Source organism: Phaeodactylibacter xiamenensis (assembly GCF_965229835.1).
GTDB lineage: Bacteria > Bacteroidota > Bacteroidia > Chitinophagales > Saprospiraceae > Phaeodactylibacter > Phaeodactylibacter xiamenensis.
Genome location: NZ_OZ245931.1, coordinates 4,643,059 through 4,700,729, shown reverse-complemented (window position 1 = coordinate 4,700,729; position 57,671 = coordinate 4,643,059). Strand labels below are relative to the sequence as shown.

At 50.6% G+C, this 57,671-nt stretch carries 46 protein-coding genes and 2 tRNA genes (1 of these 48 running past the window's edge); 23 read left to right on the top strand and 25 right to left on the bottom strand.

Going from position 1 to position 57,671, the window contains the following annotated elements:
- Positions 1-194 precede the first annotated feature (194 nt).
- Positions 195-437 (bottom strand): molybdopterin converting factor subunit 1, encoded by a 243-nt coding sequence (gene moaD / locus ACO08I_RS18035; protein ID WP_044219155.1) that lies wholly within the window; start codon positions 435-437, stop codon positions 195-197.
- A 564-nt stretch (positions 438-1,001) separates the two neighbouring features.
- On the opposite strand from moaD, the gene ACO08I_RS18030 reads away from it, so the two are divergent.
- Entirely contained in the window at positions 1,002-2,147 is a 1,146-nt protein-coding gene (locus ACO08I_RS18030; RefSeq protein WP_282776279.1) for a lytic transglycosylase domain-containing protein, read from the top strand.
- A 33-nt stretch (positions 2,148-2,180) separates the two neighbouring features.
- Here ACO08I_RS18030 and ACO08I_RS18025 read toward each other — a convergent pair whose 3' ends face one another.
- The 7 genes from ACO08I_RS18025 to ACO08I_RS17995 form a co-directional block, all read right to left on the bottom strand.
- Positions 2,181-2,318 carry a GIY-YIG nuclease family protein gene (locus tag ACO08I_RS18025; protein ID WP_421946670.1) on the bottom strand — a complete coding sequence of 46 codons (138 nt, stop codon included), beginning with the start codon at positions 2,316-2,318 and terminating at the stop codon, positions 2,181-2,183.
- 116 nt (positions 2,319-2,434) lie between these two features.
- Positions 2,435-2,719: a GIY-YIG nuclease family protein gene (locus ACO08I_RS18020; RefSeq protein ID WP_421946669.1), complete on the bottom strand. Its 285-nt coding sequence runs from the start codon at positions 2,717-2,719 to the stop codon at positions 2,435-2,437.
- A 116-nt stretch (positions 2,720-2,835) separates the two neighbouring features.
- Positions 2,836-3,120, bottom strand: coding sequence for a GIY-YIG nuclease family protein (locus ACO08I_RS18015; protein ID WP_421946669.1), 285 nt, complete (start codon positions 3,118-3,120; stop codon positions 2,836-2,838).
- A 116-nt stretch (positions 3,121-3,236) separates the two neighbouring features.
- On the bottom strand, positions 3,237-3,521 hold the full coding sequence (locus tag ACO08I_RS18010; protein WP_421946669.1) for a GIY-YIG nuclease family protein: 285 nt from the start codon (positions 3,519-3,521) through the stop codon (positions 3,237-3,239).
- A 116-nt stretch (positions 3,522-3,637) separates the two neighbouring features.
- The gene (locus ACO08I_RS18005; RefSeq protein ID WP_421946669.1) at positions 3,638-3,922 is read right to left on the bottom strand and encodes a GIY-YIG nuclease family protein; all 285 of its coding nucleotides are present in this window, start codon (positions 3,920-3,922) and stop codon (positions 3,638-3,640) included.
- Positions 3,923-3,979: 57 nt separating this feature from the next.
- Positions 3,980-4,053, bottom strand: a tRNA-Met gene (locus tag ACO08I_RS18000).
- A 396-nt stretch (positions 4,054-4,449) separates the two neighbouring features.
- Positions 4,450-4,516 (bottom strand) — tRNA-OTHER (locus tag ACO08I_RS17995).
- Between the two features lie 110 nt (positions 4,517-4,626).
- On the opposite strand from ACO08I_RS17995, the gene ACO08I_RS17990 reads away from it, so the two are divergent.
- Positions 4,627-5,007 carry a hypothetical protein gene (locus tag ACO08I_RS17990; RefSeq protein WP_282781621.1) on the top strand — a complete coding sequence of 127 codons (381 nt, stop codon included), beginning with the start codon at positions 4,627-4,629 and terminating at the stop codon, positions 5,005-5,007.
- Here the strand turns inward: ACO08I_RS17990 and ACO08I_RS17985 are convergent.
- Entirely contained in the window at positions 4,994-6,361 is a 1,368-nt protein-coding gene (locus ACO08I_RS17985; protein ID WP_282781623.1) for a DUF5723 family protein, read from the bottom strand. The two genes, ACO08I_RS17990 and ACO08I_RS17985, sit on opposite strands and share 14 nt — an antisense overlap.
- A 177-nt stretch (positions 6,362-6,538) precedes the next feature.
- Positions 6,539-8,179 carry an adenylate/guanylate cyclase domain-containing protein gene (locus tag ACO08I_RS17980; protein WP_282781625.1) on the bottom strand — a complete coding sequence of 547 codons (1,641 nt, stop codon included), beginning with the start codon at positions 8,177-8,179 and terminating at the stop codon, positions 6,539-6,541.
- Between the two features lie 220 nt (positions 8,180-8,399).
- Here ACO08I_RS17980 and ACO08I_RS17975 point away from each other — a divergent pair, with 220 nt between their 5' ends.
- Both ACO08I_RS17975 and ACO08I_RS17970 read left to right on the top strand, forming a co-directional pair.
- The gene (locus tag ACO08I_RS17975) at positions 8,400-8,861 is read left to right on the top strand and encodes an HPP family protein (protein WP_282781626.1); all 462 of its coding nucleotides are present in this window, start codon (positions 8,400-8,402) and stop codon (positions 8,859-8,861) included.
- 107 nt (positions 8,862-8,968) lie between these two features.
- Positions 8,969-9,796, top strand: a complete 828-nt coding sequence (locus ACO08I_RS17970; RefSeq protein WP_282781628.1) for a universal stress protein — start codon at positions 8,969-8,971, stop codon at positions 9,794-9,796.
- Positions 9,797-9,799: 3 nt separating this feature from the next.
- On the opposite strand, the gene ACO08I_RS17965 is transcribed toward ACO08I_RS17970, so the two are convergent.
- Positions 9,800-11,029, bottom strand: a complete 1,230-nt coding sequence (locus ACO08I_RS17965) for a metallophosphoesterase (RefSeq protein ID WP_282781630.1) — start codon at positions 11,027-11,029, stop codon at positions 9,800-9,802.
- Between the two features lie 418 nt (positions 11,030-11,447).
- Between ACO08I_RS17965 and ACO08I_RS17960 the strand changes: the two genes are divergently transcribed.
- The 7 genes from ACO08I_RS17960 to ACO08I_RS17930 all read left to right on the top strand — a co-directional run bounded on the left by ACO08I_RS17960 (position 11,448) and on the right by ACO08I_RS17930 (position 17,299).
- Entirely contained in the window at positions 11,448-12,023 is a 576-nt protein-coding gene (locus tag ACO08I_RS17960; RefSeq protein ID WP_044219099.1) for an outer membrane beta-barrel protein, read from the top strand.
- A 71-nt stretch (positions 12,024-12,094) separates the two neighbouring features.
- On the top strand, positions 12,095-12,910 hold the full coding sequence (kdsA, locus tag ACO08I_RS17955) for a 3-deoxy-8-phosphooctulonate synthase (protein ID WP_044219096.1): 816 nt from the start codon (positions 12,095-12,097) through the stop codon (positions 12,908-12,910).
- Positions 12,911-13,093: 183 nt separating this feature from the next.
- Complete coding sequence (locus ACO08I_RS17950; protein ID WP_052515896.1) at positions 13,094-13,537, top strand: hypothetical protein; 444 nt, start codon at positions 13,094-13,096, stop codon at positions 13,535-13,537.
- 130 nt (positions 13,538-13,667) lie between these two features.
- Entirely contained in the window at positions 13,668-14,234 is a 567-nt protein-coding gene (locus ACO08I_RS17945) for a hypothetical protein (RefSeq protein WP_282781635.1), read from the top strand.
- Positions 14,227-15,795: an NAD(P)/FAD-dependent oxidoreductase gene (locus tag ACO08I_RS17940; RefSeq protein WP_421946668.1), complete on the top strand. Its 1,569-nt coding sequence runs from the start codon at positions 14,227-14,229 to the stop codon at positions 15,793-15,795. Before ACO08I_RS17945 ends, ACO08I_RS17940 begins: the two co-directional genes overlap by 8 nt.
- Positions 15,796-15,849: 54 nt before the next feature.
- The gene (locus ACO08I_RS17935) at positions 15,850-16,269 is read left to right on the top strand and encodes a DoxX family protein (RefSeq protein WP_044219090.1); all 420 of its coding nucleotides are present in this window, start codon (positions 15,850-15,852) and stop codon (positions 16,267-16,269) included.
- A 493-nt stretch (positions 16,270-16,762) separates the two neighbouring features.
- The gene (locus ACO08I_RS17930; protein ID WP_421946667.1) at positions 16,763-17,299 is read left to right on the top strand and encodes an RNA recognition motif domain-containing protein; all 537 of its coding nucleotides are present in this window, start codon (positions 16,763-16,765) and stop codon (positions 17,297-17,299) included.
- Positions 17,300-17,651: 352 nt separating this feature from the next.
- On the opposite strand, the gene ACO08I_RS17925 is transcribed toward ACO08I_RS17930, so the two are convergent.
- Positions 17,652-24,533 carry a T9SS type A sorting domain-containing protein gene (locus ACO08I_RS17925; RefSeq protein WP_421946666.1) on the bottom strand — a complete coding sequence of 2,294 codons (6,882 nt, stop codon included), beginning with the start codon at positions 24,531-24,533 and terminating at the stop codon, positions 17,652-17,654.
- Between the two features lie 276 nt (positions 24,534-24,809).
- Between ACO08I_RS17925 and ACO08I_RS17920 the strand changes: the two genes are divergently transcribed.
- Together ACO08I_RS17920 and ACO08I_RS17915 are read left to right on the top strand one after the other, a co-directional pair.
- Positions 24,810-26,180, top strand: a complete 1,371-nt coding sequence (locus ACO08I_RS17920) for a sigma-54-dependent transcriptional regulator (RefSeq protein WP_282776461.1) — start codon at positions 24,810-24,812, stop codon at positions 26,178-26,180.
- A gap of 30 nt (positions 26,181-26,210) precedes the next feature.
- On the top strand, positions 26,211-29,468 hold the full coding sequence (locus tag ACO08I_RS17915; RefSeq protein WP_421946665.1) for a PAS domain S-box protein: 3,258 nt from the start codon (positions 26,211-26,213) through the stop codon (positions 29,466-29,468).
- A 582-nt stretch (positions 29,469-30,050) separates the two neighbouring features.
- Here the strand turns inward: ACO08I_RS17915 and ACO08I_RS17910 are convergent.
- Entirely contained in the window at positions 30,051-30,935 is an 885-nt protein-coding gene (locus ACO08I_RS17910; RefSeq protein ID WP_282776451.1) for a bile acid:sodium symporter family protein, read from the bottom strand.
- Positions 30,936-31,019: 84 nt separating this feature from the next.
- On the opposite strand from ACO08I_RS17910, the gene ACO08I_RS17905 reads away from it, so the two are divergent.
- A complete protein-coding gene (locus tag ACO08I_RS17905) occupies positions 31,020-32,159 on the top strand; it encodes a VWA domain-containing protein (protein WP_282776449.1) in 1,140 nt (379 codons plus the stop codon).
- On the opposite strand, the gene ACO08I_RS17900 is transcribed toward ACO08I_RS17905, so the two are convergent.
- Positions 32,156-32,932, bottom strand: a complete 777-nt coding sequence (locus ACO08I_RS17900) for a hypothetical protein (protein ID WP_282776447.1) — start codon at positions 32,930-32,932, stop codon at positions 32,156-32,158. The genes ACO08I_RS17905 and ACO08I_RS17900 overlap by 4 nt on opposite strands.
- A gap of 26 nt (positions 32,933-32,958) precedes the next feature.
- A complete protein-coding gene (locus ACO08I_RS17895) occupies positions 32,959-33,816 on the bottom strand; it encodes a tetratricopeptide repeat protein (protein ID WP_421946664.1) in 858 nt (285 codons plus the stop codon).
- A 239-nt stretch (positions 33,817-34,055) separates the two neighbouring features.
- On the opposite strand from ACO08I_RS17895, the gene ACO08I_RS17890 reads away from it, so the two are divergent.
- The 3 genes from ACO08I_RS17890 to ACO08I_RS17880 all read left to right on the top strand — a co-directional run bounded on the left by ACO08I_RS17890 (position 34,056) and on the right by ACO08I_RS17880 (position 38,371).
- Positions 34,056-34,277 carry a heavy-metal-associated domain-containing protein gene (locus ACO08I_RS17890; RefSeq protein ID WP_044219074.1) on the top strand — a complete coding sequence of 74 codons (222 nt, stop codon included), beginning with the start codon at positions 34,056-34,058 and terminating at the stop codon, positions 34,275-34,277.
- 96 nt (positions 34,278-34,373) lie between these two features.
- Positions 34,374-34,916: a DedA family protein gene (locus tag ACO08I_RS17885; RefSeq protein WP_282776423.1), complete on the top strand. Its 543-nt coding sequence runs from the start codon at positions 34,374-34,376 to the stop codon at positions 34,914-34,916.
- Between the two features lie 191 nt (positions 34,917-35,107).
- On the top strand, positions 35,108-38,371 hold the full coding sequence (locus tag ACO08I_RS17880) for an ATP-binding protein (protein WP_421946663.1): 3,264 nt from the start codon (positions 35,108-35,110) through the stop codon (positions 38,369-38,371).
- Here the strand turns inward: ACO08I_RS17880 and ACO08I_RS17875 are convergent.
- A complete protein-coding gene (locus ACO08I_RS17875) occupies positions 38,368-39,042 on the bottom strand; it encodes a response regulator (protein ID WP_421946662.1) in 675 nt (224 codons plus the stop codon). The two genes, ACO08I_RS17880 and ACO08I_RS17875, sit on opposite strands and share 4 nt — an antisense overlap.
- A gap of 204 nt (positions 39,043-39,246) precedes the next feature.
- Positions 39,247-40,143, bottom strand: coding sequence for a hypothetical protein (locus ACO08I_RS17870; protein ID WP_282776418.1), 897 nt, complete (start codon positions 40,141-40,143; stop codon positions 39,247-39,249).
- 594 nt (positions 40,144-40,737) lie between these two features.
- Here ACO08I_RS17870 and ACO08I_RS17865 point away from each other — a divergent pair.
- The 4 genes from ACO08I_RS17865 (at position 40,738) to ACO08I_RS17850 (ending at position 45,911) form a co-directional block, all read left to right on the top strand.
- On the top strand, positions 40,738-41,514 hold the full coding sequence (locus ACO08I_RS17865; protein ID WP_421946661.1) for an N-acyl amino acid synthase FeeM domain-containing protein: 777 nt from the start codon (positions 40,738-40,740) through the stop codon (positions 41,512-41,514).
- Between the two features lie 20 nt (positions 41,515-41,534).
- Complete coding sequence (locus tag ACO08I_RS17860) at positions 41,535-42,170, top strand: methyltransferase family protein (RefSeq protein ID WP_282776414.1); 636 nt, start codon at positions 41,535-41,537, stop codon at positions 42,168-42,170.
- A 109-nt stretch (positions 42,171-42,279) separates the two neighbouring features.
- Positions 42,280-45,204 (top strand): FAD-binding and (Fe-S)-binding domain-containing protein, encoded by a 2,925-nt coding sequence (locus tag ACO08I_RS17855; RefSeq protein ID WP_421946660.1) that lies wholly within the window; start codon positions 42,280-42,282, stop codon positions 45,202-45,204.
- Positions 45,205-45,272: 68 nt separating this feature from the next.
- Positions 45,273-45,911, top strand: coding sequence for a DUF4349 domain-containing protein (locus ACO08I_RS17850; protein WP_421946659.1), 639 nt, complete (start codon positions 45,273-45,275; stop codon positions 45,909-45,911).
- On the opposite strand, the gene ACO08I_RS17845 is transcribed toward ACO08I_RS17850, so the two are convergent.
- The 5 genes from ACO08I_RS17845 to ACO08I_RS17825 form a co-directional block, all read right to left on the bottom strand.
- Complete coding sequence (locus ACO08I_RS17845) at positions 45,820-46,149, bottom strand: AAA family ATPase (RefSeq protein WP_421946658.1); 330 nt, start codon at positions 46,147-46,149, stop codon at positions 45,820-45,822. The two genes, ACO08I_RS17850 and ACO08I_RS17845, sit on opposite strands and share 92 nt — an antisense overlap.
- Positions 46,150-46,230: 81 nt before the next feature.
- A complete protein-coding gene (locus ACO08I_RS17840) occupies positions 46,231-47,106 on the bottom strand; it encodes a cation diffusion facilitator family transporter (protein ID WP_421946657.1) in 876 nt (291 codons plus the stop codon).
- A 102-nt stretch (positions 47,107-47,208) separates the two neighbouring features.
- Positions 47,209-47,829, bottom strand: coding sequence for a Uma2 family endonuclease (locus ACO08I_RS17835; protein ID WP_421946656.1), 621 nt, complete (start codon positions 47,827-47,829; stop codon positions 47,209-47,211).
- Between the two features lie 95 nt (positions 47,830-47,924).
- On the bottom strand, positions 47,925-50,312 hold the full coding sequence (locus tag ACO08I_RS17830; RefSeq protein ID WP_421946655.1) for a TonB-dependent receptor domain-containing protein: 2,388 nt from the start codon (positions 50,310-50,312) through the stop codon (positions 47,925-47,927).
- Between the two features lie 214 nt (positions 50,313-50,526).
- Complete coding sequence (locus ACO08I_RS17825) at positions 50,527-51,723, bottom strand: Pycsar system effector family protein (RefSeq protein WP_044219048.1); 1,197 nt, start codon at positions 51,721-51,723, stop codon at positions 50,527-50,529.
- Between the two features lie 271 nt (positions 51,724-51,994).
- Between ACO08I_RS17825 and ACO08I_RS17820 the strand changes: the two genes are divergently transcribed.
- A complete protein-coding gene (locus ACO08I_RS17820; RefSeq protein WP_044219045.1) occupies positions 51,995-53,551 on the top strand; it encodes a hypothetical protein in 1,557 nt (518 codons plus the stop codon).
- Positions 53,552-53,619: 68 nt separating this feature from the next.
- Here the strand turns inward: ACO08I_RS17820 and ACO08I_RS17815 are convergent, their stop codons facing one another.
- Positions 53,620-53,745 (bottom strand): HepT-like ribonuclease domain-containing protein, encoded by a 126-nt coding sequence (locus ACO08I_RS17815; RefSeq protein WP_394333425.1) that lies wholly within the window; start codon positions 53,743-53,745, stop codon positions 53,620-53,622.
- Between the two features lie 62 nt (positions 53,746-53,807).
- A complete protein-coding gene (locus ACO08I_RS17810; RefSeq protein WP_044219043.1) occupies positions 53,808-54,875 on the bottom strand; it encodes a potassium channel family protein in 1,068 nt (355 codons plus the stop codon).
- A 209-nt stretch (positions 54,876-55,084) separates the two neighbouring features.
- On the opposite strand from ACO08I_RS17810, the gene ACO08I_RS17805 reads away from it, so the two are divergent.
- Complete coding sequence (locus ACO08I_RS17805) at positions 55,085-56,260, top strand: serine hydrolase domain-containing protein (RefSeq protein ID WP_421946654.1); 1,176 nt, start codon at positions 55,085-55,087, stop codon at positions 56,258-56,260.
- A gap of 15 nt (positions 56,261-56,275) precedes the next feature.
- Here the strand turns inward: ACO08I_RS17805 and rpoN are convergent, their stop codons facing one another.
- A protein-coding gene (gene rpoN / locus ACO08I_RS17800) for an RNA polymerase factor sigma-54 (protein WP_282773905.1) crosses the window boundary here: on the bottom strand, positions 56,276-57,671 show its 3' portion. 107 nt of this gene lie beyond the right edge of the window; 1,396 of the gene's 1,503 nt are visible here — the last part of the coding sequence; the start codon falls outside the window, past its right edge; its stop codon occupies positions 56,276-56,278.

Below are 57,671 nucleotides of genomic sequence, written 5' to 3'. Positions count from 1 at the left end.
GTCAATCCGTCAAATACAACTCCTGAAAGTATGTTGGGTGCCGGGAAAAAATGGCACTTTGAGTATGCTTGCTTTTTGATATGTCCAAGGGGAGTCTTCAGCAGGGGGAGCCAAAAAGAGCTGGCAGTGAAGCCAGCCATTTTTTTATATACTAATCTCCCCAAGATAAGGTTTTTTCCGTAGCTGAACAACTGCTAACCTCCACTTACGGGGGGTATGATGGCGACTTCATCCTCCGGCTGCAGGGGTTGATCATCCTTTGCATAACTGGTATTGACCGCAACGGAAAGAGAAGCCAGCTTAGCAAACTCAGGGAACTGTTCCGTTAATTTGACTTTCAGATCGCTGACCGTTGCTTCTGACGGCAGCTCCAACGTAAACTGACTATTGCCAAGTATATCCTTTGCGATACCGAACGCAATAATTTGAATCTCCATGACAGACTTCCTTTATCTTACCATTCGGAGACCTGAGAGCTGTAAAAATGACATTAGAAAACTCCATTTCACGCTCTCAATCCCCATAAAATTATTTTTATTAACAAAACATTAACACTTGTTAAAACCTCCGTAGCCCACCCGCTTTTGAGCCGGTACGAACTACTGAATGCACCCCATAGTAAGGTATAATATTCTTTTTGGGCAAAAAAACAGTGGTCACAAGCAGAATTTTAGTTCCCTGCACGAAACATATTTTTTCTCCACATGTGGTAACACCTTACGTGCTCAGGTGATAAAAATGGGAGGGCAAAGACAAATCGTTGACTTTTAACGGTAAAGAGAATAGTTTTGCCCCATCAAATGAAGATCAGCATCCGTGCGGACCTGCGTTTGATACATGTACGAAAACAAGAAGAGTATAAAACTAGTTGTTGGCTCACAGCTGCTTTTCCCGGCAGCTGTGCTGAGTATCGGAGGGCTGCTTTATGCAGTCCGGTTGATACTCATGCTGCATAAAAGGCTAAACCCTATGCAGTAAAGCTTCATGCAAAACCCAAAGGCATGAAATTCCCATGGACAATTGTAGCTGTTTTGGCAGTGAACAGCCTGACCGCTACGCCCAAATCTGACCCCTTCTCCGAACGATCGGGCGACTTTAATGCTCGCTGGTCTTCAGAGATAGAGGACAAAGTGAAAGAGCGGATCGACCGCCTCACTATTCCCTTCGAAGCCAGGTACGACCTGGAAGTGCGTAACCGCATCAAGGATTACGTCACAGATGGCTACCGTGATACGGAGCGTATGCTTGGCCGCACAACGGCTTTTTTCCCCATTTTTGAGCACTACCTGAGCTTGCACGGGCTTCCCCGTGAGCTCCGCTATCTGCCTGTAGTTGAAACAGAGCTGCAGACAGCGGCTTCCTCTCATGCAGGTGCTGCCGGACTGTGGCAATTCATTCGGCCTACCGCACGCTTGTACGACCTCGAAGTGAGCCATCAGGTAGATGAGCGTTACGATGTGTACCGGTCAACGGAAGCAGCCGTCTTAATGCTATCCCGCCTGCATAGCCACTACAAGGACTGGTCGCTCGTGCTTGCGGCCTACAATTGTGGGCCCGTACGGGTCAATGCAGCGATTAAGCAAGCCGGCAGCCGGGACTTCTACACGGTTGCCAACTTCCTTCCGGAGGAGACCCGTCACTATGTGCCAAGGTTCATTGCTGCGGCCTACATCACCAACTACTACAGCCACCATGGCCTAAAGCCAGATTCCCGTGGCGTTTTCAACCAGTCAATCAGTGGAATCAAGCTTTACGAGCGCTTCACTTTTGGAGAGATTGCACACGCTTCAGGCGTAGCAGTGAGTGATATTCGCAAGCTGAATCCGGCTTACCGGGGAAGCATTATCCCCAAGCGTGAAGATGGCCACTATCTGTTGCTACCAGCCGCAGGGATAAAGAACCTCAAACCGCTCATCGCAGCTCGTTCAGGCCAGTACGCTCCGGATTATCAGTTGCTCTACCCCAATACTTTCCACATGGACTACAAGGTACGCCCGGGGGAAACCATTGGCGATGTAGCAAAGCGGTTCAACATCACCGAAGCTCAAATCCGGCAATGGAACCAACTCAGAGAGACCGAGGTATTCGTACACCAGGAATTATCGCTTTACGTGACCAACGATGGCTCTGGCTACATTAAACCCTAAGGATTAAAACTTCGCATAAATAAGGTTTATTGATTAAAAGGCTCTCCCCTTTGGAGGGCCTTTTTTGTTCCCGCCAGCATTATGCTGCTGTAGCCTGCGCAGCAAATTCGAGGTCGCACCCTTGTACAGGCGGTTATCTTTCAGGCTGTAGAGGACGTAGAAGTAATACATACCGGTGGAATGGGGCTGTAAAAACGAAAGCCTTCACCGAAAACGGTGAAGGCTTTGTAGCGTGAGCCCGTACGGGCGACCTCAGCATTATGAATACAGCGCTCTAACCTGCTATACTACCCAGGCAGATTGATCTGGCCCTCTTCATTTAACAAGCCCGCCGATTTTAATAGCTCCCGCAAAGCAGCACCGCCCTCCAATGACTTCGACCAGCGCTCTCGTGATAACGCGGCCGACTGCTCTGCATATTCTTCGAAGTACAGCAATATTAACGGCCGGCGGTGCTTCGTTGAGCGGGTCCCGCCAGCATTATGCTGCTGTAGCCTGCGCAGCAAATTCGAGGTCGCACCCTTATACAGGCGGTTATCTTTCAGGCTGTAGAGGACGTAGAAGTAATACATACCGGTGGAATGGGGCTGTAAAAACGAAAGCCTTCACCGAAAACGGTGAAGGCTTTGTAGCGTGAGCCCGTACGGGCGACCTCAGCATTATGAATACAGCGCTCTAACCTGCTATACTACCCAGGCAGATTGATCTGGCCCTCTTCATTTAGCAAGCCCGCCGATTTTAATAGCTCCCGCAAAGCAGCACCGCCCTCCAATGACTTCGACCAGCGCTCTCGTGATAACGCGGCCGACTGCTCTGCATATTCTTCGAAGTACAGCAATATTAACGGCCGGCGGTGCTTCGTTGAGCGGGTCCCGCCAGCATTATGCTGCTGTAGCCTGCGCAGCAAATTCGAGGTCGCACCCTTGTACAGGCGGTTGTCTTTCAGGCTGTAGAGGACGTAGAAGTAATACATACCGGTGGAATGGGGCTGTAAAAACGAAAGCCTTCACCGAAAACGGTGAAGGCTTTGTAGCGTGAGCCCGTACGGGCGACCTCAGCATTATGAATACAGCGCTCTAACCTGCTATACTACCCAGGCAGATTGATCTGGCCCTCTTCATTTAGCAAGCCCGCCGATTTTAATAGCTCCCGCAAAGCAGCACCGCCCTCCAATGACTTCGACCAGCGCTCTCGTGATAACGCGGCCGACTGCTCTGCATATTCTTCGAAGTACAGCAATATTAACGGCCGGCGGTGCTTCGTTGAGCGGGTCCCGCCAGCATTATGCTGCTGTAGCCTGCGCAGCAAATTCGAGGTCGCACCCTTATACAGGCGGTTATCTTTCAGGCTGTAGAGGACGTAGAAGTAATACATACCGGTGGAATGGGGCTGTAAAAACGAAAGCCTTCACCGAAAACGGTGAAGGCTTTGTAGCGTGAGCCCGTACGGGCGACCTCAGCATTATGAATACAGCGCTCTAACCTGCTATACTACCCAGGCAGATTGATCTGGCCCTCTTCATTTAGCAAGCCCGCCGATTTTAATAGCTCCCGCAAAGCAGCACCGCCCTCCAATGACTTCGACCAGCGCTCTCGTGATAACGCGGCCGACTGCTCTGCATATTCTTCGAAGTACAGCAATATTAACGGCCGGCGGTGCTTCGTTGAGCGGGTCCCGCCAGCATTATGCTGCTGTAGCCTGCGCAGCAAATTCGAGGTCGCACCCTTGTACAGGCGGTTGTCTTTCAGGCTGTAGAGGACGTAGAAGTAATACATACCGGTGGAATGGGGCTGTAAAAACGAAAGCCTTCACCGTTTTCGGTGAAGGCTTTGTAGCGTGAGAGTGACTTGAACACTCGACCTCAGCATTATGAATGCTGCGCTCTAACCAGCTGAGCTACCACGCCATTTTTTCTCTTTGAGGCGGTTCTCTATTGCTGAACTATCGCTTCCCATACGTGAAAGAGGGACTTGAACTCTCGACCTCCCGTACGGGCGCTCTAACCAGCTGAGCTACCACGCCATTTTTTCTCTTTGAGGCGGTTCTCTATTGCTGAACTATCGCTTCCCATACGTGAAAGAGGGACTTGAACTCTCGACCTCCCGTACGGGCGCTCTAACCAGCTGAGCTACCACGCCATTTTTTCTCTTTGAGGCGGTCCTCTATTGCTGAACTATCGCTTCCCATACGTGAAAGAGGGACTTGAACTCTCGACCTCCCGTACGGGCGCTCTAACCAGCTGAGCTACCACGCCATTTTTTCTCTTTGAGGCGGTCCTCTATTGCTGAACTATCGCTTCCCATACGTGAGAGAGGGACTTGAACTCTCGACCTCCCGTACGGGCGCTCTAACCAGCTGAGCTACCACGCCATATCAAATAAAAGCATCATTCTGCTTTTTGCGGTTGCAAAGATAAATTTTTAACTCTATTCCATGCAACCTTTTTGGCGAATATTTTTTCAAATGGGAAAAGTGTAAAATGACAGACGATCAAAAAATCAGTATACGCCCTGAGGTCCTAACTAAGGATATTGAAAGCACCCCTGCGGAGCGCTTCCAAAATGCGACGCTCCGACCTGTGCTGAAACTACAGAATGAGCTGCTGCAGGCTGTTTTTCTACACATGATGGACAAGCGCAAAGTCAGTTTCCGACAGCAGTCCCCACAGGATCAGGCGGCACAAATTGAGCACAGCCTCAGCAAAGATAAGCGGCTGCGCTTTCAGCTGCTTGGTGTGGTAATTGGACAGTTCACCACAGCCGAATATACCGAGTTTCTTGCATTAGAACAGGAAGCCGTGCGACGGATATTCACCATGATGGTACAGCGGCTGAAGGACGGACTCATCAAAACCACTTAGGGCCCGCATCTTTCATTTCGCTTTCCCGGGGCGCAAAGAGTAGATTTAAGCCAAGACGCAGGTGACTGGCATTGCTGTCTTTGGGCTGGAAAACGGTCAGAATATTATCCGTGGCAGCAACCAGTTGAACCGGCCCGGCTTTAAGGGTAGCATTCAGCCCCAGGTTATCAAAGCGGTTGTTGCGCCAGGAGTAAATCCCTCCGACATTCAGAAATGGCAAAACCTGCAAGTTAGAGGATAGGGCGGCGGCCGGGTAGGTGTTGCCACGATAGCTTTCGCTAAAAATAAGTCCCCCTACAGTCCAGTTTTCGCGCAGGCGCAACGTAGCGCTCAGGTAAAAACGGGTAGGCAGGGTGGTCCGAAAACCTTCTGAACCTTCCTCTATTTCATAAACGGCTTCAAGTGTATCCAGAACGGAACCGAAACTTGTACTATCATCAAAAATCCGCTGTGCAAAGTCAAGCCCCTCATATTCATAGGTGCCCTTAAGACTGTAATTGTTAACCTCCTCATCCCAGTCAATACCCCCAATATCCAATACACTAGCCGCCAGCTCAAGCTTGCCGAGCTTCACATGCGCCCCCAGGTCAAAAGCAAACCCGGTGTTGCCCGTAAACAGGCTCTCTGCAGAGAAAGTCCCAAAATCGAAGTTGGTCTGAATGTCATCAAAGCCATCGTAAGTAAGAGAAGAAGCGCTGTTGACCTGATAATCAGCATTCAGCGTCAACTGGTAAACCTCGCTGTCCGTTCGAAGCCGAAGTTGATTCCGGCTACTGTTGATGCTGCCGGCACCTGAAAGGAGCTTAGCCCGTCCACCGATGACCACCGCATCACTGACTTCAATCATTGCCCCCACCGCAAATTCCTGATAGCCTAGCACATCTATATCGGGGGCGAACTCAATTTCTTCTCCTATAAACTGAGCATTGCCCTGCCAGATGAGCTGCGGCAAGGTCTTTGGGTAGTCCATAAATGCGTTGAAACGAAAGGTATGGGAAATGCTGAGCCCTAATGGCCCGAATCGCGCGCCCAGGCTTAGGGTTTCAATATCGAGGTTCTCGCGTATGGCATTGCGGTCCTCCATCCCGAGAATAGCCTGATCGACATTCAGCACCCGGTTCCCATTACCATCCTCAACGAAAAGCGTATTGTAAGTCAGGTTTTCCACCCAAAGGCTGTTGTAAACGCCTGGCAGCCCAATCACCATCTCATATTCCGGGAAAAATGCCGGATTCGTGCGGTTCGCCTGCCAGGTATGCCGCAAAAAGTGCGTACTCAAATCTTGCTGGGCTAGCAGTACAGCCGAAGGCAAAACGGCCAATGCCAAAACGGCCAAAAATAGCTTAATTCTCATGGTAGCTTTTGATTTCAAAGATTCAGGATTGGGTGTGCGGATGGTTGCAAGGGCAAGAACGGTATTTTCGGCCGGAGAATTGTACAAAATTGCCAGCCACTTGCCGACAAACAAGGCGATAGCAACCGTCCAAACAACGAAAGCCAGGACAAAGCAGTAAGTCTTCGGAGTTTTATGTTAAGCAGAAACAGTAGCCCCGGCACGGGCTCCTTTGACAAAGTACATATCGATCAGGCCTTTATTTTTAGCCTGTACTTTGCCCCGGTATTCACAGTCAAACTGGTATTTGATCAGGTTGTAAGTTGCTTCTGAAATATTCACCCGACCGGCCTGCCCGTTGGTCTCCATGCGGGAAGCAGTGTTTACCGTATCGCCCCATATATCGTAAGCAAATTTATTCACACCCACCACACCTGCTACGGCAGGGCCCGTGTGTATGCCAATCCGAGCCTCGAAGTAGGGCTTGCCCAGGCGCATACGCTCCTGTTTTTGTTCCTCCAGGTACTCCTGCATTTCCAGTGCTGCCTTGATCATACTGCCCGGCATGGTTTTTCGGTTATCCAAACCGGAAGCACACATGTAGGCATCGCCTATCGTTTTTATTTTTTCAATTTCCGGATAGTTGCCGATAATAAAGTCGAAACCCTTGAAACAGCGGTCCAGTTCTTCCACCAGTTCTTCCGGCGAAAGCTGCTCAGATATCCTGGAGAAATTAATGAAGTCACTAAAGAGCACAGTTACCTCGTCGTACTTGCGGGTTTGAGCTTTGCCGTACTCTCGCAGTTCCTCGGCAATATTGGCAGGCAGGATGTTCAGCAGCAGTTCATTGGAGCGCTCCTTCTCCTGCTCGATCATGCGGTTTTTGTCCTTGAGCTGCTGCCGGTTGCGGCGGCTGATGAGGAAGAGTACCAGCAAAAGTAAAGTCAACAGGATACCCGAACCAGCCAGGATCATAAGTTGGTTGCGCTGCTCTTTGTTGCGCTCCGCTTCGCGGCGGCTACGTTCGGCTTCGAGCTTAGCTTCTGCAAGGTCTGCTTTTTGAGCCTGAAGGACCGCTTCCCGCTGAGCCTCTGCAGCAGACAGCTTTTCAAACTTCTTTTTATTGATTTCTGCCAGAGAATCTGCTTTCGCCTTTGCAGCAGAGACATCAGCCAGGCGCTCCTCCTTTTTATTGACCTCCTGCTCCACTTGCTGTTTTTCCTGCACGAGGCGCTGCTGCTGCTGTTGCAACTGGTCACGGTCGGAAGACAGCAAATCCTTCTCTTCTGAAAGACGGTCAATTTCAGCCTGCAGACGCTGCCGCTCCTGGTCCAGTGCCTTACGCTGCTGTTCATATTTGCGCTCCAGATCACTGATACTCGTACCGTTCTGACTGAAGTAATTGAACGCTTCTTCTACAATCTGGTAAGCCTTGCGATAGTTACGATCTTTTTCGGCGAGCCGGCTGCGGCGTTCCACGCTTTTGATAATGAGGTCAGAATCCCCGGCATCCTTCGCTTTGGCCAAAGCAGTACGGTACCAGACCTCTGCGTTCCGCTCATCGCGGTCGCGCTCATAGCCCCGACCGGCCAGAAAGGCCGCTTCTGCACCCATACTGGAGTTATTGATTTCCGTAGCTAACCGGTGCGCCAGTTTAGCCTGCTCAATAGAAGCCTCCGTATTGCTGCGCAGGTAAGCCTCAGCCAGGTCGTAGTGCAGGTACATTTTTTCTTTGCTGCTACCCGCCTGCTCCAGTTGCTTTTTCAGGTCTTCAATAGAATCCTGGCCAAAAGCAAACCCTACAAATAAGCAACAAGCAAAAATGATCAATAACCTCATAGAAAGAAAAGCAACTGTTTAGATACCGGCAAGTCCCCGGCTGATATCAGGTCAAATAGAGAAAACAAAAATACAAACTCCACGCTAGAAAAGAAGGAAAACCGTATAATGATGAAAATCATAAAACTGCTATGACGGATGTCAACAGCCCTCAACGATGTTTTGCGCATATTAGCAGTGTAAAAGCCAATTGCCTCATTAATACGAAAAAACTAAAGCAATGAACGTCCTAGATCCTGTCAAGAGTATCATGACAACCAAACTCATCACTGTAAGCACCGGTGATAAGCTAACCGCCGTGAAGGAAATTTTCGACAACAACCGCATCCACCATGTTCCGGTAGTCCGCTACAAGGAATTGGTGGGCATCATCAGCAAGACTGACTTCATGCATTTCCTGCGCGGCTTCAACCGCAACCAGGAAGACCGCTTTGTGAATGAAGCACGCATGCGGGCCTACAACGTGGAAGACATTATGACTAAGGGGATTGCCAAGCTTTCTCCGGATGACCGCATCAACGTAGCACTGGAAGTGTTCCTGGAGAACCGCTTCCATGCCGTTCCCGTAGTCAGCGAAAATGGTGAGCTCGAAGGCATTCTAACCACCTTTGACATCATTAAAGCCATTGCCGCTACCAAAGTTACACCGAAAGAAATTCTGGAAAGCAAGAAACAACATTAGCAGTCATTACAGGGGCGCAACAGCTTTGTGCCCTCCTGCGCCCGCCTGAAGCTCACGCGGGCGCAGTGTTTTTTGACCGCTCCTTTATTGATTAAATGCCCTGCCTTATGAGAAAGATACTGGTCCCCACAGATTTTTCCGCCACCGCTGCTAATGCCTGCCAATTTGCACAGGTTGTTGCAGAACGGCAAAACGCGGAGGTAGACATCATGCACGCCTACCACCCTTCCTTCGACTATTCCAACCCCTATCTCGACATGCCCGCTGCCGAGTTTGACAGCATCAAACGGGAGCTGCTCGACCAGTTCATCGAAGGCAATACCCGGGATAGCGGTAGTAGTGTGGCAACGCTGCCTAAACCCATCCTGAATATTGGTTTCGCTTCTGAAGAAATCGTAAGGATGTCAAAAGGGTACGATCTGATTATCATGGGCACTACCGGAGAAGGCAACCTTTTGGAAAAAGCCTTTGGCAGTGTTTCCACCCACGTGGCACGCTTTGCCCACTGCCCGGTCCTGCTTGTTCCCGGTAACTGCAAGTGCGGCAACTTCGAGGAGGTGGTTTACGCCAGCAATTATCAGGCTGCAGATGAAGCAATGGTGAAAAAACTACTCACCATTACCGGCCCCGAAATCAACAATATCCACTTTGTACACATTGATAACGAAACCAAGTCGCCTTACCACGTGGAGCAGGTATTGTACGAACAGGCTCAGCTGTATGGCACAGCGGCTATTGGCTTCAACTCAGTGGAAATTGAATGCCCCAACGTGCAGGAAGGTATCGTACAATACGCCAGTGACATACGGGCTGACCTTATCGTCATGGGCACGATGCACCGGAACTTCCTGGAGCGCCTCTTCCATAAGAGTGTGACTCAGCAGGTTGTTTTCCATACGACAGTCCCCCTCTTGGTCATGCACTACGATGATTAAGACTTAAGCTTCTTTTTGCAATTCGATGAGCGTAACTTCCGGTAGAATACCTACACGGCCAGGGTAGCCGAGGTAGCCTAAACCACGGTTGACGTACAGGAATTGCCGCCCGCTTTGGTACAGACCTGCCCATTGCTTGTAGACGTATTTGATGGGGCTCCACTTAATCCACCCGGGGATTTCCACCCCAAACTGCATACCATGGGTGTGCCCGGAAAAGGTAATGGCGATGTCCTGATAATCATTCGTGACTTCCCCTTCCCAATGCGAGGGGTCATGCGACAGCAGCAACTTGAGGTCAGCCATGCCAAGCCCTTCGGTGGCCTGCTTCAGATCGCCATATTTGGGGAAGCGCGGATGTGTCGAATAATTTTCCACACCGATAACTGCTACTTTGGCACCGTTCACCTCCAGGGTACGGTGTTCGTTCAGCAGGAGGTCCCAGCCGATACGGCGGTGGGTATCTTTCAGTAAATCCATATTGGCTACTTTCTCTGAATCAGTACCCCATCGCACGTAGTCTCCATAGTCATGATTGCCTAGAACCGAATAGGCTCCGTAGCGGGCGTTGATTTTGTCAAACACATCCACAAAGGGCTGGGCTTCCTCTGCTTTATTGTTCACCAGGTCGCCCGTAAAGAAGACCAGGTCCGGCTGCTGTGCATTGATTAGGTCTACGGCGTTACGGACCGGTTCCTTGTGTAGGAAGCTGCCGGAGTGTATATCTGAAATCTGTACAATTTTGAGCCCCTGCAGCGCATCCGGCAAACCAGGAATACGGACTTTCTCCGTAAAGAGGCGGTAGCGGTAAGGATTGCGCACCATACCATATATAAGGCTAAAGAAGGGTACTGCACCAAGCATCAGCCCCAGCTGAGCCAGGAAGCGGGAGCGGCCGGCGCTAAACTCCACACCACTGCCCAACTGAGTTGCCAACCAGCCAATGAGCCGCCGAAGGTCATCGACCACCATTACAGCAGCAACCAGCATTTTGGAAATGTAAACAATGAAAAACAAGGTGCGAACGACAGTTACCGTTGATTTTGGCCAGTTTTCAAACCACCCTGCATCACTGCCCAGCATCCAGGTCAGCAAAAGCACTGGCACTGCCCAGTAAATACCGTATAGCAGGTACCGCAGGCTCGGCTGCCAGCTGTGGGCGAGCGTGCGCACAGCCATAAAGGCATAACCATCAAAAACAAGTAACAAAATGAGCAGGATAAGAAGGCGCATAAACTCCGTATTTCTATGTACAAAGAGGGCAACTTTGATATTGTTTCAGCAAACTGATGAATGTCATGATTTTTTCGGCCACTCTTTGATTTTAGTCAGTGCCCGGCACCTTAATTTGCTTTTCATTAGCAAAAAACAGCCACCCTATACTAAAGTGTAAACGGGGGCCGTTAATAAGCGGAAATAAGGGCAAAAAAATTAGATTTCGATTCTTCCCCCCCTGCCTATTTTTATATCGAAATTTAATTTTGCTAAAAATTAAATCCACTGAATTCCATCTTTTGTTTAATTAAATTTTTTAACAAGGTTTAAATCAAGGTTAAATCAAAATAAAATTCTGACTATTGACTTGACTCCTACACCATTTGCACCTACATTTGCGGCAACAAAACCGCAAAAAGCTAAAAACGAGAATCCGATGAAAAATCTAACCCTTATTTGCACCCTGGTGTTGGCAAGCCTCACTACCCTTTCTGCTCAACTTTCCTTTAAGCCTGGCGATATAGAACTGGCGGCTGGTGTTGGCGTAATTTCCACTTATGCTAAAGACGGCGCGACCACTATCGCTCCTCCGGTCAATCTGCGCATGGACGTCCGCCTGTCTCCCAACTTCAGCCTGGGTGCCTATGCTGCTTATGCCTCCTTTGAGCGCAACGGCCGTATCCTTCCTACCGGTGCGGTACAAGACATTTCCAATGAATCTTTCCAGGCCGGCCTTCGTGCAACTGCGCACGGGCAGGTAGGCGAAAAGTTTAACATCTACGGTGGCGGAATGCTCGGCTACGATATGGCAACCGTAGAAGAATCCATCGACGGGCAGCCTAAGAGCAAAGGCGACGAGCCTTCCTTTATCCGTCCGGAAGCTAATAACAACGCTCTGATCTACAGCGCTTTTATCGGTGCGACTTATTACCCTAAAAGCAACCTGGGCTTCTTTGGCGAGGTTGGCTATGGCAACAGCCTGCTGAACGTAGGCGTTAGTTTCCGTCTGTAGGAACTTTGCGCTGGCATTCCGGGTTTTTAAATGACCCTTTGCTAACAAAACTCCTGCAAGCAACAATAACTATGGAACTGAAGCATATTCCAAAACTGAAATTCACCGACGGGCAGTCTTTTTTTCTAATCGCCGGCCCTTGCGCCATCGAAGGAGAAGATATGGCTTTCGAAATTGCCGGGCGGGTCAATGCCATTTGCGAAAGACTGGAAATTCCTTACATTTTCAAGGGCTCCTACCGCAAAGCCAATCGCTCCCGCATCGATTCCTTTACTGGGATTGGTGACGAAAAAGCGCTTGGCATCCTGAAAGCCGTTGGTGAAAAGTTTCAAATTCCGGTCACTACAGACATCCACTCTGAGCCGGAAGCAGCTTTGGCTGCACAGTATGTGGATGTGCTTCAGATCCCGGCTTTCCTTTGCCGCCAAACCAGCCTGCTGGTCGCAGCGGCTGAGACCGGTAAAGTGGTTAACATTAAAAAAGGCCAGTTTCTGAGCCCTGATGCTATGCAATTTGCTGCTGATAAAGTGCGGGGCGCTGGCAACGAGCGGGTCCTTCTCACTGAACGGGGCACCACCTTTGGCTATCAGGACCTGATCGTTGATTTCCGGGGTATTCCGACTATGCAATCCCTTGGCGCTCCTGTCGTTTTAGACTGTACGCACTCCCTGCAACAGCCCAATCAGACTTCCGGAGTAACCGGAGGCCGCCCGGCTATGATTAGCACCATCGCCAAAGCGGGTATCGCTGCCGGTGTAGACGGTTTGTTCATAGAAACGCACCCCACTCCATCTACTGCGAAGTCTGATGGCGCCAATATGCTACCGCTAGATCAACTCGAGCCTTTGCTTGAACGGCTGGTCAATATCCGAAAAGCTATCATTTAAACCTATCTGGCAGGCAGCGTTTTTGACATAAGCCGGGTCTGTATTGTAAAGCAGTGATTACACTTTGCTGTTGAACGCGATTGCGCTCACAATGAAAATCACAAAATAATACACTACCCAAGCCTTGTTTTTAACAAAAAAATTGTGTATTTTACTTTTAAACCCAAACCAAAAGGAGGAACTATGAGAAAAAGCAATATCTACAATTCCACACTGACCATCCTCCTCCTGTTCGCCACCACCACCCTGATTGGGCAACAGGTGGAGAAGACGTTGGTCAAATCCTTTAATTTAGGCGGGCTGCAAACCGTATCCCTGAATGTTGATGCTCCGGTAGAGGTCGTTGACTGGGATCAGCCCTTCATGCGCGTACAAATGCACATTGAGCTCGACCGAGGCTCGGAAGCCTTGTTGAAGTCACTCGTACGCGCGGGGCGGTACAACCTGAACGCCGACGAAGCCGAAGGTACTTTCAATATCGTAGCGCCCAATCTGGGCCGGGAAATCACAATTGGCGGGCAACCTCTGAATGACCGGATTTCTTTTGTCATAAAGAAGCCGCGCAATGTAGCTTTTTCGCCATTACAGAGTGAAGAAATAACTGAAGAGACTGCCTCCTCACTGTAAACTCAGGCCGAGCAACTTTTGAAAAGAGTTGAACGTTATAAAAGGTGTGCTGCCGAAAAACCGGAGCACACCTTTTATTTTTGCCAGAGTGATGTTCATATTACCTTTGGCGCTCAAATTTGCAGAATCAATGAGAATCGGTTGGATAATAATAGGGCTGCTCCTCTTGGGCAGTCAGGCTCAGGCACAGCTCAAAAAGACTCTTCACAAGGTTTTTGAAGTACCGGAAACCGCCAACCTGTTGGTGTTCAATATCTATGAAGGCGACTCCTACGATGTGATCCCCTGGGCTGGCAATACTATAATGACGGAAACACAGGTGGAGATGTCCAAGGCTTCCCGTGGCGTGTTTGACTTCTTCCTGGAAGAAGGCCGCTATGATTTCATCACTGCCCCTCAGAGCGACAGCCTGATCGTCAGCAGCAAGGACTTGCTTCGCCGGGTGATTAAACTGGAAGATGTGGAAGCTGAGGAGAAGGTGCACAGCCGGATTTACATCCCCGATTACTTTGTGCAGCAGTCTACCACTGTCTGGGAAAAGCCGGAAGCGCACCAGGAGCAGCAGCCCCAGCGCAAAAAACTCAACCGGGAAAAAATGGACGTGGACAAGCAGCTGCACGAGGCGGTACAGCCCAGCCCTGCCGATTCCACCAATACAAGCACTGCACCCCGCACGCAGAACGACGACAATGGTTAAAGAATTAGAACTTAAGCTGAGCCCCTCTGAAGCTCAGGACGAATCAATCATACGCAGCCGGGCTATACAAAAATGCCGCCTGCCCGCCGATACCGTCGAGGAGGTCCACCTGCTCAGGCGGTCAATCGATGCACGGGGTAAGCGGCCAGCTATCCGGTTGCGCGTAGCTGTCTATGCGGGCGAGCGCTATCAGCCGGAACCCGCTATCCTCGACCGCTTTCGGATGGTGGATGAAGCTCCGGAAGTCATTATAGTGGGTGCAGGGCCTGCAGGCTACTTCGCTGCACTTGAGCTTATCGAGCTGGGATTGAAGCCTATCGTATTTGACCGGGGAAAAGATGTCCGTGCGCGGCGCCGGGACCTCCGTGCTATTCAGCAATTCGGTGAGGTAAACCCTGACTCCAATTACTGCTTCGGAGAAGGTGGTGCAGGCACCTATTCGGACGGCAAGCTGTATACCCGTTCTCATAAACGAGGTAATATCGAAAAAGCCATGCGCCTGCTGGTGGAACATGGTGCCAAATCCGATATTCTGATTGATGCTCACCCGCATATTGGTTCCAACAAACTCCCTAAGATTGTCGGCAATATTCGCTCCACTATCGAGCACTATGGCGGGCAGGTACACTTTGACAGCAACGTCACCGATTTCCTCATTGAAGACGGTGCCATCAAAGGCGTAACCGTCAACAATAATTCAGAGCACACCGCAGAAGCTGTCATTCTGGCAACAGGGCACTCTGCGCGGGACATTTACTACCTGCTTCATCAAAAGGGAGTCAGGCTTGAGGCCAAACCTTACGCCCTTGGCGTGAGAATTGAGCATCCCCAGCCACTAATCGACCAGATACAGTACAATCAGCGGCAGCGAGAGGCAGCACTGCCGGCTTCCAGCTACCGGCTGGCCTGCCAGGTGGGCGACCGGGGCGTCTTCTCCTTCTGCATGTGCCCCGGAGGACTGGTGGTCCCGGCAGCAACGGCACCCGGAGAGATCGTCGTCAATGGGATGTCTATGTCCAAACGGGACTCCCCCTATGCCAACTCGGGAACGGTAGTCGCCGTAGAACTGGAAGACCTCGCGCCTTTCCGGCAGCACGGTATTTTCGCCGGGCTGGCTTTCCAGCAAAGCGTTGAGCAAGCCCTTTTCAACCACGGCGATGGCAGCCAAAAAGCCCCGGCACAGCGCCTGACTGATTTTGTAAAGGGCAAAGTGTCCGGTAATCTGAATGGCTCTTCCTATATACCCGGGCTCTATGCTGCCCCCCTGCATGAATTGCTGCCACCCTCCATTGCAGATAAACTGCGGCAAGCCGTACAGATTTTCGGTCAGAAAATGAAAGGGTACTACTCTGAAGAAGCGAACGTGATTGGGACAGAAAGCCGGACAAGCTCGCCTATCAGAATCCCCCGGGACCGCGACACTTACATGCATAGCGAAGTCAGGGGGTTTTTCCCTGCCGGTGAAGGTGCAGGCTACGCAGGCGGGATCATCTCTGCAGCAATGGATGGCCAGAATGTAGCCCGTGCTGTAAAAAAATTCCTGGCCCCTGTACTGCGGTAAGCTCATTCATCCCCTAAAATACCCTACCTTGCGGCCGCTAAAAAATAACAGCCGATGAAAGATATTCTGGATTTACTGGGCAGAGGACTATTGGCCTTTATTTTTTTATATGAGGCCTACGACTCCATTTTCTACTACGAAGCCACCAAACAGAAGATGACGGCCTATGGCCTGGAATGGCATCAGGACCTGCAACTGTTGGGCGCCATCGTTTTACTCACGCTGGGCGGCACCCTGCTGCTTATTGGCTACCGGACCGGCCTTGCGATGTTCATGCTCCTTTGTTACTGGATCCCTGTCACCTTTATTGTACATGCTTTTTGGCTGGATCCGGAACCAGAACGCCGGCTGGAATCTATCATGTTTATGAAAAATATTGCCATCGTGGGCGGGCTCCTCATGGTCTGGGCCAACGGTGTAGGCAAGTATAGTATCAAACGGTTGTTTGCCACCACCCATGTGCCTGGAAACTAATGCGCCACGCTCAATTCACAAAACTACTGGTTTAGAAGTACAAAACTTATCCGTGGCTGCTTCTGCACGGGAAGTCCACTGCATGCTATTTACACCGCTTTCTTCTGCACATTTTAAACCTGACTTGATTTTTATTCCGAAATTATCCTATATTGAGAGGGTATTTATACAATGCAATAGAAGTGTATAATTGAGAAAACGTTGCACAATGTACTCAGCCGATTCATTTAAGCCATAGTAATAACCGATGCACATTTTAACCACATCATGCATGACAGTTTAAAAAATTATTCCGCATAATCAGCTATACCTAACATCAACCAGCCTTATTAAGCCAGCCTTCTGTTGACCGCCCATATTTAAAGGCCTCCAATAACTCAAGACTGATGCAATAAGAAGCTTTTCGCACCATATGTGCGCCCGGTATACGAGGGTAGTAAGCCCTGATTTTCATTTTCAACCTTTTCCTAATCACTTTTTCAACTTTTTTGTGATGAATATTTTTGTTGCTAAGCTTAATTTTGATACAGACAGTGATGGTCTGCGCACTGCTTTTGAAGCTTACGGAGAGGTGGACTCCGCCAAAGTCGTTAATGATCACTTTACCGGTAAATCCCGGGGCTTTGGCTTTGTAGAAATGCCAGATGACGAGCAGGCTATGAGTGCAATCGAAGCGCTTAACGAGTCTGACCTGGACGGCAACACAATTGTAGTGAAAAAAGCAGAGCCTCGCGAAAAGCGTGGTGGTGGCGGACGCGGCGGTTTCGGCGGCGGCGGCGGTGGACGGGGCCGTGGTGGCTACGGCGGGCGCAGAGATGACTACGGTGGCGGACGCGACCGTGGGGGCTACGGTGGCGGTGGCGGACGCAGAAATGACTATGCCGGCGGGCGTGACCGCGGCGGCTACAGCGGCGGGCGCAGAGATGATTACGGTGGAGGGCGTGACCGACGGGACCGCGATGACTACAGTGGCGGACGACGCGACGATTACCGAAAGGACAATGACCGGGATAACAATAACCGGTATTAATAGATTTTATTAAAGTAAATTTTGTATGCCCCTGAATTGCCTTTTTCGCCAGCTCTGCATCACGTCCTCACCTTCGTAGCTAAGGCTACGAGGTTCCGGGCGCTCTTTGATCTGGCAAAAAATCCTAATCCATGGTCTATACAAAACCTACATTAATAAAATCTAATGAAAATTGCGATAAGCAGGTGAATTCATAAACTTGCTTACCCTTAATAATCCATTTTTGGGGGTGCCTTCCGGGGCATCCCCATTTTTTTGTCCGGTATACCACATGAAAAAGCCAGGCGCACATTCTGTACGCCCGGCATCATCATGAAACACTATATTTATCGTTTGGCACAGGCCCGAATCCTTAGTCTGCCAATATCATCATGCGCTTTGTTGCCACATGCGTTCCGGCCTGCAAGGTGTACTGCAATATACCTTCGGGTAAGCCCGCTTTATTTAGCGTGACCGCATTGTACCCCTTTTGGCCATCCTGCTCGATCGTCTTGACCACACGCCCCGCTATATCACTGATGGTCAGTAAATAGCGTGCTGCCTCAGGTAATTCAAAGCCAATTACGGTTTCGTCGCGGAAGGGGTTAGGGTAGTTTTGGTGCAGCTCAAACCGGTCATTGGCATTAACTCCGTTTATGCGGCCGTAAAACTCAAGCCCGAACTCATACAAGTCACCACGCTCGCTGTAGGCTTCCGCAATGGTCACCCGGGAATTTGTCCGCATTACTTCACTGAGAATCAGGTTTGACTTTGCCCGCAGCTTGATGGAGAATAAGACGTCATTCGGCCCAAAATAGTCGGCCAGTTCATCTTCTGACTTATTCCAGCTCAGGGTAACCATACCGTGGCTCGTGAAGGAGGTACCGATATACTTCGAGTCCATACGGCCCGGGATGACATCCATAAGCTCTACCGCCTCTTCTTCGAAGAAAAGCGTACCCTGGTAACCACCTACTGACTGGATATCCTCGGATGTGATATAGATGGTGTGCTCATCGCCGGCTTCCAATCGACGGTCTTCCAGGTTGAGGACGAAGACCCCGTCAAAGTCTCGCTCATCAATACCTACCAGGTTGTTAGGCTGGGCATCGCCATTGACATCCCCAATCTTAATTGCTACGAAGTTGGCATTAGCAATGCCTGCCTGAGGGATATCATTGATGTTCAGCACCTCGGGGAACTGCTCTGCCCAGGGGTTGGATGGATTGGGGAAGATGTAATCTGCCTCTACAAACCGCCAGCTGCTGTTGTTGGTCAGTTCCACTTCGTCGCCCAGGATGAGCTTCCGCAGTACGATCATGTCAAGTGTGGACACATTGCCCGAGTTGTTGACGTCTGCTGCAATAATCTGGTAAGGCGTACTAAAGGGCTGAATACCCAGAATATGCTTATTCATAAGTAGGAGGTCGAAGGTGGAAACGCCATTCAGGTCATCACCATCCCGTGACGGGGTGACAGTGTAGTCCTGCCCCGGTGTGAGCCCTTCAAAGGTAAAGGAACCATCTGCACCCGTCACCAGCCATCCGCCGTTCTGTCCGCTCAGGTTAATTTCCACTTCCTCCACATGGGCGCCTGCCGGTGTTTCAATACTGCCCGCTGCGGCAGCAGTAGGCTGAGCACCGCTGCAATAATTAGCATTATCCTGTACAAAGAGGAAGGTTTCACAGCTTGTGCTGTTGCCCACAGGATCCCATGCATAGACTTCCACCATGACGAGACCAGTATCTGCACAGCTGAAATAGATGCCGGTGCTATCTACGTTAGGCTGATCGCCCAGGCGGTTGATAGAATAAGTGACTTCGCCGGAGCAGTCTGTAAGATCCCCGATCACAAAGTCATCTGCCCATACATCACCGATACCGCTATCTGCCACGCCATCACCATCAGAGTCGTAGGCATCAAGCTCTACTGCCAGCCCGTTCAGGCAAGACAATGTAGGTGTTGCACAATCAACCACTTCAAAAGGCAGGCTCTGTACCGTGCTATTGCCACAACCATCGCTTACCTGCACCTCAAAGCGGTGGCTACCGATTGGAAAGGACCCGGTGATTTCATAGCTCGGGAAGTTGGCTACTACCATATCGGTTAGTGTAAGCTCCATATCCAAAGAACCATTGTTTCCGGCATCCAGAAATACACGTACTTCCAGAATGTCGTTATTGGCCGTACCCATCACGCAATCGTCGCTGACGCTGAAGGTGTAGTCCACCTGGCCTTCACAGGTTTCGTTGTCCAGGCTACAGAAAGGAGAAGCTGGTGTGAAGTTGATGGTTGGCGTAGCTTCGTCAAAGACAGAGATAATCTGTGTGTACTGGTAGAAACCGCCATCGTAGTCTGCCCGCTGCCAGTAGTCGTCAAAGCCCTGGCAAAGGTTTTCGCTGGCAAGCGGATTATTGTTGGGCTCCGTTTCGTCATTATCCCGGTCGATGTAGGTAAAGCCATTCGGGCGGTGCAGGACAAATACGGCTTCCTCGCCATTCTCCGTATCGCAGTCCGGATCACGGCTCACGATGAAAGGATCGCTTACGCCATCGTACTGGCACCAGTTCATCACCCGCCAGGTACGGTAGATTTTGTAGCACTCCCCGTTGGTAGGCTCAAAGATTTCATCTTCTGAACTAACGGCAAGCATATCGCAACCCAAAGCACTATAAGTAACTGTATCAGCCTGAGTAGCCCCGCAAACCGCGGCATTGTCTGCCGGGAAGCGAATTTCATAATTGTGCACCTGTTCTACTGTGATCAGCTGCTGGCAGTCACCAGTGCTCACGTTACCAAATCCATCTGTGGCAGTGAAACGGCGTAGAATGGTGCCGGCATTGCAGTTCATGTTTACAATTGGTGTCAGCTCCGTAGTGGTGGCACCGCAGTTATCGTTGGCGGTCGCCGTGCCAAACAGCTGCTCAAGCGCTACAGGGTTTTCTACGTCAAAAGCCAGTGGCAGGTCTGTACAATCAACGGTAACATCAGCCGGAGCAATACAGTCAGGCACAGCAAGTTCCCCTGGCACCACCTGTACCATACAGGTATTGATGTTGCCATTGACGTCCACAACCCGTAATTCTACCATGACAGGCTGCCCGGCATCGCAGCAGAAGAAGTCTACGTAGGGGCCAAAGTTGGAAAAATCGTTCCCACAGCTGGCGGTTTGATTGTTGTAGCCATTGCGGCGGACTGCCAGGTTCTCTACACCGCAGTTGTCCCATGAGCCATTGTTGATATCTTCGGCGTAGACACGGCCGTAGTCCTGCCCACCAATGGAAACGACTGTATTCTGATCACAAACTGCCGTCGGCGCTACATTGTCTTCCACTACGAAAGGGAAGAACCGCGTCGTGCTGTTGCCACAGCCATCCGTTACCGTGTAGCGGAAGTAATAGTCACCAATAGGAATGCCAGAGACTACACGGCTCGGAGCATTCCACCCGATGACTCGCACCACTACGGTATCTGTTTCTGTACCGATCAATTGGCCGTTGCTGTTAAATGTGCTGTCGATATCTTCCCGCACAATAGCGGTATGCACTTCATAGTCGGAGCAGTTCTCCTCCACTACGGGAAGTGGCGCCTCAAAGGCGGCCTCACAGCTGAAGGGGCTGTTAGAGAAGACCGGCATATCAATTTCGCCATCTCCGTTGTAGTCGATATCCGGTGCGGTTACGATAGGTGCGGAAAAGTCGCCGACCTTGATCCACTGCTGATAAGTATAGAGCGTGCTCATGTCGCACCAGTCAAATATTTGCCAGGTGCGGGCAAACTTATAAGCGCCTGCACAGAGTGGAATCTGGGCACCATCCTGAAAAGTAGCTGCTACATCGCAGAAGGCATAATTGAGCTCTACCACCCCAAAAACAGTATTGATATAAGGGTAGCCTGTGACTGTCGGCGAGGGGTAGCCGTTAGGCAGTGTCGCGTAAGTTGCCTGGCAATCAATAGGCAGGTTGTTGGTTGGCAGGTTGACATCCACTTCAGGATCAGGGCGTTGCAGGGTAATGGTTTGCACCGCAGTAGAACTGTTACCCGCTGCATCAGTCGCAGTGAAGGTCCTGGTAATCACCGTGACGCCACAGTCGCCTCCAATATGGCTGTAGGTATCTTCGAAAGAAAGCGCCACATCCCCGCAGTTATCTTCAATAACCGGTGAACCGGTATACTGAAGGCTGTTCGGGTTATTGAGCAGGGAGTCCAGGTCTTCACAAAACAACGGTTGATTGTACGTCACGGGAGCAAGGACAAACGGTGAGAACGTCACGGTTTCTACCATCGCTGAGTTGAAAGTGGTGTCGAAAAGCCCGGCTTGACCTGGTCCGTCAGCAAGGATAGTATAGGTGTAGTTACCGGTTTGTGCCGGCTGCTGAGAACTTGTGAGCAGGGTATAGGTGGTACCTTCAGTCAGCAGTATATTTAAAGCAATATAAGGAATGCCCGTGCCGGTCGTACCTTGCAAATTTGTGCCCTCCGCGACAATATTGTGACAAGGGTTAGAAGCACTGTAGCTCCCCTCAAAAAGCGCCATGGCTACGAGCCCGTCTGCAAAGTCGGAAGTCACCAGGAAAGTATAAAACCCGGTTGCGTCCACTTCCACCGTTTGCAGGTTGTAGTAACGGGTACTATTGCCGCTCAAGCCGTCCAGGCAAATGTAAGTGGGCGCATTGAGCGTAGGCATGGTATTTGCCAGGCTCCCTTGCAGCACAAATCCATTAGTGCTAATGACAGCCTCATCGGTATCAGCAGGGGCAGTAAGTTCGGGCGCTTTGTTATCAATGCCTTTAACATAGCCCCAGCAGGGGATAAAGCCGTTACCAACATCCACACCAGGTGCGAGTTCAATTTCGTAAGAGAATAGGCCATGCCCGTCGAGAATCCCCCCGTTGGAAGGGTCCACGTCGTCGATGCTAATGCTAAAGTCCGCATCCGTGAGGCAGCCAAAGTTGCCGTCGAGCAGCATATCTGGCGTAATCAGGCGCTGGCACTGCGCGTCTGTAACTACGTTGATCTGATCATTGCACGCCAGATTAACCAGCTGAGCAGTGTCTTGTGTAATTCCAATACTGAAGGACTCCTGCCGTGTATTGCCGTACTCATCGGTAGCAATAATATTCACGGTGTAAAGGCCCGGGTTGATATTGGCACAGTAGGTATCGCCTACCGTATTGGTCACTGGAAATAAAGAACCTCCGGAGCCAATAAGCTGAATAAAGGGGGGGACCTCATCAGAGCAGTCATCCACTGCCTTCACCTGAAAGCACACTTCAGTCAGGCTTTCTGCACAGGCATTTAAATGCTGTTGCAGGTTTTGATTAGGATAAATGATGATGGGGGCAATCGTATCTGGCTTGTTGGTTACATTGAGCCGGGTGAATGCCTCTGTGGTATTGCCCGCTCCATCGTTATAAATAACCAGTAGTTCTGCGCTGTCTAAATCTGGCGTCAGCAATATCGGGTAGACAAAATTCCCCTGCTCCGAAAGGTCGGCATCAAAATCAAGGGGATTGCCGTTGAGGGTAGTGGTAAGATCATCGCTGCTGATGACTTCATCGCAATCATCAGTAACCTGCACCTGCATGTTGATCCAAAGAGAATCCTGGCAGTAAGGCAATGCGTAGGTGAAGTTACCGGGTAAGGCAATCTCCGCCGGAAGATCTGCTTCCTGCACAACTTCCAGCAGGATGTTGCTCACTTCCACGCCCTGATAAGATACATTGACACCGTAGAACCCAGGGTCCAGAAACCCGGAAAGCTCAAAGTAGGCAAAGCCGCTTTGCACATTGGTATACCCTACATTCAAAGACGCACCTGTTACTTCAATATCGGGCTGCACGTTAGTGCCCGGCGTGATGTTGCAGTCAAAAATATTACCGGAGAAGATGACAAATGCATCCGTCTCACAGGCTGTTACCGTATATTGTGTATTGCCGCTTACGTCCACGATCGGCGCCGGGCTGTCTCCCTGTACCACTGTAATATCAAAGCTGTAGATAGCCGTATTGCCATAATCATCAAAGGCTTCATAGCCGACAGTGTAGGTGCCAGGGTTCAGATAAGAACCAGAGGCAGGGCCCTGCGTTTGAATGATTTCGGCATCTATATCGCAATCATCAATAGCGATAACTGACCAGTTGACGGGCACTTCATTATCACAGGAAGGGGTCTGTACCAACAGGCCGTCAGGGCCCTGAAAGACCGGAGGCCGGTTGTCTACAATCTCGATTTCGAATTCAGCCGTAACCTGATTGCCATCCTGATCTGACGAAGTGATGGTGAGTATATTAGTACCAATGGCAGCGAACCCCTCCAACACATAGGCATCGCCGGTATTAATCAGGCTGACACTGCCCCCTGGAAATACAGCTGTATTATTGGTAAAGGTTTGAATGGTAGCACTCACCTGAGCATTGTTGCAGTTATCGCTGGTAGTAATCAACCACAAGAACTGTAAGCCACAATTGCCCTCCGGCAAGTTGAAGGTAGAGGTAGCTGGTGGTGTAATACCGATATTGGAGGTAATATCAAGCGATGGCATCTCGTCATCTGTAGAGGCAATAGAGAAATCTACGCTTATGCCATCCACACAGCTGCTGTTCAGGTTGCACGTACCTGGGTCAACTAAAGTTAGCGTCGCCGTATAGCTTCCTACGGCCAGGTTACTAAAAGTAACGAAGTTACTGCTCGTTGCACTCTGCGTCACGCCATTGACCGTGATGCTGTAAACAGCACCGCAGCTTTGATCATTGACCACGAGCATGGCCATACCATCCGTTGCCTCCGGGCAGGATGTCCCTTCTGAGCCGGCAACGCTCAACACCGGCAGCAGGTTTTGAATCTCACCACCCTCAATAATGCCCTGAATGGAAGCCGCAGTGCTGTTATCGCACTCTGAGGTCACTGCGAAGGTGTAATCCGTGCCGGGTGTAAGTGAGCCGGGAGCTACCGTAAAGAAGGTATCCGTCATATTCGCAAAATCAAGGACAGGATTACCCTGATTCATAATATCGGCAGAATAGGTATTCGCACCAGGAGCTGATGCCCAACTTATTGTCACCGACCCGTTGCAATTGTACTGTACCGGGTTCAGTACAGGTGCCGAGCAAGTAGGCATCTGGTAAGCTTCCGTACCATGATCAGTGGCCCGGGCCTGGTTGATTGCGAATAGCATAATCGCCAGTAACAGGCTCATCAGAAGCGCAGGCTGTGGGGGGTACTGCTTTTTTCGAAGGTTAAATAAGTTGTGCATGGTTAATTGATTTTGACAATACGGTTTACAGGCAATACCGGGTCAGTTGACCGGCTTGCTATCAATCGGTTAATGAATAATGGCCCTTCCGGGCAATGAAGACGGTCTGGGAGGGGGGGGACTGAAGACCGCTGAAGAGGGCTGTAAAATGCCCTGCACGGAATATAGTTCAACAACCGTGCCAAAAACGCACCTTTGGGGTTTTCTCTAACCTATTGCTAGGAATTTTGCACCATAAACAATATCTTACCCATCAACCTGTTTGCTGATTTGCCCATGGATACCTCTTTTAGAATATTCGTCGTAGAAGACGACCCAACATATATGCGCATGCTCCGGTACTTTCTGGAGCTCAACCCTGATCATGAAGTGCACGTCTTCGATACGGGTGCCGCTTGCCTGGACAAACTGAACCTCAACCCCCACCTTATTTCTCTTGACTACTCTCTGCCTGATATGACGGGCGAGGAAGTACTCGAACGCATCAAGCATTATGACCAGAATATACCGGTGGTTATTTTGTCTGGACAACAAGATGTTGAAACGGCGGTCAAGCTCATCCGCAATGAAGGAGCCTACGACTACATAACGAAGAGTGAGGATTTCCGGGCCCGGCTTGAAAATGACATCAAACAGATCAAGCAAAAGATCGACCTTGAAGAGGAAGTTGATCAGTTGCGCCGTGAGGTAGTAGCCAAGTACGAATTCAGCAAGTCTGTTATCGGTGCGAGCCCAGCTATGCAGCGGGTATTCCGGTTGATGGAAAAAGCCGTCCGGACCAATATTACCGTTTCTATCCACGGAGAAACCGGTACGGGCAAGGAGGTCGTTGCCAAGAGTATTCATTACAACTCAACACGCCGGGACGGCAGTTTTGTGGCTGTTAATATGGGAGCCATTCCCCGAGACCTTTTGGAAAGTGAACTTTTTGGCTACGAAAAAGGGGCCTTCACCGGTGCTGTGACACGGAAAAAGGGACAGTTCGAACTTTCGGATAAAGGCACATTGTTTCTGGATGAGATTGGCGAAGTGGACCTCAACCTCCAAGCTAAGCTGCTCCGGGCTATTCAGGAGCGGGAGATCGTACGGGTAGGAGGGGAAGAACCGATCCCCTTTGATGCCCGGATCATTATTGCCACCCATAAAGACCTGGGCGAAGAAGTCAAAGCCGGACGGTTCCGGGAGGACCTCTACTACCGTCTTCTGGGGCTGACTATTGAGTTGCCTCCGCTCAGAGACCGCGGCAACGATGTCTTTCTGCTGGCCAATTCCTTTTTAAAGGAATTCAGCAAACAAAATGGGCTGAGCAGCCTTTTACTGACCAAAGAAGCCAAGAATAAACTACTGGGATACAGCTTCCCGGGAAATGTACGGGAACTTCGCGCGGTTATCGAGCTCGCCGCTGTGATGGCAGATGAATCTGAAGGCATACTTGCTGATGATATTCAGTTTAGAAGTATCCGGAAAGAAGATGCTTTCCTGACTGAAGAGTTAACCCTGGAGGAATACAAACGGTTGATCATTCATCACTTTCTGAAAAAATATGAAAATGATGTCATTAAGGTCGCCGAAAAACTCGATATTGGTAAATCAACGATTTATCGCATGCTAAAGGAAGAGAAAGAAGATGTCGAACAGGCTGGATAAACCGCCAATCGAGCAATCAGGTCATCAGATATGCACCAAATAGAAAGAACCGAGCTGGAGCGTTTCTTTGAGCTCTCGCTCGCGATAGGAACATCACTCCATGCTCAGGAGAATGCCAGATTTTTCCTGAGTAAGCTCGTTGAGTCCACCAGCCTTACTTTTGCGGGGCTGTGGCTGCGCTCCCCTTCTGGTGCCTATCAACTCGAATTCGCCTACCCGGAGCAGGCCGATCACACTTCGGCAGTCGTATCAGAAGACCATTCGACCCCAAAAACACTAGAAGACCGCCCCTTTTTCACTAAAGTGTTGTCCAAAAAAACCGAGGAAGAGCCTTTCGTATACAGCGCCCACCTGGGGAAAGGCGCCTACGGGTACTTCCAATTACCTGTTTTCAGCTTTGTGCAGATTTTCGAAGCTGACAGAGAGCAGCCATTCGAATTAAATTCTATGCAGGAGCTTTCCAAACTAATCGTAAAGTTCGGGATTTCCATGGATGCCTGCATGGTCCATGCCCGCCTGAGGGAACAGCAACAATTAGTCAGTCAGGTGCAGGGGCAGCTCGAAAAAAGCGTTGCCCAGTACAGTGACCTGTTCGAGAACATGTCTGACTCACTGGTCATTCTCAACAAGACCGACCACATCGAAAAAACCAACCGGTCGGCACAGGCTTTACTGGATATTGCGGCAAATAAGAGCGGCACAGCGCCTTCCCGGTACAAGCTAACCAATTTCATCCACCCTGACGACCGGGACAAGTTTGAATATTTTTTGCAAAAGTTACTTGACTTCGAGTCCGACCGCAACTTCAGGTGCCGCATCCTAACCTCTGGCCAACTGGAAAGGTATGTTACTTTTAATTCCACCCTCATACGCGATATAAATGGCCACCGGGCAGGATCGCGCCACATCGTACGCGATATTACCAGTCAATACGCATATGAAAACCGGCTCAGCCAACTCAACACACAGCTTAGTGCGCTTGTGGCCAACCTTCAGGCCGCCATACTTTTTGAAGATACCGAACGTAAGACCCTGCTTGTAAACAGAGTGTTCTGTGAGTTATTTAAGATACCTTATGCCCCGGAAGATCTGATAGGCGTGGATGCCACCATACTGCTTCAGGAAGTGGCTCTGCAACATACAGAGCCGGAAGCCTTCCAAAACTGGACCAGCCAGACACTCAAAGCGGGGGTATTGTCTACGGATCAGAAGTTTACCATGCCCGATGGGCAAATTCTCTGTTTCGATGCTATTCCTGTCCATTCCGGAACGGAGCACCTTGGCCTATTGTGGCAATGCCATGACATCACAGCCCGCGAAACGGCTAAAACCCGCCTTCAGGAAAGTGAGGAGCGCTACCGGGGCATCCTTGAAAATATGGAGCTGGGCCTGCTGGAGTTGAATGAACAAGGGCTCATCACACGAGCTTTCGACCGTTTCTGCACCATGTTAGGCTATGAAGAGTCCGAACTTACCGGCAGGAAACCTGAAGATATCTTTGTGGCCTCTCCGGAAATTTACCGCGACGAACTGTACCGGGCAGAACGGGCAGCTTCAGAAGCTGTTATCTATGAGCAACAGTTTATGCGCAAGGACGGCAGCACCATCTGGGCGATAGTCAGCAGTACGCCTATCCTTGACCGGCGGGGCCAACTGAAGGGCTACATCGGTATACATTACGATATTACAGAGCGCAAACAACTGGAAGAACGGCTACAAGCTGCAAAAAACCGGGCAGAAAAAGCCATACAGGCCGAACGGCAGTTTTTGGCCAACATGAGCCATGAAATCCGGACACCAATGAATGCCGTAATCGGTATGACGCACTTACTGCTCAATACGCAGCCTACCCCGGAGCAGCGGGACTACCTGGATTCGCTCAAATTTTCAGCAGACAGCCTGCTATCCCTTATCGACAATATACTGGACCTCTCCAAAATTGAAGCCAGCCAGCTCAGCCTCGAATCAAGCCCCTTCAGCCTTCGCCGTATTCTGAACAACCTCAAGCAGAGCTTCCAACTTAAAGTGAAGGATAAACCAGTAAGCGTCAATCTGGACCTCGATGAGCAGATAGACCGTCAGCTTATTGGTGACCCTACCCGCCTGAGCCAGGTTTTCACCAACCTGCTCGGCAACGCCATTAAATTTACCAGCCGGGGCACCATTGGCATCAAAGCCCGGCTTATAAAGCGCACAGATACGCACATGAGCCTGCAGTTTACAGTGTTCGATACCGGTATAGGTATCGCCAAAGAAAAGCTGGAGCTCATTTTTCAGAACTTTAAGCAAGCAGACTCGGATATTACCCGTAAGTACGGCGGTACCGGGCTGGGGCTCTCCATAGTCAAACAACTTGTTGAGCTCATGGGAGGCAAAATTTGGGTAGAAAGCGAGCCAGGCAAAGGTACCGCTTTCATCTTTAACCTATCGATGCCCATGTCTGAACAGTCAGATGAAGGTCAGGAGGCAACCCCGATTGGGCAGGCCGTCCATCAGGGCCTGCTCCGTTCTCTTTGGGTACTCCTTGTGGAAGACAACCCTATGAACCAAAAGCTGGCCAGCCATATCCTAAAAGACTGGGGGTGCCACTTTATGATTGCGAATGATGGGGAAGAGGCTCTGGAAAAAACCAGGCAACAACACTTTGACATCATCCTGATGGACATTCACATGCCCAAACTTGACGGTTGCCAGGCTACTGCTCAAATCAGAGCTGAAGAAGGCAACCCCAATCAGCACTCCCTCATTATCGGGCTAACCGCAGCGGCCCTGCTGGACGAAAAGCAGCGCGCTATCGAGGCTGGCATGAACGAGTTTATCACCAAACCTTTTTCTCCGGCTGCACTATCAAAACTTATCCTTAACAGCTTACAACTGAGCCATTCAACTAGCAAAAAGCAATTAGCCATGAATACAGAGCATGATAATAGCCAGGCCCCTGTCAAAGTCGACCTCACCTACCTGCATGAATTTAGCGGAGGAGACGAAAACTTCGTCAAAGAGATCGTTGAAACCTTTATTCAGGAAGCACCGGAAAACATCGCCAAATTATCAGAAGGGCTGATACAGGAAGACTGGGATACGGTATACAGGATGGCTCATCAGTTAAAACCTAACTATATGATGCTTGGCATGTCTGCGCAGCAGGAAACTGCGCTCTCTATTGAAAAAATAGCCAAGACAGCACCGGCAAAAGACCAAATAGACCAGCAGATCAATCAACTTGTGACAGATACGGAAAAGGCTATACCGCTGCTCAGAGAAAAACTTTCAAAGTTGCAGGCATAAAAAAAGCTAGCCACCATTCTGATTCTCAATTAAAACTTTTTAACCCTCGAGTTAATATTCGCTCTCTTATGAATGAAATCAGTACCTGGCGGCTAGCTACAAATACACCTAAAAACCCATTTATCTTGATCGCAGCACTTTTGCAGCGTAATAATCAACAGTTTGGAGAGCGTTATGGGGAGGAAGCTTCTGTTGTGATTCCCCATTATAATTGCGAAGCTTCCTCCAACATAACTTAAATGAACGTTGCCTGATTCTCAGACAGATTCGCTCTCATTACCGGTTTCAACTACTGCATAAGCTATGCCAAAAGACACAAACACCTGTAATACAATTATTTAACTACAAAGCCCCGCTCCAGGACATCCCAATTCGAGACTAATTATTCAAAATGGGAAAAAATCCCCTTTTGAGATATCTTGCCCGGACTACGGAACAAGGCTGCCATTACATGTTTTTCACATTTTAGAACAACCCAATTCTTCGTTTCTTTACCGACATCTTGTTCAAAACAAGAGATAAAGATTTAAATGTGTTGGGAGAATTGTAGCCCTCCGAGCCACGTTGCTCAGAGGGCTTTTTTTATGATGCAGCGTGCTTATCGGCAGACCACTTCGCCAGATAGCCAAAACCAAGGGTAGTAAAGAAAGAAAACATGGCGTACACTAAGGTGGGTTCAGCCATCTGTTCGTCACCAATCATCACGGTTGCCACTAACAGCGCCAGCGTAGTGTTTTGCAACCCCACCTCAATACCGATCGTAATGGCATCATAAGCACTTTCTTTCACGATACGATTGGCGGTCCAGTAGCTCATAAACATCGTAAACAAGTGGAAACCAAGCATGACCGGGGCGAGCACAGCGATATCTGCCCAACTGATTTGGCTCCCTCCGCTTTCTTCGCCTCCAAAGAATTTAATGGCAAAAACAGCTGCCAGCAATAGGGTGGTCACCACTTTCACTGGCCGCTTAAAGTGCTCTGCAAGTACCGGGAACTGCCTGTGAAATATAAGCCCCAGTGAAACGGGCAGAAGCACGATCAGCAGTACATTCAAAGACGTCTCTGTACCCGAAAGACTGAACGAGGCTGAGGTATGCATAAACACTTCTGCCCCGAGGTTGACCCCCACCGGGATAGTCACCAAAATCAGCAGGCTGTTGATCGCGGTCAGGCTTATAGAAAGAGCGGTCTTAAGCTCCAGCAAATAGGAAATAAAATTAGAGGTTGCCCCGCCCGGGCAAAGCGACAAAATAATGATGCCCAATTTCCAGGTATTGCTAACGGGCAACAACAGACAGACCAGAAAAGCCACAGCTGGCAGAAACAGCATTTGCAAACTCAATCCCAACGCTACCAGTTTGGGCCGGGCTACAATCTCTTTGAAGTCTGAAAGCTCCAGAGAAGTCCCAACGCCAAACATCGTGAGCGCTAACACCACCGGAATAAGGATATCTATAAAGGCCATATTCGTTTGAAAATATGCAAAAGGCAGGTCAATCTGCTATCTTCGTGCAAAGAAAGATAAAAGTTGAAAATTCAAAATTAAAAATTGGACGAGGCAAAGAAAACAGAACGCTGGCGGCTTATTCTGGGAAAACAGTCAGACCCTTCCGTTTCCGTCCCGTTGTCAGGGAACGCGAAGGGGATGGACAAAGTTCTGGAAGCCCTTTACGATAGTGACCGTAAGGGCGGCCTCGGCAGCTCTGCCCCAAATGTCAATCGCTGGCTGGGAGATATCCGCCGTTACTTCCCCACTCCTGTGGTCCAACTCATGCAGCGCGATGCTCTACAGCGCCTGGGCCTGGAACGCATGCTACTGGAGCCGGAATTACTCGAAGCGATTGAGCCTGATGTGGAACTCGTTGGCACTCTGCTGAGCCTGAACAAGCAGATGACTGATGAAACCAGAGCTTCAGCAAGAATCGTAATCAGAAAAATTGTACAACAACTGGAAAAACGCCTGGAGTTTCCACTTAAGCGGGCCATCCGGGGCAGCCTTGACCGGGCGACCCCCAACCGGCGTCCCCGCCTCAACGAAATCAACTGGCACCGCACGATCCGCACCAACCTGAAACATTATCAGCCGGACTATAAAACGATTATCCCTGAGCAGCTGCACGGGTATGGACGAAAGCGGTCACGGCTGAAGGATGTTTTTATCCTGGCTGACCAAAGTGGCTCTATGGCTGCTTCTGTGGTTTACGCAAGCATCCTGAGCTGTATTATGGCTTCTGTATCGGCCCTTCACACCCGTTTTATTGCCTTCGACACCTCGGTTGCAGACCTTTCTGAGCACCTGCAGGACCCGGTGGATTTGCTGTTCGCCACTCAACTTGGCGGTGGCACCGACATTGCCAAGGCCGTAACCTATGCCCGGCCGCTTATCCGCCGCCCCAATGATACCATACTCGTACTCATTAGTGATCTGTACGAGGGTGGGCGCCCGGAAAAGCTCCTTGCCCAGGCAGCCCAAATCAAGGCAGCCGGCACTCAGTTTATTGCATTGCTTGCCCTGAATGACAAGGGCGCACCTGCCTACAGCAAGGATATCGCGGCGCAGTTAGCCGTGCTCAATATCCCCTGCTTCGCCTGCACGCCAGAACAGTTCCCGGGCATGATGGCCGCGGCTATTCAGCAACGCCCTATCACAGACTGGCTCGCTCAGGAAAACATCCCTGTCAAGAACTAATCAATCAGGTGCTCTACCAGGTCATCTTCCTCCTCTGCAAGCAGTTCCGTAACATCAGCGAATGCGGCATAACTGGCACACATCAGCACAGGGAATGCCACTAATACGCCCACAAAGAACACCAGGAAACCCAGCCCAACCAGAAGCCCGAGGACCAGGAGAAAAAGAAAAAACAGGCCCCATTTCCTGCTGATGACTTTCCGGCTGGTTTCCATAGCATCCCAAAACTCCATTTCGTAAAACACAATGAAGTGATAAGCCCAGGAATAAGCGATACTGAAATAAACGGCTGGCGCCAGCAAGAGAAAAGACCATATTGGAAAAGCAGGGGGCTCAGGGGTAGCCAGGGGATTATCAATAGCATTCCATACCCATTCAAAGGTGCCCGTCAGATACCAAACGACAAGCATCGGGATGAAGGAAGCGAAAATGATCAGGTTCGTCACTAAAGCGGCTAGTGCGAGTTGCCCTACATAATCGAACCCCTTGAAAAAAATGCCAAATTCCAGTGGTTCATCCCGATGGAGCTTGTGGGCAGCAAGGTAGCCTCCTACCAAAAGGGCAGGTGTAAGAACCAGATTAGAAAGCAGGGACCCTATGAAGGGGACAAGGCTGGCAACAACTATGATCATGCCTGCCAGAAAGGCAAAGCCGATAAAGTTGCCCGCACTTTTCTGGAAGAGCGTAAAGCCCCGGCTGATATAACCGCTAAGGTCAAAGTGGTAGCCTTCCTCAATGACCGCATTGATACGATTGCGCTGTGATTCCGTCATAGATTTAATAATTAATTGGAAATAGGTTAAAGGATTTGATGTGCTCTGAAGCCTGTGAAGCTTTTGAGCGAAATGACTTCCCAGTTTTTCAGCACGCTGAGTGCCTCCGCTTCCTGCCGGGCAGCAATAGCGACTAATAATTCCGGGGCCGTATCCCAGTTAAAAGCGTAGTACTCCGGCTTGCCCCCTGAATCCCGAACGGTAGCGGCCTGAGCTGCGTTGCCCCAAACTTCAAAGCCAAGGTTCTGCTCCAGGCACAGTTGCTGAAGTAGCTTGATATCGTCCTCCCCAGCACTAAGCAAAGTACAGGAATAAGCTCCGTAATGCCCGCATTTCTTCAGCCCCAGCTCATCATATATAGGCAATCGGTACATGCCGCTGCTGTGGTAACCGCGTACTACATTATCGATCAGCACCAGGTCTCCGTAATGGCGCCCGGATGCAGGCTGAGGGATGGAGCGGATATATCCAAGGCAAGGGCTGACCCTTTGGGCCCACATCACCTCAAACTGATTTTGGAATTGAAGCCTCACAGAAACCGGCTTCAGGGAATATTGCTTCTGAGGGCTCCAGCCAAATTTATCCCAGACCCTGCGTGCCTGTTTTAATTTTCCGATGGCCGTTGCAGCCAGTCCAACGTCCCACCATGCCTGCCGGTTGGACACATCAAGAGTAACAGCTCTTTTGTTGTAGTACAACGTGGGCTTCCATTCTCTGCGGTACTTGTACAGTTGTCCCAGCCGTAAATAGGGCTGCTCCCACTGAGGGGCTTCCCGGGCCACCAACTTGTAAAGTTTGACTGCGTTGTAGGGATCAGACCCTGCCTCATACTGCTGTGCCTTTTCGAATAACGCTCTATGTTGTTCTGTTGGTTGATTGCTCATCCTTGCTCCTCTGTCCTTTCCGAATAAAATAGTTGTTAACAGCCCGGCAATGTGGTTATTTTTCCTCAACCTCTGCTGGTGCCATACATTTCAAAGATTAATATAAGGCATACCTTGTTTGATCACAAATTTATCTGATCCGAAGCTCGGCCTAAAAGGAGCTTGAATCCGTTGGTATACGCCTCAACTATCTTGGTTTCTCAGGCGTTCTCAAGCCAATACCAACCTGTAAATCAACCATGCCAACGAAGAAATTCAAAACCAATATTAACTGTGGCAACTGCGTGAAAGCCGTCACTGGTTTTTTAGGCGATGTCCCCGGTATAGACCACTGGGAAGTAGACACCAGCAACCCGGACAAAATCCTTTCGGTCAGCGGCTCAGATTTTGACGAAGCGGCGGTGGTTGAAGCCGTTGAAGATGCCGGTTTTGACATCCACCCGGCGGAGGTAACAAACTGATTATCATTTTTTAACGATGAGTTGATGTGTTTCCGGAACCAATCCTGCATCTTTGCCTGTTGAGAAGCTAATTTGTTCATTTTTAAAATCAACCTCATGGCAGAATGGATCTCGTCTCTCGGATATATTGGAGCTTTCCTGGGTGCAGTACTTGAGGGAGAAGTGGCTTTTCTGACTGCTATACAGGCCACCCGGCTGGGCTACCTCAATTTCTATTATGTATTACTGGCTGTATTCCTGGGCGCTCAAGCTGTAGACTGGTCGCTCTATCTGGCTGGCCGCAAGGGGGGGCAGACCGCTATTGACCGGCGCCCTAAGCTGCAGCCTCGCTTCAATCAGATGGCAACTGCGGTTGAACAGCGTTCTACACTGTTATTGCTGGTTTACCGGTTCATGTATGGCTTTCGGATTGTCCTGCCTACGCTTTTCGGTGTAGCTAAAGTTCCAGTTATCCGCTTTGCGCTTTTCAGCTTCATTAGTACACTGCTTTGGGTGCTAATTGTGGGCAACCTGGGGTTCTTTTTTTCAGAACCATTGCTTCATGGACTGGCAGCGCTCAAGTCTTACCTGCCGGCAATGCTGTTGCTCCTCACAGGAGGGGGCGCCTTCCTATTCTTTCGTTATCAAAGCAAACTGTGAACAGATTGCTTTAGAACGCCTATCTTTATCCTGTACAGGCCATGAAGAAACGGGCTAAGGTATAAAAATGAGGTTCCGTTTTTTGCTGTAAAGGCTGGGTGCCTTTCTATGGAAATGCCCAGATCGCGATGTATAGCTTAATTGATCTTCCGGGGAAGTTCCGGCCTGGCAAAAACCTCTAATATTCACTCATGCGGGAGTTGTTACCAGACACGTTCAGCAGGCAAACGGCGTACCGGGTCAAAATCTACCTGGCAGCAATACTTCTCCTGTTGGTAAAAACAGGTCTGGGGCAGGGCTTCGAAAGTGCGATGGGGCGCATTAGTTACCGCGATGGGATAGAAGGCCACAACCCTCACGCCAGTATGATCAGTTCTGACGGAAAGCTCTGGATTTATACCGAAAAGCAGCTCAACTGCTATGATGGTTACAGGGTTCGTGCCTTTTTAGATGAAGACCCTCCGGTTGTTGCCCGATTGAACAACCTTCTTTTCGAAGCTCCTGACGGGACCATATGGGCTGGCAGCTATATGCTTGAGAGGAAAGCACGTGTAGATTTGTGCGGCAATCTGACCATAAAGGTAGTCACCCCGGACGGCCGACAGCAAGATTTCCAGGATCATTACCAAAACAGCCTGCCATTTTCAAGCAACGACATCATCAATATCTGCAGCGATGGCCGCCCTGGTTCCTCCATCTACATCTGCACACAGAAAGGAAAAGTTTACCGGTACGATAAGTCTGGCTTCCACGAAGTGCCTATGCCGCTATCCGGACAACTGATCAATACGGTCTACCCCGATACCGATGGCTCCTTCTGGATAGGAAGCAGTGGCCGCCTGTCCAGGGTCAGCCCGGATGGCCAGGTAACAGCAACCTACCCTGTTCCGGTATCCCCTTTGCGGATCGTCAAGGCCGGGCCTCAGGTTTATGCCCTCATTTTTTGGCCGGAAATCGGCTACAGGGGGAAGTTGGTCAGGCAACTGCTGCTACTCCCCGGGCAGGGTATTCAGACCCACCTGACTGTTAACAAGGAGACGAAAGTTGACATCACAAATGCTATTTGTATTAAATGGCAGGAAGAAGAGGGCATCTGGCACATCGTTAGCACAGATGACTGGCGGGTATTCGACAAAACAGCGAGCCAGCCATTCTCATTCAAAAAGGCTTATCCGGAAGAAGCCAGAGGGTTTCTCGTCAACAACCTGCCCCAGGAGCTTTATTTTGACCAGGCAGGAGTCGCCTACGCTTCCATGTACTCCAAGATACTTGCCCTCAAGGTTTTCAAGCTGCCCTTCCGCAAACTGCTCACGGAAGAGGAGGAGTTATACAGTATGCGGGCTATTCTTTCCTACCGCGCAGATACTGTCCTGCTCAGTAGTTATTCCGGTCTGGCAGGCTACAACCCTATCACTGAAGAAATTTTCTGGATTCGGAAAGCCGAAGATGAGGTTTGGCTGGACGCCATCAAGCTGAGTGCAGACACCCTGCTGGCCAGCAACCACTCGTCCAGGATTAAACTTTGCAACCGTAGCGGAGACGCTTTCCAAATCATCCCCCAGGCTACTCCGGACCGGTCATTCTTAACGATCTACACTTTGTTTGAAAGCCCATCGGGCCAAATTTGGCTGGGCACCTCAGCCGGGCTTGCAGCCTACCAAAAAGGAAGCGATCATTACCGGTTTTGTACCGACATTAATACAACCGGTGCGCTTGAAAGATCTTCGGTACGGCACATTACTGAGCATAACAACCGCCTGTGGCTGGCTACCGACAAGGGGCTTTACAGCCTAAATACAGAAACCCGGACCGTAGAGCATCATTTTGAAGCCGATACGACCATTTCCATCAACTACCTCTACTGGGCCTCACCGGATACCTGCTGGATGGCGACAAATGGCAGCGGCCTGTGGCGCTGGACGCCTTCCAGCCAATTTATAAAAAAGTACAACCGCAACAGTACAGGCCTGCCAAATGATGTCCACCATGCGGTATACCCCGACCGCTCCGGCCGTCTTTGGGTACCTTCCAATGATGGCCTGATCTGGCTCATGCCTTCTACTGGTGAGTTTGGCTCTTTCACCCGCCAAAGTGGATTGCCAGACAATGAATTCAACTACAATTCACACCTCCAGCTTGATGACGGGCGCCTCGTCTTGGGAGGGGTGGCAGGTGTTGTGGTATTCCACCCGGACAGTATTTTGGTAGACCAGAAGCGGGATGCTTCGCTCAATGTCGTCTATTTTGGCGTGCCGGATAAGGAGACTGGCTTGCTGACAGACCGGACGGCAGAGTGGGCCCAGACTCAACAAATTGAGCTTTCCACCCTAACCAATATGGCCTGCCATCTAAAAGTGCATGTGGCTTCCTACCTCCCGCTTGAGGACCATCAGTATGATTACCGCATCGATGGGCAGCATGACAACTGGATTCCCATGAGCAGTAACGAGCTGGTCATTAGCGGCCTGCCATACGGCGAATATCAGCTGCGCATACGAGGCCGGACCAACACCTATGCCCATAACTCTGAAGAGCTGCGCATTCCGCTGTTTGTACAGAAACCCTATTACGAAAAATGGTATTTCTGGCTCCTGATTGCGCTCGGTACCACAGGGATTGGCTTCCTTGTATTCAGATTTAGGTTAAGGCAGCTGAGGCACTCAGAAAAACGGTTGCGCCAGGAAGTCGAACGCCGGACCCAAACCATCAATCAGGACCGGCAGACCATTCTGAGGCAAAACACAGAGCTCGAGCAATTGAATAAAGGGAAGGACAAAGTAATGTCCATCATCGGACATGAAATCAAAGGCAACCTGTTTTTTATTGGCAGCGCAACCCGGCAAATTTTGCAGACCATTAGGGCTGAAGACTACGATAGTGCAGAGGCGCTCAGCCGAAATATACACCATGCTGCACTCCGCATGGAAGGTGCTATCGAGAATCTCACGCGCTGGGCTACTCTACAAAGTGGCAAGATGGTCATCCAGAGAGATAAAGTCCGCCTGAGGCCACTCCTCGAACGCTTAATCCGGGAACAACAACCTGTAGCAGAGCGCAAAGGCATTGAGCTTTCACTGGATATTTCCGGCGACCCCACCGCTCTGGCCGATTTCAATGCCATGAATATTTGCCTGCAAAACCTCCTCCGCAATGCTCTTAAATTTACAGATCAGAGCGGCAGCATCCGGGTAAGTTGCTTCACGCGGGACCAACGTGCCTGCCTCGAAGTAAAAGACTCTGGTATAGGCATGGAACAGGAAATCATAAACCGGGTATTTTCAAGTACGCTGCAGGAAAGCCGGGTGGGCACATCCGGGGAAGTGGGCACTGGCCTGGGGCTGAATATCACCAAAGAGCTGATTGGGCTGCAATCGGGCGAGCTCGCCTTTGAAAGCAAAACCGGGCAGGGGACTACAGTCATTGTCACCCTTCCGTTGTATGAAGAGGAAAGCTAAGAATTGACTACTTTCTCGATGAGTTCCCGCCGGCTGCTTACCCCGATCTTTTGATAGAGGCCTTTAACGTAGTGACGGACGGTATTTATGGAAATATGGTTATCGTCAGCGATTTCCTGATAGCTTTTCTCTTGCAGCAACCCGTCCAAGACTTCGATTTCCCGCTTGACCAGGATGATGTTCAGGCTTTTGGACAATTCGCCAATATTAACCTGATGGTGTGGAAGTTTACGGTTTTGAAAGGCTTTAAGCAGATTGGCAGAAATGCTCGGCTCCAGAAAGGCTCCCCCCGCATAGGTAAGTTTTACCACCTCCGCTAAGTCTGGCTGAGGGTCAGTACGCTTCACAAAATAACCATCCGCTCCGGCTTCCACAGCTTTAGCCAACAGCTTAGGGTTGTCATGCCCCGTAACCATGATAACTTTAGCATCTTTCGTCAGCCGTTTGATTTTCGGCAAGTGAACAATGCTCTTCTCGCCACGAAGATCGAGGTCCAGAAGAATAATGTCCAGCTCAAGTTGTTCTTCAAACAACTGATCAAAAAAGCCTTCCACCGATGTAGACAGCAACGTACACCGGATGCCGTGAGCAGACAATTCCAACAGCATTTTCATTTGCTGTAGCAGCAACTCCTGATCATCAATAATAGCCGTTCGGATTACCTGACTCAATAATAACAGTGTTTTATCTGCTTAAAGTAGCTACTGATAAACGAAGAAAATGTAAAAAAGGATTAAAACAGCCTCTTTGCCTGGGCAAGCTTACATTTTTTCTACATGATAAGCATCCTGCTTTATCCCCTGAATTTACTTAATTTCCTTTTTCTATCGGAGAAAATATGCACAGTTTCAGGAAGCAGGCACGCCTGCTTCCTTTTAAAACCAGATGAACCTGCGCTTATTGAGTTGGATTTTGAAAAAGGGATTCGTCTTTGCTCCGAAGTCAATTGCCATCTGATTATTACCGCTGACGTTAAAGTCCAAAATGACTGGCCGACCGGCGTGTTGCCGCACCAGACCATTAAACAAATGCGGCAGCGCGCCCACTGCTTCACCTTCGGGAGACACCACCGGCATGAAGCTTATGACTTTACCATGGCTGTATAGAAAAAAATTAACAGCCAGTGGATTCGCGTCCGTGTCGAGTACAGAAGAGGCAAACCCCCACCCCCGGTGCAAAGCGTTGTACATAACCCGCTGCATACCGTGAAATACCTCTTCCGATTGTTGACGGCGGGGGCGGTACTTTTTATAAAAACCGGCAATCTGTTCAGGTTTCATACTTGAGGTCAGCACCAGCCCTGCGTCTTCTGCCAGCTGCAACTTTTCCATGAGCGGCCGGCTGTAGCCATCGGTGATTTCTTCATAAGCCCGGTTCAGGAATAACTGGTAATTGGTCTGCTTTTCTACTTTGAACCTACTCCCATCAGGTATAGGGTTTTGCTCATTGAGATAAATAGAGATTTGCTGATACTGTTCAGGAATAGCTGCCAGAAAACGCTCAACCCGGGGTTTTGACAAAACATGGATAGAATAGATACCAAGTTCCCGTATCAGCGCGGGCTGATGCAATTCCTTTCCGGAAATACGCCCGAGCCGCCAAACCAAAGGAAAGACCGATTCATAATCACCCTCCACCAGAGCGTCCCAGTCTTTAGCAATATGATCCAGGTACCACATATACCCGAAAATATTGCCGTTGGTCGCATAATGAACGCAGCTGTTCCACTTCACTTTGTCGATTTCCTCCCTAGGTACAAATTTGATCTCCATGCTTGTTTTTGATCCGTAATAAACCGGAGTGATGTCACACCCAGTATTTTAATTTTGTAAATAACCCGAATAAATCATTCGATGTTTTTGACTTTTGTTGCAAATGAAGCTACTTTTACTCCTTAAACAAACAAAAATCATTTTCAGGCAAATTTATGCCTGTCAACTTTTGTTACTTTTTTGCTTTTCAAAGAGCTTGTCTATCTAAGCCCCACACTAACTAACTATCTTCCCAAACGAATAGAACGCGCAATTACAGCCCAACAACTTATGGTTTGTGAAATTATGCCGTAGCCAGTTTTCCAACTCGCAAGGCAACACCTGTCGTAAACGAAGGTGACGCCTGTACAAAAAACCAGGGGCAAAGGGGCTCCTTTCTAATGCCAGTATTTTGCTTTTGTATGCAAATTACGGGGCGAAGCGAAGTGGAAACAGCAAGTCATTAAGCACACCATACAATTGACGCAAAGCGGGATTTCTGATTGCAGGCAATAAAACACAAAACATATTCGGGTAGCCTTTAGCCTACCCTTCACATGGTTAAGAGTTCTACAGCTTACTTACTCTTTCTTGAATTTTAAAAAATTCTTAGCCATGAGTATTACCCCCCAACGACTGGCCTTCCGGCCTGCACGTAACGTTAAAGAATTGGAATCCTTATTCCGGTTGCGTTACCAGGGCTATCTGGAAAGTCAGTGCGCCAGCCTCGTCACCGATAATCAACACGGTTTCGAGCTAGATGTTTATGATCATTACGCTCATCATATCGGGCTCTTTCAGGAAGGGCATTTCAATGCTCAACCTATTGGCTACCTCAGGCTGGTGCAGGAACATGCAGGTCCATTTTCAGACCGCATAGAAGCCATAGCCAGCCATTACGATATAGCGTGCCCGCTTCCTGAAGAAGGCCCTGGCCTTCCATTGCTCAGCAACTGTCCGGAAAAATCCACCATTAGTGAACACATGAACCTGCTACGGCCGGAGCGCAACGGCATAGTAGAGGCCAGTCGTTTTGTTTTCGCCCCCGAGGCTCGTTCGGGCGGCTATACAAAGTTCTTTATCGAAGCCGCCATTGCCCGTATGCTGTACCATCACCGCTACAGCGGCATCATGCTGGCCTGCCACCCCCGCCATGCCGCCCTCTACCGAAGGTATGGCTTCAGACAAATTGTGGATGGCAGCCAGAATGACTACAATGGCTTAGCCGCCAGCATCCTCAGCATGCAAATTTCTGACATCAGGCCTGCGCTCCAATCAAAAATTCAGGATATGGGACTGGCTCAGCAGCGGCACGACGGCCTGCTGTTGCACCCTGAAACCAAAGCCTGGTATGCGTCTGTACCTGCCTCTAAAGAACGTCTTGTTGCCTAAACCTTCTAAAATTTTCAATCATGGGAAAGATCAAAAACACCGTCCTTTTTTTACTCTTAGCTTACTTCCTCCCGCTGGCATTACGCCCGTCATTGCTGCTGGACTACAGAATATTATTTCTGATGCTTGCCGCCGTCACCGTATTCCTTACCCAACCTGGCTTTGAGGCGAAGGAAGCCGAACGCGACCGTTCCGCCGATAATAACAGCGTACTGTTTATCCTGGCCCTCTCTGTCTTAGCTATCGCTATTCCAGTTGCGGAATGGGGGTATTTCCACCCGGACCGCGCGCACTTGCACTGGACAATTACCGGAGGCCTCATCGTTATAGCAGGTACCGGGCTGCGCATTTGGGCCATACAAACACTGGGGCGCTTTTTCACTGCCACCGTACAGATTCAGGAAACGCACCAACTAATTCAGCATGGGCCCTTCCGTTACATCCGCCACCCGAGCTACACGGGAGCATTATTGACTGCTGTAGGCGGCGCTGTTGTACTGGAGTCCTGGTTTGGGCTGCTGATCGCCACCGCCTGTATGCTGTATGCCTACTATGTTCGGATTACTGCCGAAGAAACAGCGCTGGTCAGTAAGTTCGGACAGCGCTACCTGGACTACCAGAAGCAATCAAGCCGGTTAATACCCGGTATTTGGTAACCGGGCTGGTTGGGCTTCGGAAAAAGTTGCTAATTTCAACCCGAATCTGACATTACAGCATTATCCATTTGGATTATAATACTGTTGTCTACACAAATTGGCACCGACTATGAATGCGCAACTGCAGCAACTGCAAGCCCAACTTGACGGCGAATTGTATTATGATAAGATGATGCGGCACCTCTACGCCACGGATGCCTCAGTGTACAGGGAGCTCCCGATGGCCGTTGCCCTGCCGATGCACGCTGAAGATATCCGCAAACTCGTCGCTTTTGCCAACGAGAACGGCACATCCCTCATCCCCAGAGCAGCTGGCACCTCTCTGGCCGGACAGTGCGTAGGCAATGGCATCGTAGTGGATGTATCTAAGTACATGAACCGCATTCTGGAAATCAACGCGGAGGAAGGATGGGTGCGCGTGGAGCCGGGCGTCATCCGCGACGAGCTCAACCACGTACTGAAGGAATACGGCTTCTTCTTCGGCCCCAATACCTCTACGGCTAACCGGGCGATGATCGGGGGTATGGTGGGCAATAACAGCTGTGGTACCACCTCTATCGTCTATGGCTCTACCCGCGATCATGTGCAGGAACTCGAAGTGGTGCTGAGTGATGGCAGCACGGCTGTATTTCATGGGCTGGACGAGGCAGGCTTTCGCCAAAAACTTGAGGCAGAAGGCCTGAAAGGCGACATCTACCGCCATCTGAATCAGACCCTTTCTGTCCCTGAACGGCAGGCCGCCATCCGGGAAGCTTTCCCCAAGGCGAGCATTGAGCGCCGCAATACCGGATACGCCATAGACCTGCTCATCGAACAACAGCCCTTTGACAAAGCGGGACGGCCCTTCAACTTTTGTGAGTTGCTGTGCGGCTCCGAAGGCACTCTGGCTTTCACCACCGCCATCAAGATACATGTAGACCCGCTGCCAAAGCCAAAGGAAATCGTGGTTTGCGCCCACTTCAACAGCATACCGGAATCACTGGAAGCCGTCCTTGTAGCGATGTCATTCCAACCTTCCGCCTGCGAGCTCATGGACAAGATCATCCTTGATCTGACCAAGCAAAACATCGAGCAAAAGAAAAACCGCTTCTTCGTAGAAGGCGACCCCGAGGGCATACTCATGGTGGAATTCCGTGGCGATACCTTCGAGGAAGCTCGTGATCAGGGCAAGGCAATGATTGCAGCGCTGGAGGATGCCGGGCTGGGTTATGCCTATCCCATTGTGGAAGCTCCCAAAACCAAACAGGCCTGGGATTTGCGCAAAGCAGGGCTTGGGCTTTTGGCCAACATCCCCGGAGACGCCAAGCCTGTGGCCTGCATTGAGGATACTGCGGTAGATATCAAGGATCTGCCTGCCTACATCAAAGAGTTCGACCAACTCATGGCCAACTTCGGGCAGCAAGCGGTGTACTACGCTCATGCTGGTGCGGGCGAGCTCCACCTCCGCCCCATTCTCGATCTAAAAACGGCAGAAGGGCAGCGCCTCTTCTACGAGATCACTAAAGCGGTAGCCGAGCTGGTCAAAAAATACAATGGCTCCCTGAGCGGTGAACATGGCGATGGCCGGGTCCGCGCAGAGTTTATCCCCCTCATGATCGGCGAGTACAACTATGAGTACCTGCGTCAGATCAAACAGGCCTGGGACCCCAAGGGCATTTTCAACCCCGGCAAAATCGTAGATGCTCCGCCGATGAAAAGCAGTCTGCGCTATGAAGCAGAGCAGCCTACGCCCGTTCATGATACCGTATACGACTTTTCAGAAGCGGGTGGCATCCTCCGGGCGGCAGAGCGCTGTAATGGTTCCGGCGATTGCCGTAAGCTAAACTTCTCCGGCGGCACCATGTGCCCCAGCTACCGGGCTACCCGCGACGAGAAGGACACCACCCGGGGCAGGGCTAATATCCTGCGGGAGTTCCTTACCATGAACGTCCATGAGAACCCCTTCGACCACCCGGAAATCTATCAGGCCATGGACCTCTGCCTGGCTTGCAAAGGCTGTACAGCAGAGTGCCCTTCCAATGTGGATATGACGACCCTGAAGTCGGAGTTTTTATACCAGTATCAAAAAGCGAATGGGGTGCCCCTGCGATCCCGCGCCTTTGCCAATATTGGGCGCATCAACAGCCTGGCTATCCGTATACCGGCACTGAGTAATTTTGCGCTGACCAATCCGGTGCTCAGCGGACTGGCGAAAAGCGTCCTCGGCGTAGCACCAGGCCGGAGCCTGCCCACCGTTCACAACATCTCCCTGCGCCGGTGGGCCCGCAAACACGAGGACAAACTAAAGCCACAGGGGCAACCGCTCGGTGCCGTCTACCTGTTCATTGACGAATTCACCAACTATAACGATACGTCCATTGGGATCAAAGCCGTGGAGCTGCTCAGCCGGCTGGGCTACGAAATCCGCTGCTTGAACCATGGGGAAAGCGGCCGGGCGCACATGTCTAAAGGGCTGCTGGAAGAGGCACGTAAATTTGCCATAGAAAATGTTAATATCTTTAAAGACCTTGTCAACAGCAAAACACCTTTAGTTGGCATTGAACCTTCAGCCATTCTCAGCTTCCGGGATGAATACCCAAAACTGGTCAGCAAGGATTTGCAGGAGGAGGCTAAAGCTCTGGGCGAAAATGCGCTGATGGTGGAAGAATTCCTAATGCGGGAAGTGGAAGCGGGCCGTTTAAACGATAACGCTTTCACTACAGAATCCCGGCAGGTAATGCTCCACGGGCATTGCCACCAGAAAGCACTGGCGGGTATCGAACCCTCAGCATTCATTCTCAACCTGCCCCGCAACTATACGGTGGAGACCATCCCTTCCGGTTGCTGTGGCATGGCCGGTTCCTTTGGGTACGAAAAGGAACACTACGAGCTGAGCATGACGGTTGGGGAACAGGTGCTCTTCCCGGCAGTGCGGGAGGCTTCCAGGGAGCATATCATCGCTGCCCCGGGCACAAGCTGCCGCCATCAAATCAAAGACGGGACCAAGCGGGAAGCTCTGCACCCGGTGGAGGTGCTCTGGGGGGCGTTGAAGTAGGAATATAGTACACCTTGTACGCCATTGCTATGAATTTGCGTTACTAAAGCAGATCAAACCACTGCTTTATGCCCTATTTGCGCCATGCCTTTATGCTTATTCTCGCCCTGAGCACCGCTTGTACGTCTCAGAAGGCGGCTTACCAGATGAGCGATACGATGAGCGTCCGCCCTCAGCAGGAAAACGACCGCAAAATCCTGTACGATGCCTACCTGACGCTGACCGTCGAAACCCCAGACAGCACCAGTTTATACATTCAGGCGATCGCCAAACGCTACGGAGGATATGTAAATGAAATCGGCACCGACCGGTCCATCATCCGGGTGGAAAGTCAATTGCTTGATGCCGCTATTGATGACATCAGTCAACTCGGCCGCCTCGACCGCAAAAGCGTACGCGGGCAGGATGTAACCGAAGCCTACCTTGATTACCAAATCCGGCTGGACAATGCCCAACAGGCACGTGGCCGTTACCTCGACCTCCTTGACCAGGCCGCCACCGTGGATGAAATCCTCAAAGTGGAAAAAGAACTGGAGCGCCTCAACGAAACCATCGACTTACTCAAGGGCAAGATGAACCGCATCGATCATTTGGATACCTACGCCACGATTACGATCAACCTTCGGGAGCGGCAAAAGCCCGGGATATTGGGGTACATCGGGATCGGTTTGTACCGGAGTGTGCGGTGGTTGTTTGTGCGTGGATAGTAAAAAAGGCGGCATTACTTTTCGACTCAATCTGAACTTCCTTGTGGCTGGATTGCATGAATATATGCCGGTGCTCTATCTTCTCAAAGTCGATATAGGCTTTGTTGTCATGAGCTACTTTTTCTAAAAGGTACTTTACAGCTGTGGTTTTGCCCACCCGACGCATGCCAGTGACCACCGTGATAAGTTTGTGGTCCAGATGGTCTTCCAATGATTTGTACAGCAACCTCTTACACATAAATTTTTACTTTATGCATAAATTTAATGCAAAAAGTCAAACTTTTCAACTCCCTCGGAAACACTTCTTCGGAAAACCATCCTAGTATTCTCCCAGCGCGCAATCCTCCGCACTCAGCTCCACTTCAATGGTGTAGTGTGCAAAGCCGTAAGGTTTCAAAGCCGCTTTCATCTGCTGCTTGATACGGAGCAGCGTGGCCAGCCCCTGGATTTCCTCCAGTTTGACGTGGGTGGTAAATACGTGCCGCTCCCCGTCGAGCGACCAGATATGGGTATGATGCAGGGAAGCGACATTAGGGATGGACAACAATTTATCCTGAAGCGACTGCAGGTTGACGTCTTTGGGCGCGCCTTGCAAAAACAACATCAAGGTCTCACGCAGGCGGCGGATGACATTCCAAAGAATATAGGCGGTGATGAACAATGATAATGCCGGGTCCAGATAGGGCGTTTGGTAAAATTGCAGGATAATGGCGACGACCAAAACGGCGACCCAGCCCAGTACATCTTCCAGCAAATGCCAGGACACCACGCGCTCATTCATTGATTTACCGCTACTGAGTTTCCAGGCAGCATAACCATTCACCGCCACGCCGATCAGGGCAAAGACGAGCATCCCTGTAGCATCGGACAGTTCGGGCTCAAACAAGCGCTGCACCGCTTCCCGGATGACAAATACGGACCCCGCAATGAGGACCAGGGAGTTGATGAGCGCGCCAAGCAATGAAAACCGGGCATACCCGAAAGAAAAAGTACTGTTCGCGCCCTGCTTCGACTTACGGTCAAGGTACCACGAAAGCCCCAGCGACAGGCTGTCTCCCAAGTCGTGGATAGCATCGGAGATAATAGCTACGCTGTTGACGTACAAACCGCCGAAGAATTCCAGAACGGTAAAGCCCAAGTTGAGGAAGAAGGCGAGTTGGAGGTTGCTGCCGGAATGGTGGTGTTGGTGTGACATCAGTGTGCTGTTTTTTTATAACCGTTACCTGGTGTAGTGATCAGTTGAGCTCTGCTGATTGCGACAGGCCAGCACACTAGATGTTCGGTGTATGGCAGGTACTTACAGCTCCAGCGGTTCGTATAGCGCCTTCAAACTGAATGTCCCTTCTTCCAGCACCGGCACTGCTCCTTCCAGCCCTGTAAATTCCTCGATCAGCCAGGTGCCCTCCTGATCCTTCCGGCGGTAGCTGATCACCGATGGCGACTGGCTATCAATATAAAGCACCTGTTGAAGGGAGGGTATGGTTTTGTAACGCTGGAATTTTTGCCCGAGGTCAAAATCATAGGTACTTTCGGACAGTACCTCCACCAGCATTACCGGATTGGTGATGGCTTTCATTTCACCTCTTAGTGGTATGTGCTCTGAAGGCCCTTTCACAACGGTACAGTCGGCATTAAAATATATTTTTCCTGGTCCAGGTATTGAGAGCGGCAAATTGCTTCCAAAAATTCGATAGTTTTTGCGCTCCAACAATGGAAAGAGAGCGCTAATTATTAAAGGAATGAGCTCTTCATGTTTTAAGGTAGCATAGTCCAGGAAGGAATAAATTTGTCCTTTGTCATATTGCATTGGGTAAGGGTCCGCTTCGAGCAGATCAAGAAAGGTATCCCAATCTGCTTCCCAAACCATTGTAGCATCGTATGCAAGGCGTTCTTTCTGAGTACGTGGTAACTGAGCCATGAATCATTTTCCGTTGAGGCTTTTCAAAATAGAAAGATTTCGGTAAAGAGTCTAGCAATAGCTCAGTTCTGTAATTTAAACAGGCAACTGAATCGTTAAAACCGCTTCTGCCCAGAAAACTCCATCGCCTCTCCTTTGCCAAAGCCGTAGCTGAAGCCCAGAGTGATGAACCGCCCGCGCTGTCCGAAGCTATACAGGTAGAATGCAGGTTGCTGCACGACACTTTCCCGGATCCGTGTGGCGAAAACATCGCGTACGCTCAGGTTGATCACGCCCCTGCCCTTCATCAGTTTTTTGCGCAGCCCCAGATCCAGGAAGTAGTTTTCGGAAACCAGGCTTTGGACCGTTTGCACCCTTGATTCGTACTGACCCGTCACTTCAAAGTCAATCTGAGCAGGCAGTTTAAACTTAGTGGTCAGCTTGCCGGACCACTGATCGCCCGTAAAGTCGAAAGAGGTAGCTTCCAGCTCGCCCTGCCGGTTGAAGTAGTTGTAGTTGAAGTCACCGTTGAGTGTCAGCCAGGGCTTCGGGCTGTACTTGGCATTAAATTCCAGCCCGGTGGTTCGGTTGGTACCGATGTTCATGGGCATGGTGATGTTGACGTTGTTCTCAAAGACGGAGATCCGCTCGACTACCGCTTCGGTATACCGATAGTAAACGCTAAAGTTCATGGACAGTGGCCCCAAAAGATAGATGCTCGACACCTCATAGGAATCGGTGTACTCCGGCAGCAGATTAGGATTGCCGGTACGTACACTGAAGTTGTTGCGGATATTGAAGAAAGGATTGAGATCCCACAGCCTTGGCCGGAAAATCCGCCGGGAGTACCCCCCCTGAACGGACACCCGGTCACTGAGTTTGTAAGAGGTGTGCAGGGAAGGGAAAAGATTGGCAAAATTCTGATTATTGGATTCGCCAGTGGTGGCCAGCAGCGTTTTCAGATCGGTATGCTCCACACGCATGCCCAGCTTGATGCCCCACTGTTCGCCTTCGTAAGCCCCGGTGGTGTACACGCCCAGTACATCCTGACTGTACTCAAAGATATTGGTAAGGCTGGAATCCACCACAAAGTCGACACCCTCCAGGTTGCTCACCGCAAAATCGTTGCTTACATCATTGACCACGTACATAGCGCCCGTCTCCAGGGTCAGCTTATCGGAAAATGGCCTGGTGTAGTCCAGCTTGAAGGTGTACTCGGCTTCCTGAAAATTAGTCCGGGTGAGCTGATCGCCAAAGGCTTCCCCGTCAAGCAGGGAGGTATTGGTAAATTCGGAGGACTGATCTTTACCAAAAAAATTGCCCATAGCACTGAAAAGCAGCACATGGTCTTCGTTGTCTTCAAAGTCTTTTTTATACTGCAGCTCGTAGTTCCACTTGGGGTTGGTCGCTTCCGTCACTTCCTCCCGGTACCACTCATTGGCCAATAAGCCGTTTTCATCAAAGAACCGGAAATCAGTGCGGGAAGGCTGGTCTTCAATTTCATAGGCAAAATTACCGGAAAGGGTAATCACATTCAGGTCGTTGATGTAATAGTCTGTACCCAGGATGACATTATAAAACTGCTCATTGCGGTATTCCCGCCCTTCACTGCGCACCTCTGTTCCGCTCACAAGATCCCGGTTAATGACCTCCCGGTCTCTGGGCAGCTCCCGGTAGCCCACCCCCAATTGGCTAAACAGGTTGAACTTCTCTGTACGGCGGTTGAGGCTCAGCCCCACGCTGTGGTTGTGGGGGGTACCGGTGTTGACTGTTACGGAACCATTGAGGCCTTTGCGTTCATCTTTTTTGAGAATGATATTAATGATACCTGAGGTACCTTCCGCTTCATACTTAGCCGATGGGTTCGTGATCACCTCTATGCTTTCAATCATTTCGGCCGTAAGCGTACCCAGCGCATTGCCCTGCTCACTGGCGAGCACCGAAGGCTTGCCATTAATAAGAATCTGCACCCCGGCACTGCCCCGCAAACTAACCTCCCCCTCTATACTGACATTCACGGAGGGCACGTTATTCAGCACTTCCAGCGCACTCGCTCCCGTACTGCTGAGGTCTTTGCCGACATTAAACACACGCTTGTCGAGCTTGAATTCTGTTTGGGAACGCTCCGCACGCACCAGTACCTCATCCAGGGTTTGCCCTTCGGCAGAGAGGTAGATATTGCCCAGGTCGACCTGCCCGTTCTGTGCCGTAAGGTCTGCAAACTCCCGGGCAGCGTAGCCAATAAAGCTGACCTTCACGGTGAAATCCGTTGCCTCTGCCGACAGCAGAAAGGTACCATCAGCACCGGTAGTGGCCCCGCTCAGTGCGGCTTTGCTTTGTTGGTCCTGAAGCATCACGGTAGCGAACTCAATGGGCTGATTTGTAGCTTTCTCCAATACAGTACCCCTCACCTCAACCTTGCTTTGGGCACCGACTACTCCCCAGCAAAATAGGGTGCAGGAAATGAGTATCCCTATTCTTCTTCCTACCGCGAATTTATCCATCTGACTGACCTGTTTGTGAGCTAAATGACCGGAGCTGTTGCCTGTTATGCCGGTCCAGAACCGCAAAGATAAAGTTTAAACTTTAAACCATCTTGCCACTGACTCGGCTAATAGCTAACAAATCAGCTTATAACATTCGTGATCTCCATTCGGCTATTTACTGCGGGTACACCCAAAAATTGAGGCCGCATGGCTTTGAGAATGGCTAATAGGTTTAAACCAGCAACATCACCAGAAAGCTGACCACCGTAGCAATAAAGCCAACCATAAACACAGTATAGGAAATCGAGAGATAGCGGTACTTTTTGTCCAGAACTTTGCCCAGGAAGTAGAGATCGCGCACCATGTTCCCATAGAGTAATTCACCATCCTGGAATAGCTCATCCATGGCCGTTTCGTAATCCTCGAGGTCAAGCTGTACGAAGTTGCCAAAGAAGACCAGGTTTTGCTTAGCGGTCTGCGGGTCGGCCTGCTGAGGGTTGAGACGGGTCACTTTTGGGCGGGCAGAAAGCACCGCGAAAATCAGGGAGGACATGCCTGTGACCAGGAAGACCACTACAGGCAGCAGGATCTGAGGGGAGTTTTCCCCAATATTCCGGTAAGACAAAAAGGTGATCAGCACCGATACCAGAATGGCATTCACACTGATCATGATGTTGGCTTTGTTGTCGGCGATGGCGCTGAGGTTGATATGGTTGCGGTAGTTGGTGCGGAAAAAAGTCTGAGCGCCACGTACCGGGTCTTTCTTTTCGAGATTGGTGAAGCGCCCCTGCTGCACTTCTTCTTTTTCAATGCGCTTTTCCACCTCTGCGCGCTGTTCGTGTATGGCTTTCGCCAAAAGGGGCTGTAGATGGGCCTGTCCGTGGTGAGTATGCCACTTGACGCGGAGGAGATGCTCCAGTACTTCTCTCGACCAGGTTATCTTCGTGTGGTTCTGCCCGGATAGCATTTCCTGCTCAATGCGCAGTGCGATCAGGCGATCCTCGCCTTCGCTCAGATAAACCACGTAGGCGTAGGCATCACTCAGCAGCCTGCCCGTGGTAGTGGCCGGCATGGTCCCTGCCAGTACCTGCTGAATGGCCATCACCACGGATTGCTGTACCTCAGGTGCTGTGCCTGCTTTTTGAAAAAACTGCTGGGCGACCTTGGGGCTGTAATTCGCCGGGGCATTCGCATCAAACAACCAGCCCGTGGGCAGAAACCAGGCGGCCAGCACCGCAGATTCAATAACTGCCGGCGAAGCGCTTTCGGCCTGACCGATTTCCACGACTGCCTCAGAAAGGGCAGCCCCGAGGCTGTAGTTGTGGAGCAATAGCCGGGCATCCTGTTTTTGGCTGTACAGCCGCAGCACAAACTGCCGGGCCTGGCCAACGATGGAAGACAGTGCCGCCGGGGCTTCCTTTTCCTGCATGCCATGCGATTTTGTTACTGCTCGGAAGATACGTAAATTAGCCCCGCATTTGCAAATGATAGCCCACCCGCGCCCCTATTTAGCAAATTGATTGCCGGGAGACATTCTCATTTGTACCTGAACGACCGCAACACCTACGCCTTTGATTAACTTTGAGCGACCACTATCCCCGCTTGCTGAAAAGACACCCACAAAATAAATCAGCATCATTTCCTGTTCATAGACAGGCAGAGCAAAATTCTGCTTTGTTTCGTACCAACATATTGCTTGTATGACCCAAAAATCAACCTTTTTCACCCTGCTTGCCGTGGCCTTTTTCTTTACTGGCTGTCAGGACTTCGAAGACCTCTCCAGCATTGATGGTGCCCGCTACGATGCCGAATATGCATTCCCCATTGTCAACTCCCGGCTTTCTATCCGGGATGCGCTGGAGAGCACCGGCGACCTTGCCGCCCTTTACATCGACGAGGAGGGTGTCATCCATTTTGAATACCGGGGGGATATCATTGCCCAGAACAGCGATACCCTTTTTGCCCGAATCAATGAATCGCTGAACGGGCAACCCATTCCACTCTTCGCTCAACGAATTGGGCTGCCACTTAAAACGGCAGAAGGAGCAGAGTTCGACCGCCTGAAAATAAAACAAGGTCAACTAGTCTGGGCATTTCAAAATGCTCATCCGGAACCCGTCACCGTCACCCTAACCTTTCCGGACTTGTACAAGGACGGGGAGCCTTTGCAACTCACCGGCTCAGCAGCAGGCTACGATGGAGAAGGCACGCTTTCGCCTTATACCAACATTTTCAACCCCTTCAACCTGGCCGGCACCGAAATCATCACTGCTCAGGGCACCGACTCCATCTACGTGGAGTACGAGCTCATCCGGGAAGGCGGGCAGGAAGACACCATCGCCTTTGGGGGGATCAACCTTTCCGACCTGGCTTTTTCCTACATGGAGGGCTACTTTGGAACCGAAGTGCAAGCCGGTGGCCGGGATACCATTATCATCGACTTTTTTGATGACTGGGTGAAGGGCGATATCTACTTTGCCGACCCTACCGTTACTTTCCGGGTAGAAAACTCCTTTGGCATCCCCACCCGTTCCAGGGTCAATCTTTTTAATGTCTTCACCGTGCGGGGTGAGACCCTGCCACTGGAGGGTGAACTCATTGACAACGGCATCGATTTCGTTTACCCCGGGCTTGACGAAGTGGGCGAGACTTACGTGGAGCGTTACGTTTTCAACAAAGACAATTCCAATATTGACGAAATCCTGGGCGCAGGCCCACTGGCGATCGACTACGATGTGGACGCCATTACGCACCCCGACAGCAACCGGAACATCCGTGGGTTCCTGACCGATAGCAGCTCCTATCAGGTAGACGTGGAGGTGGACCTGCCGCTGTATGGCAGTGCCGTGGACTTCCTATCGCAGGACACCATTGACCTTTCTTTGGGAGAATTGGGGCAGGAAGTGTACAAAGCCGAGTTCAAGATGGTGACGCAAAACGAGCTCCCGCTCAATGTCTCCATTCAGGGTTACTTCCTGGATGAGCAGGGCGTGGTGCTGGATTCGCTTTTCACCGGCGAGCAGCTCATCATGGAGGGGGCCGCTGCTGACGACAACGGCATTTCCACCAATATTGCCGAAAAAGTCACCTTCATCGACTATCCGGAAGACCGGTTCGACCGTATCCGTCCGGCGGCTTCCATGCACATCGTGGCGACCTTCACCACTACCGGCGAAGGGGCAAAAAATGTGAAGCTGCTGGCTGATCAGGGCGTAGAGGTGAAGATTGGTGCCATATTTGGGCGGCGGAGTGAGTAGAGGTGGTTTCCTAACGTCAATGCTGAGCGTGTTGCCCGGGTATTACAATTCAAATAATTACCCGGGCATCATTCTTCTTCCAGCATTTGCTCTATCTCCAGCTTCATTTCAGGCAGCTTGTTTTCAATCGCATTCCATACAATCCTGGTATTCACCTTATAGTAGTCGTGCACTAAGATATGCCTGAAAGCGATGACTTTCCTCTTTAAAGAAATTATTGCCTTCCCGCAAGCTCCGCCTGACTGGGATGGGACGATCAGTGTGTTTCAGAGTAATGCTCCAAATAATCCCGCAAGCGCTTTAGTTGCCGGCTATTGCCCAACACAATAAAGCTAGCCCCTTTTTCCAGGATGGTATCCGGAGAAGGATTGACCTCATAGTGCCCGTCCGGTGCTTTGTAGCCAATGATATTGCTGCCGGTTTCCTGACGGATATGCAATTCCCGGAGCGACCGGCCCTGACATTCGGCAGGCAGGTCGGCGTAGGTCACTTCCTCAAAGCCGATATCGGATTGGTACTCATTGGTGATGTAGGAAAAGAACTCCACGGCACCAGGCTTGCTGAACAAAGTGGCCATATAGAAACCCCCTATCTGCTCTGGCATGACCACATGGTTCGCGCCCGCCATCAGCAGCTTTTTCTGGGACCGGAAGTCCTTGGACCGGCTGATGATGGTCAGGCGGGGATTGAGCTGCCGGGCAGTGAGTACGGCAAAAACGTTGTCGGAGTCATCAGGCAGGGAAGAAATCAGTGCACTCGCCCGGGAGATACCGGCCTTTACCAGCACTTCATCGTGAGTCGCATCGTCTTCGAGGTAGAGAATGCGGTCTTCGCTTTTTTGCAGTTCCTCGATCTTGTGCGGGTCATTCTCAATGACCACAAAATCCACATCGTGCTTGTGGAAATGCAAGGCGATCTCACGCCCGTACTTGCCATATCCGCAAAGGATTACATGGCCGGACAGCTTATCAATAGATGCGCTAATGAGGTTAAAGTGCATGTTTTTGAAAATTTCACCCTGGATTACATAGTAAGAAAACACCGCCAGGACATAGGCGAAAATACCAATATTTGTAATGATCAGCCCGGAGGTAAAAAAACGCCCGACCGGGCTGAGCGGCTGCACCTCCGTAAAGCCCACCGTAGAAATGGTGATGACCGTCATGTAGAACGCTTCGGAAAAGGAGTAGGACTCCAGCACCATAAAGCCAACCTGGCTAATGAGCAGCTCGGCCACGAGCAAAATTACCGCCACCCTCAGGCTCAAAAACGAGGAGGGCACCTGGTAGATATTAAACCGATGAATATTTAACCTTCTGAGCATATTGATAAAAATCAGCTTTCTCCCTTGCGGATTCTCAACCCGAAGCAGCCTGCAAAGACCTTAATTTTGAAATAACCAAATTAAATCAAATTATGCCAAACTTAGCCTATTTTACCACAATACCAGACCGAAAAACCGAATCCCCTAAACCTGTACCGCCCTAGTTGGGCAATGAAGCATCTCTATTGGTCCACCAAAAATATACTGCCATGAAAAAGATGCTCCTCCTCTTAACCACTGCGCTTTTGATTTTACCCGGCCTGACTGCACAGCCTCTAATGGAACGGCTGCAGGAATTTGCCGATGCGCAGCGCCCCTCGGCAGTTTCCATTGCTATTATTAAGGATGGGCAGGTGACTTACCACCACTTTGGCCGCCTTTCAAAGGCTGATCGTTCTCCACCCAGTGAACATACGCTCTACGAAATTGGCGCGCTGAGCAGTGTTTTTACCACCACACTTATGCTCCGCTTGGCTGAAGAAGGCAGGTATAACCCGGAACGGGAAATTGCCTTCTACTTACCCGATAGCTTATCCCCACCCAGGTTTCAGCCTCAACGCTGTGCGGAAGTAGTGCTGCCGGGCACCCCGGTGCGCCGTATCATGAGTTGCTCCAATGACCACTCCCGGGCATCCGTATGCATCACCGGCTGCGACTTGGCCAGCCACGTTTCGGGCCTGCCGAATTCCGGCCTCGGCTTGTACGACTGGCACCCCATCGGCAAGGCAGCCTTCCTTACCGGGCCTGCTACCGGGCTTAGGAGTGCGGAACTACTACAAAAACTGGAGGAGGCAACTTTCAAATCAGAACCGGGGCATAGCTATCATTTTTCCAATGCCGGGATCGCACTGCTCGGCATGGCTATGGAAAGCGCTACCAATCAGCGGTACGAAGATTTGCTCCACCAGCACATTCTGCGCCCCCTTGGGCTGCAGGACACCAAAGTGGACATCAGCGCCGAACAGCGCACACGCCTGGCAGAAGGGCATAATGATCGTGGACGGCGTACCGATAACTGGCACTTTAAAACACTTGCGCCTGCTGCGGGGCTCAAATCGACCACTGCCGACCTGACAGATATCCTCAACGCTTACCTGAATCCGGAAAAGAATTGGGAAAACACCATGCTCGAAGGCCAACAGGCGCGGGCAGACGTCAGCTTTCCCACCTTGGAATACAGCACACAGGCAGCCTACGGATGGCTCGTATCTTACCTGCCTGAACCACACCCCAGACTGGCAGTATGGATGAATGGTGGCACCGCAGGCTATAGCGCCTTTGCCGGTTTTGTAAAAGATGAGCAGATCGGGGTGGTCGTCCTGACTGCCCAAGCCGGGGCCGAAGCGACACAACTTGGGATGGACCTCCTGAAAATACTGGATTAGCTCAGCTGATGCGCTCTACAGTTCTTTACGAAGGCGGGCCACCGGGATATTGAGCTGCTCCCGGTATTTGGCAACGGTACGCCGGGCAATCTGATAGCCCTTGTCCTCCAGCGCCTTTTGCAGTTTTTGGTCAGAAAGCGGCTTTTTCTTGTTCTCCTGCCCGATGATGTCTTCCAAAATCTGCTTTACCTCCAGAGTGGAAACCTCCTCCCCGTCTTCCTTCGACATGGACTCTGAGAAAAACTCCTTTAGGCGTTTGGTGCCAAACTCTGTTTGTACAAACTTACTATTCGCCACCCGGGAGATGGTGGAAATATCCAGACCGGTAATGTCCGCGATATCCTTGAGGATCATCGGCTTAAGCTTGGTAGAATCCCCGGTCAGGAAGAAATCATACTGGTACTGCAAAATGGCATACATGGTCCGGTACATCGTATCCTGCCGCTGCCGAATCGCATCGATAAACCACCGGGCAGAGTCGATCTTCTGCTTAATAAACATGATGGCCTCCCGCTCCTGCTTATTGTTCCGCCGCCCTGCCGTCTTCTTTTTGTAGGACCGCAGCATATCCTGATACTGATCGCTCACGCACAGGTCGGGCGCATTCCGGGAGTTGAGGGTCAGTTCCAGCTCTCCATCGCGGTTTTGGATGATGAAGTCCGGCACGACATATTGATTAGCCCGGCTGTTGCCGCCACTGGAAAAGCCACTGGCTGGCTTAGGGTTGAGCTTGATGATCTCATCAATAGCAGCCTTTAGGTCATCGTTGGTAATGTCCAGCCGGCGCAGGAGTTTATCGTAATGCTTTTTGGTAAATTCGTCAAAGTAATCGCGGATGACCTTAATGGCCAGGTCGAGGTCTTCCCGCTCCTCAAAGTCCAGGAAATCTTCCTCGTCATCCTGTTCGGCCTTGATCTCCAGCTGTATGAGCAGGCATTCCTGCAAGTCCCGTGCGCCGATACCCGGCGGCTCGAACCGCTGAATCTGTTTGAGCAGTCCCAGGATTTCGGCTTCGTCAGCGAAGATATTTTGGGCAAACATCAAATCATCAATGATAGAATCCGGCTCCCGGCGCAGGTAGCCATCTTCATCAATACTCCCTACGATCTGCAGCGCAATAGCTTCTTTGCGCTCATCCTCGAGCTGCATAAGGCCGACCTGCTCCTCCAGGTACTCGTGGAAGGAATGCTCCACAGCAATGGGTACAGTTTTATCTTCTTCGTCAGCGCTGTAGTTATTGGATTGTGTTTTGTAGGTGGTGGGGTCGTCCTCGATGTATTCATTGAGGTAATCATCCAGCTCGTAGGGCTCGTCATCAAAGTCATCGTTCCCCTGCTCCTCGGCCAGGTCTACAATCTCATCGCGTTCCTCGCCTTCCTCCAAAGCCGGGTTCGCTTCCAACTCCTCCTTA

Coding starts and splice junctions, on each gene's coding strand:
- ACO08I_RS17925 (WP_421946666.1), bottom strand. CDS start 24,533: ATGCACAACTTATTTAACCTTCGAAAAAAGCAGTACCCCCCACAGCCT.
- ACO08I_RS17825 (WP_044219048.1), bottom strand. CDS start 51,723: ATGCAGGAAAAGGAAGCCCCGGCGGCACTGTCTTCCATCGTTGGCCAG.
- ACO08I_RS17940 (WP_421946668.1), top strand. CDS start 14,227: ATGGTTAAAGAATTAGAACTTAAGCTGAGCCCCTCTGAAGCTCAGGAC.
- ACO08I_RS17960 (WP_044219099.1), top strand. CDS start 11,448: ATGAAAAATCTAACCCTTATTTGCACCCTGGTGTTGGCAAGCCTCACT.
- ACO08I_RS17935 (WP_044219090.1), top strand. CDS start 15,850: ATGAAAGATATTCTGGATTTACTGGGCAGAGGACTATTGGCCTTTATT.
- ACO08I_RS17890 (WP_044219074.1), top strand. CDS start 34,056: ATGCCAACGAAGAAATTCAAAACCAATATTAACTGTGGCAACTGCGTG.
- ACO08I_RS17900 (WP_282776447.1), bottom strand. CDS start 32,932: ATGACGGAATCACAGCGCAATCGTATCAATGCGGTCATTGAGGAAGGC.
- ACO08I_RS17970 (WP_282781628.1), top strand. CDS start 8,969: ATGAGAAAGATACTGGTCCCCACAGATTTTTCCGCCACCGCTGCTAAT.
- ACO08I_RS18010 (WP_421946669.1), bottom strand. CDS start 3,521: ATGTATTACTTCTACGTCCTCTACAGCCTGAAAGATAACCGCCTGTAT.
- ACO08I_RS17865 (WP_421946661.1), top strand. CDS start 40,738: ATGAGTATTACCCCCCAACGACTGGCCTTCCGGCCTGCACGTAACGTT.
- ACO08I_RS17895 (WP_421946664.1), bottom strand. CDS start 33,816: ATGAGCAATCAACCAACAGAACAACATAGAGCGTTATTCGAAAAGGCA.
- ACO08I_RS18020 (WP_421946669.1), bottom strand. CDS start 2,719: ATGTATTACTTCTACGTCCTCTACAGCCTGAAAGATAACCGCCTGTAT.
- ACO08I_RS17910 (WP_282776451.1), bottom strand. CDS start 30,935: ATGGCCTTTATAGATATCCTTATTCCGGTGGTGTTAGCGCTCACGATG.
- ACO08I_RS17820 (WP_044219045.1), top strand. CDS start 51,995: ATGACCCAAAAATCAACCTTTTTCACCCTGCTTGCCGTGGCCTTTTTC.
- ACO08I_RS17920 (WP_282776461.1), top strand. CDS start 24,810: ATGGATACCTCTTTTAGAATATTCGTCGTAGAAGACGACCCAACATAT.
- ACO08I_RS17885 (WP_282776423.1), top strand. CDS start 34,374: ATGGCAGAATGGATCTCGTCTCTCGGATATATTGGAGCTTTCCTGGGT.
- ACO08I_RS18025 (WP_421946670.1), bottom strand. CDS start 2,318: ATGTATTACTTCTACGTCCTCTACAGCCTGAAAGATAACCGCCTGTAC.
- ACO08I_RS17945 (WP_282781635.1), top strand. CDS start 13,668: ATGAGAATCGGTTGGATAATAATAGGGCTGCTCCTCTTGGGCAGTCAG.
- moaD (WP_044219155.1), bottom strand. CDS start 437: ATGGAGATTCAAATTATTGCGTTCGGTATCGCAAAGGATATACTTGGC.
- ACO08I_RS17835 (WP_421946656.1), bottom strand. CDS start 47,829: ATGGCTCAGTTACCACGTACTCAGAAAGAACGCCTTGCATACGATGCT.
- ACO08I_RS17870 (WP_282776418.1), bottom strand. CDS start 40,143: ATGGAGATCAAATTTGTACCTAGGGAGGAAATCGACAAAGTGAAGTGG.
- ACO08I_RS18015 (WP_421946669.1), bottom strand. CDS start 3,120: ATGTATTACTTCTACGTCCTCTACAGCCTGAAAGACAACCGCCTGTAC.
- ACO08I_RS17930 (WP_421946667.1), top strand. CDS start 16,763: ATGAATATTTTTGTTGCTAAGCTTAATTTTGATACAGACAGTGATGGT.
- ACO08I_RS17850 (WP_421946659.1), top strand. CDS start 45,273: ATGCCCTATTTGCGCCATGCCTTTATGCTTATTCTCGCCCTGAGCACC.
- ACO08I_RS17975 (WP_282781626.1), top strand. CDS start 8,400: ATGAACGTCCTAGATCCTGTCAAGAGTATCATGACAACCAAACTCATC.
- ACO08I_RS17840 (WP_421946657.1), bottom strand. CDS start 47,106: ATGTCACACCAACACCACCATTCCGGCAGCAACCTCCAACTCGCCTTC.
- ACO08I_RS18005 (WP_421946669.1), bottom strand. CDS start 3,922: ATGTATTACTTCTACGTCCTCTACAGCCTGAAAGACAACCGCCTGTAC.
- ACO08I_RS17965 (WP_282781630.1), bottom strand. CDS start 11,029: ATGCGCCTTCTTATCCTGCTCATTTTGTTACTTGTTTTTGATGGTTAT.
- ACO08I_RS17805 (WP_421946654.1), top strand. CDS start 55,085: ATGAAAAAGATGCTCCTCCTCTTAACCACTGCGCTTTTGATTTTACCC.
- ACO08I_RS17985 (WP_282781623.1), bottom strand. CDS start 6,361: ATGAGAATTAAGCTATTTTTGGCCGTTTTGGCATTGGCCGTTTTGCCT.
- ACO08I_RS17830 (WP_421946655.1), bottom strand. CDS start 50,312: ATGGATAAATTCGCGGTAGGAAGAAGAATAGGGATACTCATTTCCTGC.
- ACO08I_RS18030 (WP_282776279.1), top strand. CDS start 1,002: ATGAAATTCCCATGGACAATTGTAGCTGTTTTGGCAGTGAACAGCCTG.
- ACO08I_RS17915 (WP_421946665.1), top strand. CDS start 26,211: ATGCACCAAATAGAAAGAACCGAGCTGGAGCGTTTCTTTGAGCTCTCG.
- ACO08I_RS17950 (WP_052515896.1), top strand. CDS start 13,094: ATGAGAAAAAGCAATATCTACAATTCCACACTGACCATCCTCCTCCTG.
- ACO08I_RS17880 (WP_421946663.1), top strand. CDS start 35,108: ATGCGGGAGTTGTTACCAGACACGTTCAGCAGGCAAACGGCGTACCGG.
- ACO08I_RS17990 (WP_282781621.1), top strand. CDS start 4,627: ATGACAGACGATCAAAAAATCAGTATACGCCCTGAGGTCCTAACTAAG.
- ACO08I_RS17855 (WP_421946660.1), top strand. CDS start 42,280: ATGAATGCGCAACTGCAGCAACTGCAAGCCCAACTTGACGGCGAATTG.
- ACO08I_RS17810 (WP_044219043.1), bottom strand. CDS start 54,875: ATGCTCAGAAGGTTAAATATTCATCGGTTTAATATCTACCAGGTGCCC.
- ACO08I_RS17845 (WP_421946658.1), bottom strand. CDS start 46,149: ATGTGTAAGAGGTTGCTGTACAAATCATTGGAAGACCATCTGGACCAC.
- ACO08I_RS17860 (WP_282776414.1), top strand. CDS start 41,535: ATGGGAAAGATCAAAAACACCGTCCTTTTTTTACTCTTAGCTTACTTC.
- ACO08I_RS17980 (WP_282781625.1), bottom strand. CDS start 8,179: ATGAGGTTATTGATCATTTTTGCTTGTTGCTTATTTGTAGGGTTTGCT.
- kdsA (WP_044219096.1), top strand. CDS start 12,095: ATGGAACTGAAGCATATTCCAAAACTGAAATTCACCGACGGGCAGTCT.